We start from the raw sequence: 57,671 nt of genomic DNA on the forward strand, positions 1-57,671 counted from the left end.
TGAGTGGGTTTCTGGCGATGCCTCTAATGGCGTAGCGGCCCGGGCGGGCTACTCGGCAGCCAACGGCGTTGACTTCTACGAGCTGCCCGAGTCGGGCAACGCTGCCGCCATGCTGGAGCTCGATACAAACGGCAATCGGATCTGTTCTCGTTTGGAACTAGCCCCGATACAGAGGCCCCTATTGTCGCCCTGGACCTACAGCAGGATACGGGCGCGGATGCCAGTGACGGTCTGACCGCGAACGCTACTATCGTTGGCACTGTCACTGACGCCAGCCCGGTTACTGTGCTCAAGGCAGGCTTTGGTGACACCTCTGCTGAGCAGTATGTTGACATTCTCAGCTCCTTGCAGGACGGCAGCTTCACCCTCGATGCCGCAGCCCTAGAAGGTATCCTGGGCCAGCCGCTGAGTGATGGTAGTTATACCCTAAACGTCATCGCTGAAGATAGCGCCGGCAATGCTTCTCAGCCGGTGTCCTTTCAGTTCACACTCGATACGACTGGCCCGGCTGCCCTATCGCTGGTGAGCCCAGTCGCAGGCGGTACCCACAGCGGTCATGTCCATCTCGTTGGCTCTGCAGAAGAAGCCGTTACTGTTGACGCTAGCTTAAACGGCGCAGCGGCTGAAACGTTTACCCTAGCCGCTGGTGAGTTCGACCAGCTGCTACAGGCGCTGCCGCTGTCGGTGGGGGGACACCAGCTGGCGCTGACGCTGAGTGACGCCGCAGGCAACATAACTCAGACCACCGTTGCCTTTGAAGTAGCGGCAACGCCCTTTGTGACCGGGCCGCAGGCGGCAACCGGCTGGGCAGTGCTAAATGCCGATACGCTCTTGCTGGGTGAATCGGACAGCTATGTGGTGCAGGCATCGCTGCCGGTCGCCCTCGGCTCCACTGAGGGGAGCCGTACCCTGCGCTTCGCAGTCGATGCGGGCTTTGACGTTTCTGATACGACGGCGGGGACAGAAGATCTCTTTGCCCTGTACTTAGTCGATGCGGCAAACCCGGCGCAGACGCTGCTCGATGGCGGCACGCCTGGGACGCCCCTATTCTCTCTGCGAGGAGAGACGGCTGAGTTTACGCCGGGCCTGGTGCGCTATGACGGACGCTTTGTCGAGGTTGACCTGAGCGGGCTGACGCAGCAAAGCGAAGGGCGACTGGTGTTCCAGCTGCTGAATCAGGATGGCGATACCGGCAGCCGGGTCCAAGTCAGCGAGCTCACCAACACGCTTGACCCAGAGGGCATCTCCGGGCCGCGCTTCCCGGTCGATACCCGGCTGGCGACTATCGCAGGCGAGGTGGACTTCTCCAAGCTGAGTGTCAACAGTCAGGTTAAAGCGCTATTCAGCCAGGTGCGCTTCAATCCGGCGACGGGTGAATATACCGCTGAGCTGCGACTGCACAACACGGGCACGACCGCGATTGGACGGCAGGCGGCGGTGGTCTTTGAGGGACTGCCCACTGGCGTGACGCTACAAACCCAATCGGGAACAGACGCGAACGGCAATGGATATGTCAGCCTGCGCAATGCGATCCCGGCAGGTGGACTGGCAGCCGATGCAAGTACCGCTGCCATCTCAGCTACTCTCAGCAACCCAGACCAGCTACGGCTGGCACTGACGCCTCAGGTCTGGGTGAGCGGCCCCAACCAGGCTCCGGTGCTGCCCGAGCTCGGACCGCTGACGGCAACGCCGGGGCAGAAGCTGGAAATCTCCCTCGTGGCCACCGATGCCGACGGCGATCGCGTGACCTACTCCCTGCGCAGCGACGGGCCGCTGCCCAAGGGCAAGATCAGCGGTTCCGGGAAGTTAACCTTTGAGCCGACGCCAGAGCAGATTGGTGAGTACGGCTTTACCCTAGTCGCTACCGACGGGGCCGCGGAGGTGACCCAGTCGGTCTCGCTGACGGTAGCGGCTGACCCGCTGACGACAACAAAGATCTCAGGCCGCATCCTCGACATCGACGGCAACTCCCTGGCTAACCTGCCGCTCGCCCTCGGTCGCTTGCAGGCAGTGACCGATGCCAACGGCAACTTCACGCTGACGATTCCAGCCACCAGCTTCCCCACCGAAGAAATCAATATCCAGATTCCACTCGGCGATCCGGCCTTTGACCCCTTCCGCACTGGCACCAGTGAGATCAACCTCAGACGCACCACCTTTGACGGGGCGACTGGTACCAGCACTAGCAACCCGCTGCGCCATCCCAACCTGGTCAGCACCTTCATGGATGCCAGCATGGTCTATGGCACGGACGCGGCCCGGGCCAGTGCGCTGCGGACAAATGACGGCACCGGTCGGCTCAAGGTCTCAGGCGCTGACCTGCTGCCGGTGAACAACGTGCAGACCTTCCCCAATGGGCCGCTGGCTAACAACAACCGGGGACTGACAGCACCGGCTTCGCTATTTGCCACCGGCGACGTACGCGCCAATGAGAACCTGGGCCTGACGGCGCTGCATACGGTCTTTGTTCGAGAGCACAACCGGCTGGCTGATGAGATCAGCTTGGCCAATCCGGGGCTGAGTGGCGAGGAGCTCTATCAGAGGACACGGCAGCTAGTTGCGGCGCAGATTCAGCAGATTACCTACGCTGAGTTCCTACCGCAGTTCGTGGGGGCAGGCGCGATTGGCACCTACTCGGGCTATGACGCTGCGGTGGACCCGTCGGTGAGTCATCTGTTTTCGGCGGCGGCGTTCCGGCTGGGTCATACCCAGAGCGCCGATTCGTTCTTGATGATTGGCGATGACGGCCAGGCGCTACCGACGGTGGCGCTCAAGGACAGTACCTTCAATCCGGCGATCATCCAGCAGTACGGCATTGACCCGGTGCTCAGAGGGCTCTTTGCCCAGTCGGCCCAGGCGGTCGATACGAAGGTGATTGACGCGCTGCGCGACGCGCTGTTTGGGCCGCCGGGGGCGGGCGGGATTGACCTGGCGGCAGTCGATATTCAGCGGGGCCGTGATGTCGGGCTGCCGGACTACAACCAGGCCCGGGTGGATTTTGGCCTAGCGCCAGTGTCCTCGTTTGCTGAGATTACTTCGGATGTGAGCTTGCAGCAGGTGCTTCAGCAGGTCTATGGCAGCGTCGATGACATCGATGTGATTGTCGGCGGCCTGGCGGAAGATAAGCTGGCGGGCAGCATGGTCGGTGAGCTGTTCCAGCAGGTGATTGTGGACCAGTTTGAGCGGCTGCGCGATGGCGATCGCTTCTGGTATGAAAACAGCCAGCTGAGTGCCGATGAGCTCGCCTTTGTGCGGGGGACGTCGCTGAAGTCTCTGATTGAGCGTAATACGGGCATTGATGACCTGCCGGGGAACCTGTTCTCGACCGGGGCGGCTCTGTCGGGGCCGGGGGCAGGTGGAGCAGCGGCGGCTCAGACGACGAGTGAGTACCGCTCAATTGACGGTTCGGACAACAACTTAGCCAATCCTGAGCTGGGCAAGACGGGGACGCGGCTGCGGGTGGACTATACCCAGGCGTATGGCGATGGTATCCGCTCTCTAGCCGGGGCGAATCGGCCCAACGTACGCGAGATTAGCAACGCTATCTTTGACCAGGAGGGCTCGATTCCTGACCCCACCGGAGCAACGGCGTTTATGCTGGCCTGGAGTCAGTTTGTCACCCACGACATGACCTTTGCCCCGGACGGCGCTGCCGATACCCTCAAGGTCTATGGCAATCAGTATGTTTCCTCGCAGGGCGAGCAGTACCCCTTTGTGGCGGAGAAGCTGAAGCTGATGCTCGGCCATGAGGTCTATGCCGGGGTGAACAACGTCATTGAGCGGCCTATCTATCTGCCTGCCCTCGATGTGGCTAACAATGTCCAGACCACCGATAGCAGCGGTAACATCACCATCACCAACGCGGCGATTGGCTCGCAGGTGCAGGTGGCGGCCAATTCGATGACGGACAACCGGGGCAATCCCTTCACGGGCTCGCTCTCAATTTCGAAGGTGCCGACGGACCTGACGCCAGCGGCGCTGCCGGAGGGGCTTTCGCCTGACCTGGTGGTGACGATTCAGCCGGGGGAGATGCTCTTTACTCAGCCGGCGCAGCTGACCATGCCGAATGAAGCGGGCTGGCCAGCAGGGATGGAGATGGACCTCTGGTCAATCAATCCCATCACCGGCGAGTTTGAAATCGTCGGTAAGGGTGCCGTTTCGGCGGATAGACTGTCCATCAACACCATCGAAGGCGGTATTCGCAACTCATCCTGGCATTTCTTTAGTCCACCTGCGCTCGTACCCGAGCTCCGAGTTGAAGACAGAGGCTGCGTAGACTGTGCAACAAAGAAAGGGCTGACCTCGCAGGTAGAGCTCCATACCGGCGGCGTCACCGAAACTCATGACCTCTTGTCCTATCAGTCTCTAGGAGAACAGAGAGGGCTGCGGCTCACCTACGACTCCCTGCGCGCCGATGCTCGGCACATCGTTCAGTTTGGCGGTCAAATCACGGCCAATGGCGGCGCCATTCCCAGCAGTGCCCGGCTGGTTACCACCATGACCGTTCATGATGGCAACACCGGGATTGACTATCAGGTGCCCGGCTATACCGGAGATAAGAAAGGGCTCGACGGGGGCGAGCATATCTGGGATCTGCCCGAATCTGGTGGCGAAGTGAACGCAGCACTGCAAGCCGACTTGAGGGATTATGCCTCAGGCGTTTACGATTTTTCTTTGGAGCTAGGCGCTTATCTGGATACAGCTAATGGCTTTACTGGGTCTTCAAGCAGTCAAACTGGAGAGCTCGTCCATGTCAACACGCTAAATAGCGCCTTTGGTAGCGGCTGGGGCATTGCCGGGGTGCAGGAGCTGGTTGAGACCGCTGGCGGTTCAGTGCTGCTAATTGACGGAGACGGTAGCGAGCTGGTCTACAAACGCGAAGGTGTGAGCTACAAACCCTCAGCCGGGGATATGTCAGTCTTCGAGAAGCTCGCAGATGGCACCTTCCGTCGTACGACTAAGGAAAAGACCGTCTATTCTTTCAATGCGGACAATCGTTTGGTTTCCATTAAGGCAGCTAGCGGTAACGAGACCCGGCATATCTACGTCAACGGTCAGCTCACGAAGATCGTCGATCCGGTTGGCTTAGAGACAACCTTCACCTATACCGGCGACCGGGTCAGCGCCATCACCGACCCCGCTGGCCGCACAACGCAGCTCAAGTACGATGCTGCCGGGAATCTTACTCAGGTGATTGACCCAGATAGTTCAAAACGCACCTGGTCGTATGACGCGGAGCACCATATGACCGCAGAAGTCGATCAGCGCGGCAGTCGGGAAGAAACGGTCTACGACTTTGCTGGTCGTGCGACCCACGGCATTCGCAAAGATGGCTCGATGATTCGGGTGCAGCCGATTCAAACTCAGGCTCTGCTGCGGCCTGAGCAAACGATTAGTGTCCTCAAGCCACCAGCTGTCAGCACTAAACCCATTGACCGGGCAACCTATGTGGATGCGAACGGGAACGTCTCAACCTATATCCTAGATGATTCCGGCCATCTTCTCTCAGGCGTTGACGGCGGCGGTTCGACCGGCGTTAGCGAGCGTAACTTTGACAAGATGGTCACCCGTCGAGTCAATGGCAGAGGCAAGGAGACGCGCTATACCTACGATGAGCGCGGCAACCTGCTAACCGTAGCAGACGAGTTCTCTCGGGGCACGGGTGAAGGGGCTGGGGGTAATCCCATCAAGACGGATTTCTACTCGGGGCGCATCGTTACGTCTATCAACCCGGTCAGTATCAGCACGGGTGACTTCAACAACGATGGCCATTTGGACTATGCCACCGCCAATGCCAGTTGGCAAAATGGGAACCAGTCTATCTTCTTCGGGGACGGTCAGGGAGGCTTCAGCAGCGCTCTGCCAATCCATGGCTGGGATGACAGCAGCAGCGTTCTGGCAGCAGACCTGGATCAAGATGGCAATTCAGATCTGATTGTCGTTGAGACCGGTACTGGCTATGGGTCTGAATCTTCCGTCCATGTGCTCTGGGGCAGTGGCGAGGGTAGTTTTGAACGGGTCACTATCAGCAGCGATGTGTGGAGCGGATATCGTTCCGTGGTTATGGGCGATATTGATGGCAATGGCTATGGCGACTTGCTGGTTAAGGACTACACCTACGTTGACGGAGAAGGCAGTAAAAAGCAGGTGAAGGCGCTATTCAACGACGGCAGCCGAACCTTTGTCGAAACCCTCGTTATCTCTAACGATGAAGGCAATGGTTTCCCTGAAATTGAGCTGGGGGATGTCGATGGCGACGGCGACTTAGACGCGATCGCTTATTACACCTACTACGATGACAATTACAATCGGTCTTCCCTTATCCAAACGTTCCGCTACGAGGGCAGCTATGCCTTCAGCGCACCCAGCGTTGCTTTAGATGACAGGAGCTACGATTCCCCAAAAACACTGGTTTGGACTGTTGACGTCAACCAGGATGGCTACGACGATGTCATCTTCCCAAATGGTTCGCAAAACCTGAGTATCGCGCTCAGCGCTGGCGATGGCACCTTTGGCAGCAGCTATAGCCATGACCTGGGCCTATATGCAGCGCAGGTGCTGTTTGCAGACGTCAACACAGACGGGAGGCAGGACATCATCGGGGTGAGCGAAGACGATGCCGTATCGGTATCTCTAGCAAACCTGCAGGGCGGGTTTGGAATCGCTTCGCTTTACGACATCGGGGACTATGACTTAAGCTTCACGTCCAGTGACTTTGACCTCTACGGGCTACATATTCCCTCTCTCAAAATTGCAGATGTAGACCGAGATGGCGATGCCGATATTGTTACGGCCAACTACAGTGGGAACAGCATCACAGTTCTCTATAACGATGGAGCTGGCGCTTTCGGCACCAGAGCTGACTATGTCGCCAGCGTGCTACCCGCTGCTGTGATTGTTGACGACTTCAATCAAGATGGTCTACCTGACATGATCAGCGCAGGGGATACCAATGTCTTTCTCAAGAATACGGGCGGGCAGTTTACAGCAGAAGGCAATCAGCCTTATCAAGCAGATTTTCAGATTCCGGTTGAATCTTCCGCTTCCGCAAACGCTATGGCGCTGGAGGATGTTGATGGGGATGGCTATGCAGACTTCGTCAGCCTAAATTGGGACGGTAGCTTGGTGGTTGCCTATGGTGGTGGCGGCTCGTTTACTCTGCCCATAACCCGGTCTATCGAAGATAGTGCCAAAGCGGTGAAGATTGGCGATATTGATGGTGACGGGACTGGTGATATCGTCTTCACCCGCTACGGCTCAGCAGCGGTGTCCCAAAAAGTTTGGATTCTCAAGGGGGGCAGCAATCTAGAGCAGGGCGCAACGGAATCTATCGATGTCGGCTTTAACCCAGGCTACTTGGAGCTCGGCGACTTCAATGGCGATGGTAAGCTCGATATCCTGCTTGCAGAACGGTATGGTCCGTATTCAAAGCTTTTGCTGAATGACGGACTAGGTAGCTTTACTCAAACCGGGGTGACCCAAATTCAGGGGACAACGCTGCCGCTTTCAGGTCTAATAGCCGTTGGTGACCTCAATGGCGACGGGAGAGATGAGTTCATCCAGAAGAGCAGCGTTTACGAAAATGGGCAAAGTCTAACCTATCTAGACGCGATCTCGATGAAAGCCGACGGTGGGTTTGAATCCATCGGCCAGTTTGACCTGAATAGACGGGCCGGCTCTGATGAGTTTGACGAGTTCTCTGGCAGTATCTCCTCAGCCAAAATCGTCGATCTCAATCAGGACGGTCGCAATGACCTGCTGCTGGCTCATGATGCAGAAATCTCGGTATTCATGACTCAGCCGGATGGTTCTTTCGGCGCGAAGGTTGACTACCCTGGTGTCTACGAAGCGCCGCGCCGGCTCAATGTCGGCGATGTCAATGCGGATGGCAAGCTCGATGTGGTTCTGGGCGGTCGTTCTCGTATCTTAGTGATGCTAGGTGAAGGCGATGGCACCTTTAAGCCCCAAGATCGCTTGGAATACGTTTTTCAAGCTGAGGACGGCGACTTGGTCTTTCTAAATGACTTGGACCAGGATGGCGACGCTGACCTAATTGATGTCACCGCTTCGGAGCTGTTTGTTCGTCTCAGCCGCGCTGCCAATAATCAGCAACCATCCGATCCTACTACGGTCGGCCCTCGCACCTATACCTATGACCTCATCTTTAATCAGATGACCAGTCAAACCGATGAGCTCGGTCGTCAAACGCGCTACGAGATTGATCCTACCAGCGGTATGCGCCTGTCGATGACTCAGGTGGTCGGGCAGATTGACTCGGCTGCTAATGGGGAAACCGATGATGTCGTCACCGCCTATACCTACACATCGCTGGGGCTGCTGGATGTTGAAACCGATCCGCTGGGCCGTCAAACCGATTATGACTACGATGCGCTAGGCCGGATGACTCGGGTCACCTATGCCAAGGGCACGGCGGATGAGACCATATGGCACTATGAGTACAATGCGGTGGGCAATCAGACGGCTATCGTTGACCCTAACGGGCATCGCACAGAGTATGCCTTTGATGCCATGAACCGGATGACTCAGGTGACCTATGCTAAGGGGACTGCCGATGAAGCGACTGAGCGCTACGAGTACGATGTGGCGGGCAATCAGGTGGCCAGCATCGATGCTAACGGCAACCGCTCCCAGTCCGTCTATGACGTGATGAACCGGGCGGTAAAGAGTATTGCGGCTGACCCGGATGGAGCTGGGCCTTTGGCTGCGCCGGTTAGCTCTCAGACCTATGACAAGGCCGGGAATTTGACATCTACCGTCGATCCCCTCGGTCGTACAACCCGCTATGTCTATGACAGCCGCAATCGGCTCGTCAAAATTATCCGGCCCGATGGCGCTGTCCAGACGACGCGCTATGACTTTGACAATAATCCCGTCAGTCGCATCGATGCTAAGGCGCAATCAACTAGGTCCGTCTACGATGCTCGGGGTCGGTTGGTTGAAAGGATTGATGAAAACGGCGATCCGACTCGCTTTGAATATGACGCCGCGAATCAGCTGATCGCTCAAATTGACGCTAACGGCGTCCGCACTGAATTCAAGTATGACCAGCTGGGGCGGCAGATTGCCGTAACGACTGCCGCCGGGTCTGCTGAAGCCATTACCACTCGCACCGAATATGACGCGGTCGGCAATGCGATCTCTCAAACTGACGGCCTCGGTCAGCGCTCTCAGATGAGCTATGACAGCTTAGGTCGCCTCATCTTGAGCCGCGATGCCGGTAGCCCGGTTGGCGAGACGCTTTACGCCTATGACGCGGTCGGGAATCTGCTCAGCCTGACCGACGCGGTCGGCAATACCACCTCATATGTCTATGACGCGCGCGACCGGGTGATCAGTGAAACCAACGAGCTGGGGAATTCCCGTAGCCAGAGTTACGATGCAAACGGCAACCTGATTCGGACCACCGACCGCAATGGGAGTTCTCGAAGCTTTGCCTATGACGGCCTCAACCGGCAAACCTCTGAATCCTGGCTCGATGGACTGGGGAATGCGTTCCGCTCTTCGACTATGGTCTACGATGCGGCCAGTCAGCTGGTTGCGGTGCAAGACCCCGACTCGGCCTATCAGTTTGGCTATGATGCGCTCGGTCGCCAGATTCGGATCAGCAATGCGGGGACGCCCGGTGTGGCGACAGTGGTACTCGACTATGCCTATGATGCGGATGGCAACCTGATCTCGGTACGTGACAGCATCAATGGCGCGGCGGCTGGGGTGACCTCCTATGCCTATGACTCGGAAGACCGGATGACCCAGGTGACGCAGTCTGGCGCGGGGGTCGATGACAAGCGGGTGGACTTTGCTTATGACGCCATTGGTCAGTTTGAAGCCATCAGCCGCTACAGTGACCTAGCGGGAACGCTGCCGGTGGTCGCTTCAGCCTATGACTATGATGAACTCAACCGCCTCAAGCGGCTTAGCCATAGCAACACGTCTGGGGAGCTAGCGTTCTATGACTTTGCCTATGATGCGGCCAATCGCATTACTCAGATCTCCGATGTCGATGGTAATACGGACTATAGCTACAATGCCCGCAATGAGCTGACGGGGGCTGACCATACTGATGGCAGTAACCCGGATGAGAGTTATGACTACGATGCCAATGGCAATCGCATAGAGTCGCATCGGCACGGCTCAGGCTATGTCACGGGGACGAACAATCAGCTGCTCTCTGATGGCATCTATACCTATGCCTATGACCCAGAGGGCAATCTGGTGCGCCAGACGGAGATTGCTACAGGAAAGGTTAGGAATCTCACCTGGGATTATCTCAATCGGCTAGTCATTGTCGTGGATGTGGACAGTACAGGCGCTGAGGTGATGCGGGTTGAGTATACCTATGATGTCATAGGGCGGCGTATTGCTAAGTCCGTTGACAGCGACGGAGCTGGCAGTGCTGTGGCCCAGACGCTGCGCTTTGGCTATGACCGTGACCATGTGCTATTGGAGTTTGCTGGGGCTAGCGAAAGTCCTAGTATGCGCTATCTCTACGGGCCTCAGGTTGATCAGATAATCGCTCAAGAAGATGGGTCAGGGACGACGCTTTGGCTACTGAGTGACCATCTCGGCACTGTTAAGGATCGGGTTGATGATACTGGAAACTTAGTCAATCATCGCACTTTTGACTCCTATGGCAACCTAATTGCTCAAAGTAATACCAGCTTCTCCAGTCGCTATGGCTTTACAGGTAGGGAGTTTGATGAAGAGACTGGGCTGCATTACTACAGAGCTCGTTACTATGACGGGCAAACCGGACGCTTCATTAGCCAAGACCCAATCGGGTTTGAAGGTAACGACGCCAATCCTTATCGATACGTCTTTAACGTTCCTGTCAGCAACGTTGACCCACTTGGTCTTTTCGTTCCTCCAGTGACCCCTCCTCCATTGCCGCCAGCCCCGCCAATTATTCCAAACCAGACTATTCCATCACCTTATACGACGCCTGTACCAGTTCCTCAAACCATACCAAATATTCCGCCTCGGCCTTCACAACACGGTCCTGAAGATCCAAACAGCTGTGATGAGCCGTGCGAAGGATGGCCGCAAGGTGGGGCCTATTTCCAAGTGCGTGAAGGCAATCGCAACAGAGGTGCTGTGGCAAACCATACACCTGCATGGAACTCAATACAGCTGAGCGGAATTGCACTCGCAGGAATACAGAGTAGGACTGTAGTAAACAATCCAAATATTCCAAATTTCATTAATAAGCGGAACCCTATCAACGATGGATACAGAATATCTCCTGCAATCTGTATGGACCGAGATGATGACGCAAGACTTTCTAGCAGAGGAAGTAGTGCCAATGCCAGAGAATATCGACGACAGCAAGCCTTCTGGATAGCTAATTACCAGTTTGAGACTGCGCAAGCGATGGATATCGTCGATATTAGAACTACGATAGGCTATAAGTATGAAGAGGCTATAATTCAGATGCAAAGCTACACTACCAGACTGAAAGCACAAAGTCCTTATCTGTTTCGGTCATGGAGTGCTTACACGTAGAACTATCGAATCCTTAGTACATAATCGTCAATTAGCACTCATTAGAGCGTTTCAATATCAACTCAGCTCAATCTACAACTTCGATGATTTTCGATATTCGTCCGCCAAAGCGCGTTGGTCCAGTGCAATTAGGTATGACACCTAGTGAAATACGTCAGATACTTGGGAGCGGATTTAGCACCCGCTCTCGTCGAAGCGCAATGTTCTTTATGAGTAACACTCAACAAGAAAACAATCTGGATTACCCAGAAAGAGATGTTTTTGGTTCACTTGGTCTAGTAGCTTTCTACAACGAATCTAGCGTCTGTCATGCAATACGACTTTACGAGCCTGCAGAGCCAATCTTTCAAGGGAAGAATCTTCTGTCGTTTGAGAATTCTTTAGAATCTCTTAGAGTTTGGTTGAACACTATGAATGGAGAATGTAAAATCAAAGATGAAGCTTTAGTAACTTACAACTTTAGATTAGAATTAGGTTTCATGTACAAGTTGTCTGCAGAAGACTATGATTCCATCATGAATTTTCCACCGAGTGAAATTGTAATCTTTGCGAAGGGATACCGTTATGATTGGTAACACTCATCTATAGCATATGCTTTGTAAATGTCATCAGAGCATATGAATCAAAGATGACCCAGGTGACGCAGTCTGGGGCGGGGGTCGATGACAAGCGGGTGGACTTTGCTTATGACGCGATTGGTCAGTTTGAAGCCATCAGCCGCTACAGTGACCTAGCGGGGACAAGCTCGGTGGTTTCTTCGGCCTATGACTATGATCAGCTCAACCGCCTCAAGCGGCTCAGCCATAGCAATAGCACCGGTGAAGTAGCCTTCTATGACTTTGCCTATGATGCGGCCAATCGCATTACTCAGATCACAGATGTCGATGGCAGCTCGGACTATAGCTACAATGCTCGCAATGAGCTCATTGGGGCGGACCATACCGATGGCAGTAACCCGGATGAGAGTTATGACTACGATGCCAACGGGAATCGCGTTAGTTCGTCTCTCCATGGCTCGGGCTATGTTACGGGTGCGAATAATCAGCTGCTCTCGGATGGCATCTATACCTATGAGTATGACAAGGAGGGCAATCTGATTCGCCAGACGGAGATTGTCACGGGCATAGTTAGGAATCTCACCTGGGATTACCTCAACCGGCTGGTGAGGGTCGTGGATGTGGACAGCGCGGGCTCTGAGGTGATGCGGGTGGAGTATACCTATGACATCGTGGGGCGGCGTATTGCTAAGTCCGTTGACAGCGATGGGGCAGGCAATGCTGCGGCCCAAACGCTGCGCTTTGTCTATGACCGCGACCATGTCCTTATGGAGTTTGACGGGGCAAGCTCAGTCCCTAACATGCGCTATCTCTATGGGCCGCAGATTGACCAGATCATCGCTCAGCAAGATGGAATGGGGATTACTCTATGGATGCTAAGTGACCATCTCGGCACTGTTAAGGACCTGGTTGATGATGCGGGTAACCTGGTCAATCACCGCACGTTCGACTCCTATGGCAACCTGGTAGTTCAGAGCGATGACAGCTTCTCTAGCCGCTATGGCTTTACGGGCAGAGAGTTTGACGAAGAAACTGGGCTGCACTACTACAGAGCTCGGTATTACGACGGCCAAACCGGACGCTTCATTGGTTAAGACCCAATCGGATTTAGGGGCAGTGACGCAAACCTTTATCGATATGTCTTCAATGTTCCTGTCAGCAATGCTGACCCCTTTGGACTACAATACGTCGTCCCGCCGACAATTGCCCCGCCAACAACGCCGACAATACCTATCTATCCGCCGTACCCACCAGTTTTACCAGGGTCAACTCTCCCATTGCCCTATTCGACGCCAGTCCCTGTTCCTCCAACGTTACCAAATATTCCACCTCGACCTTCACAACAAGCTCCTGAAGATCCAAATGGCTGTAATGAGCCGTGCGAAGGATGGCCACAAGGTGGGGAATTTTTCCAGGTGCGTGAAGGTAATCACAACAGGGGTGCAAGGGCAAACCACACTCCTGCATGGAACTCGATACAGCAGAGTGGAATTGCGCTCGGAGGGATAGAGACCGAGAGTGTAGTTAATTATCCAAACATTCCAAGTTTCATCAATCAACGCATTCTTGAGAATGATGGCAGAAGAATATCACCCGCAATCTGTATGACAGTGGCTGATGATGCTAAACTCTCTAGTGGAGGAAGTGGTAGAAATGCCGTAGAATATCGGCGGCAGCAAGCTTACTGGATTGCAAATGGCCAATTTGAGACAGCTCAGGCTTTGGATATCATCGATATAAGGAATAGATTAGGCTACAAGTATGAAGAGGGTATTATCCAAATGCAAAACTATACGGCTAGGCTGAAAGCACAAAGTCCCTATCTGTTTCAGCTGCGAGGGTATGCTTATACATAAAACCATTAAATTCTCAATGCTTAAAAGTCAGTTCAGCAAATTTTGCCAAACCCGAAACTTAGATGATTTTCGAGATTCAGCCGCTTGAGCATGTTGGCCCAATTCAGTTGGGTATGACACCTGATGAAGTTCGTCAGATTCTTAGTAGCGAATTCAGTACCCGCTCCCGTAGCAGTGTAATGTTGTTCAGAGCCACACCGCAACAAATATCTAATGCGGATGCTCCTGAAAGAGATGTTTTTGGTTCACTTGGTTTAGTAGCGTTCTATAACGAATCTAGTATCTGTCATGCAATAAAGCTTTTTGAGCCTGCTGAACCAGTTTTTCAGGGGGTGGAGCTTTTATATAAGAATTCTATAGAATCTTTAATAGCCCTATTGAACTCAATGCATGGGGAATGTGAAGTACAGAATGAAGCTGTTGTATCTTACAACCTCAGAATAGAATTAGGTTACTGGGAAAAGATGACTATAAAAGACTCTGACTCTGTTATGATGCTCCCTCCGAGTGAAGTTGTTGTTTTTACCAAAGGATATCGTTATGACTGGTAAAAAATCACCCATGGTAACCGCCCATAACATATCGCGGTAGATTGATTGATAGGGATGAAACGCTCAGATGCCACCATCTCTTTGCCTGACCCCGCTGTGTCTTCATGTGATAGTTGATGGCACAGGAAACAACCTTGGGGATTGCTAGAAACAAACTTATCCATCGCAGTGCGATCTCACACTCTTGCCGCAATTTCCTACGCAGCACATACAGAACGATCAGTGTAGACTTACAGCAGAATATACCCTTACCATAAGCACCTATAGTTACACAAACCAGACTCAGCCCATGACACTTCCCCTCATCTCCCTCGTCATGGCCGTCTACAACCGCGAGCCCTACCTCGCCCAGGCCCTCGATAGCCTCCTCACCCAAACCTACCCCCACTTCGAAGCCATCATCTGGGACGATGGCTCCACCGATAGATCCGCTGACATCGCCCATGCCTACGCCCAAAAAGACCGCCGCATCCGCCACATCGCCGCTAAGCACCAGGGCCAGGGCTATGCCCTCCACTCCGCTTTCAGTTTCACCCAGGGCCAGTTCCTCGCTAGCCTCGATAGCGACGACTGGCTCGCTCCCACTGCCTTAGAAGAAACCAGCCAGCTCCTGAATGAAGAACCCGATGTAGGGATGGTCTACACCGACTACACCGACGTCAACGCCAGCGGCAAACCCCTTGGGCTAGGCCACCGCTGCGCTATTCCCTACTCCCAAGACCGGCTGCTGCTCGACTTCATGACCTTCCACTTTCGCCTAATCCGCCGGAGTACCTTCGAGCAAGTCGGCGGCATCGATCCCAAGTTTGCCTATGCCCCAGACTATGACCTCTGCCTCAAGCTCTCAGAACTCACCGACATCGTTCACCTCAGACGCCCGCTCTACTTCTATCGTCGTCATAGCGGAGCGATCTCTAGCCAAAAGCAGTGGCAGCAAATTGAGTTCAGCCATCGGGCCGTCAGCGATGCGATTGAGCGGCGCGGCCTGGCTGAGAAGATTGCAGTCAGCGTCCAGCTTCAGCCCAAGTTCATCTTCAGCCGCCGTTCCCAGCCAGAGTCAGCAGGCAAGGTCTTTGGCATTGGCCTGGACAAAACGGGCATGGCCTCACTGGCTCAGGCGCTATCGCAGCTAGGCTATCGTACCCTTCAGTCCCAGAACGAAGCTGACTTAGTTATCTGTGAGGCTGCTGCTGATCCAAGTTTTGCAACTTCCTTCAGAGCGCTTGACTGGCGCTATCCGGGTTCTAAGTTCATCCTAACGGTGAGAGAGATGGAAAACTGGCTCACCGCCTGGCAGCAGGAGGCTCAGGCTCAGAAGGATGTATCTCGCGAGCTTAAGTCGCTCAGACGGCAAACGTTCGGCCAGTGGCAGTTCGAGCCTCAGGTTTGGCAGCAGGTCTATCAGGCTCACCTCAGCGATGTGGTGGGTTATTTCAAAGGCAGAGAACGAGACCTGCTAGTCTTTCAGCCCTGGGCTGGTGAAGGCTGGAATAAGCTATGTCCCTTTCTTGGCAAACCTCTGCCAGCAAGAGCCTTTCCCATCCCCAGTCAAGATGCTGACCCAAAAAAGTTTCCATGTACCGCGATCGCGTCCCCATCAAAATCAGAACGCGCGATCGCAGCACCCCCATACAAAAAGCCTTCCCGTATGGGGAAGGCTTTTCTGCTTATTCAGACCTCAAGAAGAAGTCCTTACGCGGCTTAGGCGTCGATAGCAGGAGCCGTCAGTGCCACCGGCGTTGCCTCGCCTGCCGCTAAGTCCAGCGGGAAGTTATGCGCATTGCGCTCGTGCATTACCTCAAAGCCGAGGTTCGCCCGGTTCAGCACATCCGCCCAGGTGCCAATCACTCGGCCCTGCGAGTCAATCACCGACTGGTTGAAGTTGAACCCGTTCAGGTTGAACGCCATCGTGCTGATGCCCAGCGCCGTGAACCAGATGCCAACCACCGGCCACGCACCCAAGAAGAAGTGCAGTGAGCGGCTGTTGTTGAAGCTCGCATACTGGAAGATCAGCCGACCGAAGTAGCCGTGCGCTGCCACGATGTTGTAAGTCTCTTCCTCTTGGCCAAACTTGTAGCCGTAGTTCTGAGACTCAGTCTCGCTCGTCTCGCGCACCAGTGAGCTGGTCACCAGTGAACCGTGCATCGCCGAGAATAAAGCACCGCCGAAGACGCCCGCCACGCCCAGCATGTGGAACGGGTGCATCAGGATGTTGTGCTCCGCCTGGAACACGAACATGAAGTTGAACGTCCCCGAGATGCCCAGCGGCATCCCGTCAGAGAACGAGCCCTGGCCTAGCGGATAGATCAGAAATACGGAAGTTGCCGCGGCTAGCGGTGCGCTGTAGGCGACACAGATCCAAGGACGCATCCCTAGCCGGAAGCTCAGCTCCCACTGGCGACCCATGTAGCAGAAAATGCCAATCAGAAAGTGGAAGATAATCAGCTGGTAGGGACCGCCGTTGTACAGCCACTCATCGAGAGAAGCCGCTTCCCAAATCGGGTAGAAGTGCAGACCAATCGCGTTGGACGAGGGCACAACCGCACCCGAGATGATGTTGTTCCCATACATCAGCGAGCCAGAAACCGGCTCACGGATGCCGTCGATGTCTACTGCGGGAGCAGCGATGAATGCGATGATGAAGCAGGTCGTAGCAGCGAGCAGGGTCGGGATCATCAGCACGCCGAACCAGCCCACATACAGGCGGTTGTCGGTACTGGTAATCCACTGACAGAACTGCTCCCACATGCCCACGCGATCGCGAGTTTGTAATGTAGAAGTCATAATCAATGATTGCCTTTAAGTAACAGCAATTTGAATCGGCTTAGGTACGGCTTCTGACAGAAACCGACCTAATTACCTTTGTTACTCAGGTTAATGATGACTGCTGTAGCGCTGCCTGCCTCAATCACAAAACGTTTACCTTCGCAAAGTTCGTTTACAGACCCCTTTAGATAGACGAGTCAGGCAGGCGAGCAGCTAGCCGGGAGGCCACTTTAGATGCCGCCCACCGAGCAGATGCAGATGTAGATGAAAGACGGTCTGGCCGCCGTCCTGGTCGGTATTGATGACGACCCGATAGCCATTACCGAGCAGCTGCTGCTGAGCGACTTCCTTGGCGGTGAGCAGTAGGTGACCCAGCAGTTCCTTGTCGTCTGCGCCAGCCGCCGATAGCTTGGGGATTGGCTTCTTCGGAATAATTAAAATATGAGTCGGGGCCTGCGGCGTGATATCGCGAAAGGCCAGACAGAGATCGTCTTCATAGACAATGTCGGCTGGGATTTCCTTGCGAATAATCTTCCCAAAAATAGTATCTTCACTCATGCATAATTCCCAAGGTACGGGCCACTTTAGCCAGGCGGGTATCTGCTGTAGCCAGCGAGCATTTCTGCCTTAAAGCCAGCTCCAAATAAGCTGCATCGTAGACGGCCAGATCCTGATGCCGAGCCAAACTCAAAGTTTGGTCTAGAGCTTGCTCAGAGGTCGAATCGTCAACGCCAATCGGCAGCGCTTGTAAAAACAAGATTGCTTGCTCTGCCTGAGACTGACTGAGTCGCCCTCGACGCTCAGCGACCAAAAGACCATTTGCGACTTCTAGGGACCATAGCTCAGGCACTATAGCCTCTACCTCAGCCGCTGACTCGTCTGCGGGATTCAACTCATCTAGCACAGCATCGGCATAGATATTGGTTTCATCCAACAATACCCAGCTTAAAGCAACTGACGCATCTAGGACAAAGGACTTCAAAACCGTCGCCCTTCCGCAATCAGCTCCTGAATCGTTCCTCCAGGCTGGGTAGTCGATCGCAAGGAACGCAAGCCGGAGATTGCCTCCTGTACCGATAGCTTCTGCCGAATCGAAATTGGCACCAGCATTGCTACGGGCTGTCCATGTTTTGTAATCACCACCTCCGCTCCGGCAGCAACGTCCTCTAATAGCTGAGGTAAATAAGTTTTTGCTTCGTCAGCTCCTACCGTTTTCATTGCTACCGCCCTGAACGATCTAAGTCCAGTATGGATCAGTCTGACGTTAGGGATTGTCAATGATCTGCTCGGGGTCGGTGATCTGCTCGGGTACGACGACTTTGGTGGGCGAGAAGTTGACCTGCGATCGCAGCCATTCCGTAATCAAGTGTGGGCAGTTTTTCTTAACCCAGCGGACGGCAAAAAATTGAAAGGCCGGTTTCGTCATCCGGGCAATCCGTTTGGAAAAGCGATTGAGCGTCCGGTTTTGCACCCGCTGGTTAACTAAGTTAACTGCGCCCACATCGTAGAGGCAGGCAAAAATGATCTTAACGGTTGCCTCTTCACGGCTAAATAAGTTTTCTAGAATGATTTCTACGTCGTGCATCCGCTCATCTTCAATGAGCTTTTCTCTGACGACGATGGAAGTTTCTGACGAGCTGGGAATGGTTAGCATTGAGCACCGAGTCTGAATACAGGGCCTAACTGCAAGTCCAGTCAAGGGGGCGCTGTTGAGTCGGAAGTTAGGCAATGGGTCAATATTAGGATATCAGCATTCTCTAGCTGTGACCTGTGCCCCTAGCAGGATATTCCTCTGACAAACGTTTTATTGACCCTTCAAACGCCCCCTTTAAACGCTGTAGACGTTATCGCCGCTTCAGCGCCGGGCAAGCTAAGTCATTGGCCTAATCTAGGGTCTTGAGGAGTCGCGGATGCTGGCACGGATCTGGAGCGCATCGCTAATTGGGATCGATGCGGTGAAAGTGGGGGTTGAGGTCGATCTGTCCGGTGGGCTGCCTGGGGTCGTAGTGGTGGGCCTGCCCGATACGGCGGTGCAGGAATCCCGAGAGCGGGTGCGGGCGGCGCTCAAAAATGCGGGCTTCCCCTTCCCCATGCGTAAGGTGGTGATCAACCTGACGCCCGCCGATTTGAGAAAGGAAGGGCCAATCTACGACCTGCCGATTAGCGTTGGGATTTTAGCCGCCTCAGACCTGGTCAGCCATGAAAGCCTGGATGACTATTTATTTTTGGGCGAACTGTCCCTGGATGGCAGTCTGCGTTCGGTCTCGGGGGTGATGGCGATCGCGGCTGCCGCCCAGCGGCTCGGCGTGAAGGGACTGGTCGTACCGGAAAACAACGCCCATGAAGCTGCCGTAGTGCCGGGGCTAGCCGTCTATGGCTGCTCGCACATCGCCGACGTGGTGGAGTTTCTGAACCAGCCGGGCAGCCGGGTACCGATTAAAGTAGACGGGCCAGCTACCCTGCAAAACGGCCCGGCCAATGCGCTCGACCTGCGCGATGTGAAAGGCCAGGCCCAGGCGCGCCGGGCTTTGGAGATTGCCGCTGCGGGTGGTCATAATCTGATTTTCGTTGGGCCGCCGGGCAGTGGGAAAACCATGCTGGCCCGACGCCTGCCCGGCATTCTACCGCCGCTCAGCTTTTCCGAAGCTCTAGAGGTGACCCAGATCCACTCCGTCGCCGGGCTACTGAAGGAAAAAGGCACCCTGGTCACCCAGCGCCCCTTTCGCAGCCCCCACCATTCGGCCTCTGGCCCTTCCCTAGTGGGCGGCGGCAGCTATCCCAAACCCGGTGAAATTTCTCTGGCCCATCGCGGCGTGCTTTTCCTGGACGAGCTGACCGAATTCAAGCGCGACGTTCTGGAATTTCTTAGGCAGCCCCTCGAAGATGGCTACGTGACGATTGCCCGCACCCGCCTATCAGTGGAATTTCCGGCTAAGTTCACCCTGGTTTCCAGCACCAATCCCTGCCCCTGCGGCTACTTTGGCGATTCCGTCCAGCCCTGTACCTGCACCCCGCGCGGGCGCGAGCAGTACTGGGCCAAGCTCTCGGGGCCGCTGATGGACCGGATTGATCTCCAGGTCGTGGTCAGTCGGCTGAAGCCTGAGGAAATAACCCGTCAGCCGCAGGGCGAAAACTCTGCGGCAGTTCTTCAGCGGGTTCAGGCAGCCCGCGATCGCGCCCGCGATCGCTTCCAGGACGAATCCACTCTCCAGTGCAATGCCGATATGCAGAGCCGCCACCTCCGCACCTGGTGTCCGCTGGATGACGATACCCGCAGCCTGCTTGAGGCCGCCGTCCGCAAGCTAGGGCTCTCCGCCCGCGCCACCGACCGCATTCTCAAAGTCGGACGCACGATTGCCGACCTGGAAGACTCAGACAGTCTCAAGACACCCCACGTAGCAGAGGCTATCCAATATCGCACCATCGACCGAATGCAGTAGGCCAGTGTGAAGGCATTTATCTATTCCTTTATGTAGAGGGACGGGGGATTGGGATCGCTCACAATTCAGGCAAATTGATATGGCCTATTCAGGCGAAATCACTGTGAGGAGTGAGTAGATATGACGTTATCAAGTAGATTTCTTGGAGCGACGGGCTTTGTATTGCTAACTGTCGTCGGCAGTCAGCTAGCGGCAAATGCTCAGGTTGCAGAACCCGCTAGCCCTAATCTGTCAGCGCTAGACCAGCGACTTTCAGCTTTCAAAGAACCGACAAAACCGGCCCAGTTGGCTCACCAGCCCGTCTCAGAACCGCTCGATCTAGAGCCAGCAGCGGCTGAAGCAACGCAGTCAGGCGAGCCGCAGGTCGCAGAACTCCCTGCTGAGCCAGCGGAAGCCGTCTCTGTTACCGCTGAGCCGCTGACGCCAGCCGAAATAGAGCCGCAGATGGCAGTTACCGATTCAGTGGATAGGACTGTCACTGAAGCGAATGAAGTGGCTCAGCTTCCTACTCCTGCAGATGAAACAGACGAAGTGGCTCAGTTTCCTGGCCCTATCGCCGGTGGAAACACTAGCTTTGTTGGGATTGGTGGCAATATTGGCCTCGGAGATGACGGTGCGCCCGGTGGCGATCCCGCCTTTGCCGTGATCAGCAAAATAGCCTTTACCAATCGGCTAGCGGTGCGTCCATCGGCGCTAATTGGCGATGATGCCTCTTTTTTAATACCGGTCACCTATAGATTTGGTCAGGTACTGCCTGATGTTGGACAGTTTGATCTACAGCCCTACGCTGGGGCTGGGGTTGGTTTTTCCGTTGGCGATGATTCTGAGATAGCTGGGCTAATTAGCGCTGGGCTTGATGTCCCCATTTCCAATCAGTTTACGGCGAATGGTCAGGCAAACTTGTCCATTGGTGATGACACTGGGTTTGGGGTCACGCTAGGCGTTGGCTATAACTTCAGCAATCTATTTCAGTAGCCTGTGTTGGACAGTTGTTTCTCTGCTCGAGATCAGAATATTGAGGAAGATGTTAGGATTGCTCGCAATTCATGCAAAATGAAGACGCCTAACCAGGCATCATTATCGTGAGGAGTGAGTGAACATGACTTTACTAAAGCAGCTGACCGGAACGACGGGGCTGGTGCTGCTGAGCGCGATCGCGACTCAGCTCGCCGCTAGCGCTCAGTTTGCAGATCCCGCTGTTGAATCGGCTCTGGATCGGCAAATTCTAGAAATTGCCCAGCCGTCCGAGCAGACGCAGCCCGTAGATCAGCAAACTGTCTCCGAAGAACTCGACCCGGCATCGTTAAAAATGGCTGAGGTGCCTCAGCCTAGCCAGCCGCAGATTATTTCAGAAATGCCTGTTGAGCTGGCTGAACCGATCTCTGCTTCGGCTGAGTCGGGTGAATTCGCCCAGGTCCGTCGTCGCCGTCCTCCCGTTGGCGCGCCTTCTAGCTTTATTGGCATTGGTGGCAATATCGGCTTCGGCGATGACGGCGTGCCCGGCGGCGACCCGGCCTTTGCCGTAATTAGCAAATTGGCATTTTCCCGCCGGCTCTCGGTGCGCCCCGCCGCCCTGATTGGGGACGATGTTTCTTTTCTGATACCGGTGACCTATAGCTTTGGTGCCCTGCCTGGCCCAGGACGGTTTGCTTTACAGCCCTATGTCGGCGGTGGTGCGGCCTTTTCTACCGGTGATGATTCCGAAGTGACTGGGTTGGTCAGTGCTGGATTAGACGTGCCCCTTTCCCGTGATTTTACGGCGAATGGTCAGGCCAATTTGAGCCTGGGGGACGAGTCTGGCTTTGGTGTGACGCTGGGCGTTGGGTACAATTTTGGCCAGGTGTTTCAGTAATCCATACCCTGGCAGACCTGATCTCTGCCAGGGCTCTCAAAATCGCGGTAGGGCTGACGCAATCTAGGTCTCCATTCTAGATCTGCTTTTGGGCATCCTTTGGCAGTCAGCGAGAGGTGACCCAAGTTGACCGTCAGCCCGCCCGCCGCAAAAGCGCTCGAAGCAAAATTTCAGCAAATCTGGGGCTATTCCCGCTTTCGCCCGCCCCAGGGCGAGATTGTCCAGGCGCTGCTAGCCGGGCAGGACCTGCTGGTGGTGATGCCCACCGGCGGCGGCAAGTCGATTTGCTTTCAGCTGCCGGCGCTGCTGCAAACCGGAGTGACGCTGGTGGTTTCGCCGCTGGTGGCGCTGATGGAAAATCAGGTGCAGGAGCTGTGCGATCGCAGTCTCCCCGCCGCCCTCCTCCACAGCGAGCTCTCCCGCACCGACCGCCGGCAAACTCTCCAGGCCCTCAGCCAAAACCGCCTGCGGCTGCTCTACCTTTCTCCCGAAACGCTGCTGAGCCCGGCAGTCTGGCAGCAGCTCTGTCAGCCCCAGGTAAAAATTAACGGCCTGGTGCTGGATGAAGCCCACTGCCTGACCCAGTGGGGCGATTCCTTTCGCCCGGCCTATCGGCGGCTGGGGGCGGTGCGTCCGGCGTTGCTAAAGGCTAAGCCAGCGGGAACGAAGATTGCGATCGCGGCCTTCACCGCCACCGCCGACCCGCACACTCAGCAAACGCTTCTGCAAGTACTCCAGCTCCAGCAGCCTCGGGTGATTCGCCTCAACCCCTACCGAGCCAACCTGCACCTGAGGATGCAAACGGTGTGGACGCCGCGCGGACGCCGCCAGGCCCTGCTCAAGTTTCTGCAAAATCATCCAAATCAGCCGGGACTGGTCTATGCCCGCACCCGCCGCGATACTGAGAATCTGGCCCAGGTGCTGAGCCGCCAAGGCTACTCCGTACAGGCTTACCACGCCGGGCTAGCGCCCCCACCCCGCCGCCAGATCGAGTCGGACTGGCTGAGCGGACGCTGTCAGTTTGTCGTCTGCACCTCTGCCTTTGGCATGGGCATCAATAAGCCAGACTGTCGCTGGGTGGTCCATTTTCAGCTGCCCAGCCTGCTGGCTGAGTATGTTCAAGAAGTGGGTCGGAGTGGCCGCGATGGCGCTCCGGCCCAGGCCCTGTCGCTGGTCAGCGAACCTACCGGACTGCTCGACCCGGCAGATCAGCAGCGCTGGCGGTTTTTCGCCCAAAAAGCCCAGCAGCAAGCGCGGCAGGCCCAGCAGCTCGCCCGTCAGCTGCCGCGCCAGGGGACGCTAGCGACAGTCCGACAGCAGCATCCCCAAGCTGAGCAGGCCCTGGCTTTACTCCACCGCAGCGGTCAGCTCAGCTGGCTCGACCCGTTTACCTATCGGCTCCAGCCCGCGATCGCGACTAAATCCCAACCCACCCCTTCCGCCACCGCCGTCATGCAGAAATACCTGCGCAGCCGCCAGTGTCGCTGGAAATCGCTGCTAGAGCAGTTTGGCTTTCGCCGCGAGGCTGAGGAAATGCGGTGTGGAAAGTGCGATCGCTGCACAGCGAAACCTTGAAGTTACGAGCTTGAATTCCGAATAGCTAAACAGAAGGCATAAAAGCTATGCTTTTAACAAAACCATGCAAGAGCATATAGAAATATCATCATTTAAAACCTGATCGACCGCTATGGAAACTAAAACCATCTCAATTCGCGTTAGAGATATTAGATTCAATCCTCAATGAATAAAGCGCGGTGCGTCTTTGATGCAAAAGCAAGGTGTTTATCCATGTCAATTTCTTTAGAATCGTCTACTCAGATGCCTTCTGTGATTCAGCAAGGCGGTGCAACTTGGCAAGATTACAAGATAGTGCGCGATAGTGCGGAAATAGACTGGCACAAAATTGCTTTTAACCAGGGATGGCTGTGGGTTGATATGGGCAAAGAAGGTCCAAACCACGCCTCTTTTAGCGACCTGATGACGATAATTTTTGGGTTTTGGGCGTTCCTATATCCCGACGTGCCGCTCCAGTCCTACGGGCGATGCCTGATTGAAAAGCCTGAAACGCAAGCCTGTGCTCCAGATCTAGTGCTGTATAAAGGCGAAAATTTTCCCCGATGGCAGCCAGGTGAGCCGCGCCGGATTAGCTTCCCCCAGCATCGTCTGCCCGATTTAGTAGGAGAGATTGCCGATACCTCCCTGAGCCTGGACCTGGATGAGCAAAAGCAGCTCTATGCCAGCTTAGGAATTCCCGAATACTGGGTGATTGACGTAAAAGGAACCCGGCTCTTTGCCTTTGGTCTGTCCCCAGCCGGTACATACGAACCCATCCAAGTTTCGCAGGCGTTAGCAGATTTGCCCATTGCGCTAATAGAACAGACGCTAGAACGATTGGCAACCGAAACAAACACAGCAGCGGCCAACTGGCTGATGCAGCAAATACAGGCTCAGGTCTCACCTGGTTTTCCAAACGACATTGAACAATAGCTTTTTGTATTCCGCAGGCAACCTTTCAAAGCTTCTAAGTCCCCGGAATCCAATCAGTTCCGGCCAAAGGAAGTCGGGCCATAGCAGCGGCCTCGATGGTGAGGGCAACTAGGTCTTCTGGCTCCAGGTGGTGAACGTTCTGCTTGCCGCAGGCGCGGGCCAGGGTGGTCAGCTCCATATTCAGGGTTTGCAGATAGTTCTTCAGCCGTCTGGTGCCCACGTCGGATTCCAGGCGCTGCTCTAGAATCGGATCTTGGGTGGTGACGCCGACGGGACATAGGCCGGTATGGCAGTGGTGACAGTAGCCGGGGGCGGTACCGAGCTGGGCGTAGTCGGCTTCAGCAGAGTGAGCCTCGCCCTGCTGGATGTAAGTTGAGCTGTTGCAGCCCAGCGCGAACAGGACGCCTTGACCGATGGAGACAGCATCTGCGCCGAGGGCCAGCGCTTTAGCCACGTCTGCCCCCGTACGCACCCCGCCCGAAACCACAAGCTGCACCTCGTCTTTCACGTTCATCTCCATCAGCGCGTCTACCGCCTGACGAATCGCAGCTAGGGTCGGAATCCCTACATGCTCTATGAAGACGCTCTGGGTCGCGGCGGTTCCGCCCTGCATTCCATCCACCACGATCACATCCGCCCCGGCCTGGACGGCCAGCTTCACGTCGTTATAGGGCCGAGACGCGCCGACCTTGACGTAAATCGGTTTCTCCCAGTCCGTCAGCTCGCGCAGCTCCTGAATTTTAATTGTCAGGTCGTCTGGCCCCGTCCAGTCAGGATGGCGGCAGGCCGAGCGCTGGTCTACCCCGGCAGGCAGCGTCCGCATTTCAGCCACGCGGGGATTGATCTTCTGCCCCAGCAGCATTCCCCCGCCGCCGGGCTTAGCTCCCTGGCCGATCACAATCTCGATCGCGTCGGCCTTTCTTACATCGTCGGGGTTAAAGCCATAGCGCGAGGGTAGACACTGATAGACCAGCGTTTTGGAAGCGGCTCGTTCCTCGGGAGTCATGCCACCATCGCCGGTCGTTGTCGAGGTGCCTACCTCAGTCGCCGCCCGACCAATCGCTTCCTTCACCGTTGCCGAAAGCGAACCAAAGCTCATCCCGGCAATGGTAATCGGCGTCTCTAACTCAATTGGCTTGCTGGCAAAGCGCGTTCCCAGCAGCGTCTTGGTCGTACATTTTTCGCGGTAGCCTTCCAGCGGATAGCGGGTCAGCGAGGCCCCAAGGAACACCAAATCGTCAAAGTGGGGCAGGCGGCGCTTGGCCCCGAGTCCGCGAATTTCGTAGAGCCCGTGGGCAGCGGCGTTTTGGATATAGCTAATAATGCGGTGGTCGTAGCCTGCTGAGGCTTCTAGATGGGTTGAGGGTTGAGGGTTGAGAGAAGGCATTAGTAGTCCTGCTGAGCGTTGGCGTTCCAGTGGTAGAGCTGTTTGGCTGAGGCGATCCGGCGAAAAGAGCGGGGATCGTGGGTTAGATCTGCTTCAGATAGCAATTCGTGGAGGGCTTCGTAATCGCGATCGCGCATTTCCTCAAACTGGGCATCGGCCCCCAGCGACTTGGCCTCACCGCGAATATAGATCACCGCTTCATAGAGCGAATCGCCCAGGGCATCCCCCGCGTCGCCGCAGATTACCAGCCGCCCGGCCTGAGCCATAAAAGCCGAAAAGCTGCCGACGCTGCCGCCCACGACAATATCCGCCCCCTTCAGCGAAATGCCGCAGCGCAGACCCGCATCGCCGTCGATAATCAGCCGCCCGCCGTGGGCCGAAGCCCCCGCCGAGACCGAGGCAAACCCGGTGACGTGAACCCGGCCCGACATCATATTTTCCGCCACGCCCGGCCCGGCATTGCCCCGAATCGTCACCCGAGCCTGCTGGTTCATCCCGGCAGCGTAATAGCCCACATGGCCTTCAACATTCACCTCAGCCGGGACGGTCAGCCCCACCGCCAGACTATGTGCCCCGTCCGGGTGAGCAATCTGAACCGTCTGCCCGGCGGTTAGCTCGCGGTGGAGAAACTGGTTGACCTGTCGCAGTGAGGTTTGGCGCAGGTCAAAGCTTAGCGGCTTCGAGACAGTCGCATCTAACGTTAGACGTTCCATACATAAATCTCCTCGGGGGCGGGTTCAAACAGCTGGGCCTGATCGATATCCGGCAGATGGGCCAGGGCGCGGAATTCGGACGCGATCGCGACATAGTCATCCGTCTCAGCCACCAGGGCAGGCTTGCAGGCAAAGGCATCGCGCACCAGTGCTAGCTGATTTGCCGTCCCCATCAGAAAGGTGTAGAACCCGTCCAATTCTTCAAACCCTTTTTCCAAAGCCGTTTTCAGGTCATCTCCCTGGCTCATCCGCCATTCCAAAAACCGACAGGCGGCTTCCGTATCATTGTCCGTTTCAAAGTGAATGCCCTGGGGCTCCAGCTTGCGGCGAATGGCGTGGGGGTTCGATAGCGAGCCGTTATGCACCAGGCAAAAGTCCTCCCCAGCGGTGAAGGGATGGGCATGGGCTGGCGTCACCGCCGACTCGGTTGCCATTCGAGTGTGGCCGACTAAATGAGTGCCTTTCAGAGTCTCAAACTGATAGCGCTGAGCCACCGCCGCCGGGCCACCGGTATCTTTGTAGAGATCGAGCGTCCGTCCCGCAGACAGCAGATGCAGCTGGGGATAGCGCTGAACCAGCCAGGGCTTAAAGACATCAGGAGCAATTTGAGCTGTAAGAATCGCGTGGTTACCGTTGTCCTGTAGGGTCGCCTGGTCAGACAGCTCGGCCTGCGCCGTTGCCAGCAGCACCGCCCAATCACAGACCTGGCGTCCAGAGTAGAGGCTGTATTTGAGTTCGCCTATCGGCAGCTGTTCAGTGAACACGGCTAGACCGGCGGAGTCAGGGCCGCGATCGCCCATACCGACAAGCATGGGGACCATGAGTTCGCCCAGGGAGGCGTGAAGGGTGGGGGTTTTGAGGAGAAGGCCGACGATGCCGCACATAGGGGTAGATGGGAAGGGGTGGATGGGGTATGGGGTGTTCGCGAAGCGTCGCCGTAGGCGTTAGGGGTGGATGGGTAGGGGCTTGGTTCCCAAGCCCACACAGCAAGATTAATGGGCTAGGGCATTTGGCCGGTATAGGGGATGAAATCCTGGGTGCCGATGATGGTGCCGCCTAGTTCGGTGGTGATTTCAGCTAGGGTTTGCCAGAGGTAGGGGGCGAAGGTGTTGTCGCACCAGATGCGGTAGATGGGGTGGTGGGATTTGGGTTGAGGGATAACGGTAACGGTGACGCCGACCATAGTGGTGAGAATGACCGGATGCTCGGTGAGGTTAAGGGACTGGAAGTTGAAGCTACAGGTTTGGCGGAGCAGGTTTTGGGTGGCCTGGCCGCAGAGCGCGATCGCGGCATCCTGCCTCAGCACTGGATAAACCTGAGCGGGTGGGGAATTGCAGGCGGCGGCGAGTCGCGGTACGGTTTGGCTATCGGGGCCATCTTCAATCAGAAATTCGCTGCGTCCCAGGCGAGCGATTAGGCCGCCTTCGGGTAGGGCTGCCCAGGTGTTGGGCTGCTCTGGGATGGGTATTGACTGAGCTGATAGCCAGCTGGCGCTTTGGGGGCCTTTGACGCCGAAGCGGGTGAGGTAGGAGAGGTCGGCTAGTCCTAGAGTTTCAGCCGGTTTGGGATCGGGTACCTGGGTTAAAACGGACATTTGGTTCAGTTCCTGCCGGGTGCCGGGGCGCGATCGCAAAACATCCGCCAGCGGGCTAGTGAGTAAGGTCATTAGACAGCCTCCGTGAGGAATGATTCTTTCTGCCGTCGATTGTCGGGGTCATAACAGGGGGTAGAGCTGACTGTTGCTGGAATCATCGCGCCGTCTGAGTTACGAATCGCCAGAGAAGTACCGTCTGCGCTCTGAGCTGGGGGAACGTAGGCTAGGCCGATGTAGCGCTCTAGGCTGGGGCTAAAGGCAATGCTGGTCACTCGCCCAGCAATTTCGCCCTGGTCAATTACCAGGTTGCATTCTTCTGGTGGCTGGCCGGTGAAGCTAGCGGGTAGGGTGAAGCCGACGAGAGTTTTGGACTGCGATCGCTGTCCTACAATCGCCAGACTCCGCTGCCCGAGGAAGAAAGGCTTATCGGACTTGACCGCCCAGCTCAGATTGGCCTCAGCGGGGGTGGTTAAACCGTCCGTATCCAGACCGACAATCACATGGCCCTTCTCCAACCGCAACAGTCGCTGAGCCTGAAGGCCAAAGGGGCGAATGCCGTCAGCTGCCCCGGCCTGCATTAGGGCATCCCATAGCGCGGGCGCGGACAGAGCTGGAACATGGATTTCGTAACCCCATTCGCCAACAAAGCCGACTCGCATCAGAATGGCGGGAATTCCAGCAACTTCAGCTTCTCTCACCGCCAGATAGGGGAACGCTTCGGCGGAGAGATCTGCTGAGGTGAGCTGGGATAGGACTTGTTGCGATCGCGGACCGGCCAGATTGATCGCCGCCCTTGCCCCGGTGAGGTTAACAATGCCGCAGTTGAACCGCCACTGGAGCGCTAATCGGCTGATTTCACGATAGATTCGACTCGATCCAGAGGTTGTGGTGGTGAAGTAAAAGTGCTCTGGCCCCAGCCGGGCAATCACCCCGTCATCCATGACGACGCCTGACTCATCCAGCATCAGGGCATAGCGCGTCCGCCCCGACTTCAGCGACTGGTAGCGCCCGGTATAGAGCCGCTCCAGGAATTCTGCCGCATCGGGGCCGCGCAGCTCTAGCTTGCCGAGACTGCTGACGTCAATTAAGCCCACCCGCTGGCGGACGTTGAGGGCTTCCTGGCGAATGCAGTCAGCTCGGCTGAATCCAGACTGCCGATAGAACTCGGGTCGCTGCCACAGACCAGCCTTGACCATTTCGGCGCTCAGCGCCAGATGGCGGCTGTAGAGCGGCGTGTGGCGCTCGGGGGTGAAGCCGCGACCGGCCAGATGGGAGAACGGTACCGGATGGAAGAAGGGTCGAGCCGTTGTTGTTCCTACTACTTGAGGAGATTTGTTATTGATGTTCGCCAGAATACGCAGGGCGTTCATATTGGAATGCTTGCCCTGACTGGGTCCCATCCCTACCGTGGTATAGCGCTTCAGCAGCTCAATGTTGTCAAACCCCTCTTGGGCCGCATGGTAGAAATCCTTCAGCTGGAGGTCTTCATCGAAATCCACAAAGTTTTTGCCCTTCGGATGGCTGACGACCGGCCAGGGATGAGAGGGCGATTCGGACTCAGCTGCCGGTACTGGGCTAGGGACAGATTGGGCAAATCCTAGATAGGCAGCCGCTTCCAGACCGGCCCTACGGCCATCGATCAGCTTTTTGTCAAACTGGTAGACCCCATTCACCCGACCGCAGGCAAAGACGCCTTCAGGCAGCCGATCTGGCACAAACTGTTCTACCCTTTCCTCAAAACGCATCTGGGTGCCCGTCTGGTAGAGCAGATTAGCTGCCGGCGCCCAGCCCACGCTGACCACGATCCCATCGCAGTTAATCGTCTGACGCTGGTCTAACCGGGGTTCTCCCGTATCGGAAAGAGGGCAAATCACCGCTGCGCAAACGCCATCCTGAGCCGGATTTGTTTCAGCAGCGTAAATTCCGTACTGGGAGAAAATGGGGATACCCTGGGCGCGGATAGCGTGAGCTTCTGGAGAAACTTGAACAGCCCGCAAATCGACTACCGCCATCACCTCCACGCCATTCGCAGCCAGATCTAGCGCCGCCCGGTAGCCGTCTGAATTTCCCACCAGGACGACAGCCCGACGCATCGGCTTCACGGCATAGCGATAGATCAGCCGCTGCGCCGCCGAGGCCAGCATTACCCCTGGCAAATCATTATTGTGAAAAACGGCAGGCTGCTCAAACGCGCCACTGGCGACAATGACGGCCTTCGCCCGCAGCTTGGTCATTCGTTCGGGTTCGACCAGCGGCACCCAGCCATCGGCATAGTAACCCGCTGCCTCTGTCTGTAAATGCTGCCGGATGCGAGGCTGAGCCGCTGCCATCTGAATCAGCTCGGCGGTCTGTTTTGCCTGATCGAGGTCGCCGCCCAGCTGATAGCTACCCGAACCGCCCGCGCGGGCATTTTCATCTACTAGAACAACTTCGGCCCCGGCCTCAGCCGCCGCGATCGCAGCTGCCAGCCCCGAAGGCCCTGCCCCAACCACCAGTACATCGCAGAAGTCATACTGCTTAGGCGTCCTCAGTCGGGGAGCGGTCGGGTCGATCGCGCTCAGACCGCCCAGCTTTCGGATAGTTCTCTCCCAGAAGGGAAAGAACCTACCGTGAAAGGTTTTGTAGTAAAAGCCTACGGGCAAAAAGGCGGAGAGCGCATTCAGTAGGCTAGCGCGATCGCGACTCACCCCGCCCCAGGTATTCACCGCAGCCAGATTCAGCCCTGCCGTCACCGGCGTCACGTCCGCCCGGACGCTGAGTTGCGAGTCGGCCTGCATCAGCGTATTCACATCATGGTTCGCGAAACTCAGCAGACCGCGCGGTCGATGATACTTAAAACTGCGGACCAGCACTCGCTGCCCCGCCGCCCACAGCGCACTGCTGACGGTATCGCCCGCGTAGCCCGTGTAGCGGCTGCCTTCAAAGCTAAAGGGCACTAAGCGATCGCGCTCGATCCATTCGGTCGGCAGCGGGTCTAAACGCTGACTCATGCGGCCTCCCAGAGATAGGTGCGGACAATTTCGTCGGTTCGGGTATGGCGCTCGGCTATAAACCAGGTATTGCTGGGCGTATGGCACCACCATTCCCGTTTCACGCCGGGGACGCTGTCGTGGTTGAACACATAGTCGGCCCAGGTCAGATCGTCAGCGGTCTGCGGATTCGGCATCGGCTTGACCGCGCCAGCCGTGATGAATTCTGATATGGGTCTTGGCCCGTTAATCGGGCAGGTCATAATTTTCATAACTAATGCCCCACCGAGGCTGCGCCTTTTTCGCCCACCAGAGCGTATTTGCTGAATCGATCCAGGGAGAATTCTCGGATTAGCTCATGATTGCGATCGCGCGCCACCGTCTCAGCCATCGTCTTTCCGCAGATCGGCGTTGCCTTGAATCCCCAGGTGCCCCAGCCCGCGTCCAGATAAAAGCCCTCAATGTCGGTTTTACCCATAATCGGCGCGAAGTCCGGTGTCATATCGGCCATCCCGGCCCATTGCCGCACCACTTTCGCCTGGGAGAGGAAAGGAAACAGATCCAACATCCGAGCCGCCAAACCTTCGGCAAAATCTAGCGTCGAACGAGTCGAATGCAGCTCGTAGGGATCCAACGACGCCCCCATCACCAGCTCGCCCCGAGCCGTCTGGCTGACGTAGACATGCAGGCTGCTGGAGACAATAATCGGGTCCAGCCAGGCTTTCATCGGCTCGCTCACCATCGCCTGAAGCGGATGGATTTTTAGCGGCGATCGCAGTCCTACCCAGTCCAAAATCCGAGGCGTAAACCCGGCCACGGCGCAGATGACCTTAGGAGTTGCGATCGCGCCCCGAATCGTCTCCACCCCAGTCACCCGACCACCCTCTACCCGAATCCCCGTCACCTCCGTCTGCTGGTGAATCTCCACTCCCTGCCGGTCAGCCTCACGTCCGTAGCCCCAGGCCACCGCGTCATGGCGGGCGATGCTGCCCGGCGCATGGTAGAGCGCCCCCATCACCGGCGCACCGCCGCAGTCCAGGTCCATATGGGGACAGGCCGCCTGCACCGTCTGGGGGTCAACCACTTCACTGTCAATGCCGTAGTGCTTGTTCACCTCGGCTCGCCAGCGCAGCGTCCGCAGGGAAGCTTCGGTATGGGCCAGGGTGAAGTGGCCCCGGTTGGTGTAGAACAGATTTAGGTCGAGGGTTTCCGAGAGAGCCTGCCAGAGCCGCAGCGACTGATCGTAGAATTTGACGCCTGCCGGGGTGAGGTAGTTGGAGCGAATAATGGTCGTGTTGCGCCCGGTGTTGCCGCCGCCCAGGTAGCCCCGCTCTAGCACGGCGACATTGTTGATGCCGTGGTCTTTGGCCAGATAGTAGGCCGTGGCTAAGCCATGCCCACCGCCGCCGATGATCACCGCATCGTAGGTGGGTCGAAGGCGATCGCGCTGCCGAAACATCCGCGATTCGGGATAGCTTTTCACAAGGCCAAATTTGAGCAGACGCAGCGGCATGGGAGACAAATCGCGATTAGCGAAAGACGATGGTCTTGTTGCGGTGCAGCAGCACCCGGTCTTCGACGTGATAGCGCAGGCCCCGGGCCAGAACCGTTTTTTCAATATCTTTGCCATAGCGCACTAGATCAGCAGTAGCGTCAGTATGGTCAATCCGCAGCACGTCCTGATCGATAATTGGCCCCGCATCCAGGGCTTCGGTGACGTAGTGGCAGGTGGCACCGATCAGCTTCACCCCGCGCTGGTAGGCCTGATGGTAAGGCTTAGCCCCAACAAAAGAAGGTAGAAAGGAATGGTGGATGTTGATAATTTGGCCGGGATAGCGATCGCAGATCTGCCGTGACAGAATCTGCATATACCGGGCCAACACCATTACGTCACCCTGCAAAGTATCGAACAGGTGAGCAATCTTCTCGTAGGCCAGATCCTTCTGCTCACGAGGCACTGGCACATGATAGTAGGGAATATCGTGCCACTCCACCAGTGAGCGAAAATCCTCATGGTTGGAGATTACCGCCGGAATATCGACCACTAGCTCACCGCTCTTCCAGCGAGAAAGCAGGTCATACAGACAATGACCCGACTTCGACACCAGAATCACCACGCGCTTGGGCTGAGCCGAGTCGCTAATCGCCCAGTCCATTTGAAACTGCTCGGCAATAGTGGCAAACCGCTGACGAAATTCATCAATCTCAAACGGCAGCGACTCGGCTAGAATTTCCTGCCGCATAAAAAATCGCCGCGCCTCCTGATCCGCATGATGCTGGGCTTCGATAATCCAGCCGCGATTATCCGCGACCAGCTTGCTTACCGCTGCGACAATCCCCACCCCGTCGGGGCAGGAGAGACTCAAGATAAATCGCCGATTGTCCGTCATTGATTCTTGACAGGAAACTTTTTTGAATCAAGTTCAATTATGCCAGCTATATTAGACCTGTCAACCCTGTTTTGAAAGCCGCTATGGTCAACCCGGCAGTTCACCCGACAAACCCCGATGCCGACCTGGATCATTCCTTAGAGCGCTATCTGGGCCATACCCTACGCGAGCTCAGGCAAAAGCACGGTTTAACCCTGGCTGAGGTCGCCGACCAGTCGGGCGTTTCGCGGGGAATGCTGTCAAAGATTGAAAACGCCCAAACCGCGACCAGCCTCAGTACGTTGGCTAAAATTGCCGCTGCCCTGGGCGTCTCGATGGCGGCACTGTTTCGTAACTATGACATGCCCACCGGCGGGGCACAGCTGGTCAAGCAGGGTGAGGGTATGGAGGTTGTCCGTCGGGGCACGAAATGCGGCCATACCTATCACCTGCTGGCCTACGGGCAGGGGCCAACCAAGCTGTTTGAACCCTTCCTGATTACCCTGGATGACGCTTCCGAGGTGTTCCCCACCTTTGAGCATCCCGGCGTCGAGTTTATCTATATGCTGACCGGCAAACTGGAATATCGTCACGGTCAGCAAACCTACCTGTTAGAGCCGGGCGATGCCCTCACCCTGCGCGGCGAGATTCCCCACGGCCCCGAGCGGCTGATAGAGCTACCAATCCAGTTCATCACCACTATCTACTATGGAGAGCAGATGGAAGATCAGACCAGTGAATCCGTCTCTACCCGCTGAGCCTGTAACCATCCCTTTAGCTGCTCCATGTCAGAAAAGCTAGTCAGCGCAACTGTTAGCAGATTTAGCTGTTCTAAAGACAGTGCCTGCACCTCATCCCTGACGTCAGTCGGCAGTTCGCCGAGTTGCCTGCTCAGGTTCTGAGATACTCTAGCCAACTCCGCCTGCTGCTGCGCCAGCCAGGTCTCTAGCTCTGTCAAAGTTGTGAAATCCAGCAGCGCTTCTCCCAGCCCCTCAATCTGCACCAGTGAAAGCACGGATATCTGAACCTGGATGCCCTCCGGTAAAGTACCCAGTCGGCGGGTGAGTAATCGATGGATGAGCGCGATCGCTTCCTGCCGCCGCCCTTCCTGCCGCCCTTCCTGCCGCCCTTCCTGTAGACCTTCCTGTAGACCTTCCTGCCGCCCTTCAGCTAAGATTTCCTGATAAATCACCGACTCCTGCATCGTTTCCTTCCTCAAAGCCTGCTGAATCAATCCTTTATCCAATACTAGCCCAGCTAAAATCGCCGTAGATGCAGCCACGTTGCTCTGGGTTCGAGCATCTGAAATCGCGTCAATCTGAGCCGCCACCTGCTGTAGCAGCTGAGGTCGGCTATCAGCCTGCGCCAGGACAGCCAGCGGTAGCAGACCAGATCGTCTCAAAAAAAGTGTGGGTGACTGCTCCCAGAGGCGAATCACCTCAAACTCGTGATGCATCCCCGAAATCTCAAAGCTCGTTTGATAAACTGCTTGCGACTGGGTCTGCTTCAGATAGATCACCACCTGCCGCATCGCTTTGTGGGGAAAGCGGCGGTAAACCCGCAGGCGATAGTCGGCCATGCGAAAGGCCATGTCTGGGTCGGGGCGAGACTGGAATTCGAGCTGAAGAACAGTCTCTTCCGATTGCAGCAGGATCAGGACATCGGCTCGAATCGGCTCTAAAGAAAGTTCTGAAGGGCTGAGCTTGCTCAGAGCAACTGGCTCTCCCAGCAGCCAGGTAGCGAAGTCAGCTGAAAAGGTCTCGGCCAGAAACTTGCAGACAGTGTCGAACATAAGCGCAATTTTATCATTGTGGGCTCCGTTACCAATACGCGAGCCGCATCGCCCTCAGGCTATGCCATCGGTACCGCTGCCGCAGATTAAGGCGCAGACCTGTTCTCCTGCTGCGGGCTGATACTGAGTGAAAAGGGCCGAGATCGCGGCTGCCCCGCTCAGCTCAGCCGCTACCCCCAGCTCAAACCAGAGCCAGCGAGCCGCCGTTCGCATGTCATCATCGCTAACGAGCACGATCTGATCGACGTTTTGCTCAATCAGGCCAAAGTTGATTGGGGCAGACCGGCGAGGAGCGAGCGTGTTAGCGGCGGTCGTAATCTGGTCGAGTTCAGTCACCCGGCCCTGGCGGCGGCTTTCGTAGAGGGTCGCTGCCCCAACTGGCTCTACCCCAATAATTTTAAGGCTGGGCTTAAGTGTCTTAGCAGCTAAGCTAATGCCGCTAATCAGACCGCCGCCGCCAATTGCTACGACCAGGGTATCCATCTGGGGCAGCGCCGCCAGCATTTCCAGGCCCAGAGTGCCTTGCCCGGCAATAATTTGGGGATCGGCAAAAGGATGAAGGTAGGCCAGCCCTTTCTCGGCAGCTAAAGCGGTCGCCGCCCGATTCGCCGCGTCCCAGTCGGCTCCTTCCATCACCACAGATGCGCCCCACTGCCGCAGCTTCTCAGCCTTCGCAGGCGGTGTGTTTTCGCCTAGATAAATCGTAGTTGGCACCTGAGCAATCCAGCCGGCATAGGCGACGGCGAGGCCGTGATTGCCGCCCGAGGCGGTGACAATGCCCCGCGAGATGAGGTCTTGGGGAAGCGAAAGCAGCTTATTAACCGCGCCTCTCGCCTTAAAAGAGCCCGTGACCTGGAGGCATTCCAGCTTGAGCCAGAGGTCATAGTCGCCCAGCGGCTGCTTCAATGCCTTGGCCGAAATCATTGGCGTTTGGCGAACGTGAGGCGAGATCGCGTCCCTGGCCCGCTCCACATCGGCCAGCGTCACCGTCGGACTGTCTGTACTGCCAGAATTCACCGGGTCTGGATGCATGACAGCCTACCGCACGGCCTCGGGGGTCGCCTCGGCAGACAGCATGGGCCTTGTCTGCTGCCCCGGCGACTGTTTCAGAGCGGCCTCGGCCAGCCCTAAGAACAGCGGATGGGGCGCATTCGGTCGGGACTGAAACTCGGGATGAAACTGGCTGGCGATGAAGAAAGGATGATCCGGCAGCTCGACAATTTCGACTAGGCGACCGTCAGGGGAGATGCCGCTGACGATGTAGCCGGTTTCGAGAAACAGGTTGCGGTAGGCATTGTTGAACTCATAGCGGTGGCGATGGCGCTCGTAGATCACCTCCTGCTGATAGAGCTGGCTGGCCAGGGTGTGGGGCTGTAAGCGGCAGGGATAGAGGCCCAGGCGCATGGTTCCGCCCAAGTCAACCACGTCTTCCTGCTCGGGCAGCAGGTTAATCACCGGGTTTTCCGTCTCCGGGTCAATCTCAGAACTGTGGGCGCTGGACAGGTTTGCCACATTCCTGGCCCATTCCACCACCAGGCACTGCATCCCCAAACACAGCCCCAAAAAGGGAATCTGACGCTCACGGACGTACTGAATCGTCTGAATTTTGCCCTCAATTCCCCGAATCCCAAAGCCGCCCGGGACGACGACGGCATCGACGCCGTTGAGATAGGCATCTGGCCCATCGACTTCAATATCTTCAGAGCTGACCCAGCGCACCCTGAGGTCGGCATGAACCGCGATCGCGGCATGGCGCAGCGCCTCAACCACCGACAGGTAGGCGTCATTTAAGCTGACGTATTTGCCAACGATGGCGACATCGAGCACCTTGTCCGGGCTGTACAGCCGCTCGACCAGCGTAGACCAGTTCGCCAGATTTGGCTCTCGCGGCTCCAGACTTAACAGCGACAGCGCCTCCTGGGCCAGCCCCTCGCGCTCTAGCATCAGCGGCACTTCATAAATGCTGCGGGCATCCTGAGCCGGAATCACGCAGCGCACGGGGACATCGCAGAAGTTGGAGACCTTTTCCTTAATCCCTTCACTCAGCGGCATCGCACTGCGGCAGACTAGAATATCGGGCTGAATCCCAATCGAGCGCAGTTCCTTCACCGAATGCTGGGTGGGCTTGGTCTTGAGTTCGCCCGCCGCTGGAATCCAGGGGATCAGGGTGACGTGCATGTAAATCACGTCGTTGCGGCCCACATCCTTGCGAAACTGACGAATCGCTTCCATGAAAGGCAAAGACTCAATGTCGCCGACGGTGCCGCCGATTTCCGTAATCACGACGTCCGGATTGCGATCGCGGGCCACCCGATGAATCCGCGCCTTGATCTCATTCGTAATATGCGGAATCACCTGCACGGTGCCACCTTCGTAGTCGCCCCGCCGCTCCTTATTGATTACGGCCTGGTAGATCGACCCGGTGGTGACGCTGTTGAGCCGGGACATTGATGTATCGGTAAAGCGTTCGTAGTGCCCCAGGTCCAAATCCGTCTCGGCCCCATCCTCGGTGACAAACACCTCCCCATGCTGAAAGGGGCTCATGGTACCCGGATCCACGTTAATGTAGGGATCGAGCTTCAAAATCGACACCGAATAGTCGCGGGACTTCAGCAGCCGACCCAGGCTGGCCGCCACAATGCCTTTACCAATACTGGACACGACGCCGCCAGTTACAAATACAAATTTAGTCATGACGCAGTTCAACCGGGGATGGAGCAACTTACCAATTGTGCCACAGCTTTCTAGGTGCGCTGTTCGTCAATAACCCCGTACAGCCACTAGGGATAGAGTCGTATAGATAGGAGCGCTGATGATTACAATACGGCTGTTTAAAGTTGAGGATGCTGAGCCAATCGCGCGACTGTTTCATCAGACGGTGCGGGAAGTCAACGTTCGCGATTATTCAGCCAGCCAGGTCAGAGCTTGGGCACCGGATGACATTCATTTTCGAGACTGGGCCAAAATATGCTCAAATCGGTTTACCTATGTCGCTGATGACAGCGGGGTGATTGCCGGATTTGGAGAGCTTGAGTCCAATGGGCATATCGACTGCTTCTACTGCCACAAGGACTATCAGCGTCGGGGTGTGGGCAGCCAGCTCTATCGAGCAATCGAAGCGAAAGCGGCTGAGCTAGCCGTGGACCGGTTATTCACAGAGGCCAGCATTAGCGCCAAGCCTTTTTTGAACGCATGGGATTTTCAGTGGTTAAAAAACAGGAAGTGAGCCGCCGAGGCGAAACCTTCACCAACTACGCCATGGAAAAGTCGCTGTAGTTTTGCTTCAGCCGCTCCAATGCCTGCTGCTCGTAGTCAGATAGCGGGTCTGCTGCCGAGAGCCAGTGATGAAAAAACGGATCGTCGCGATCGCGCACCAGCCCAACCGTTTCCCTCAGGTCGCTGAGGCTGAGGCTAGTCACCGGCTGTGAAGCCGCGGATGCATTCATCAGGAGTACCGATTAGTGGGGCTGACCTTAACCATTCGCGGGCTGCCCAGGCGGGGTTTCTTGCTTAATTTGCTGCGTCGTGGCGGACCACCCCTTAGTTTGTAGCGATACTATTTTCCTGGCGCTTTCAGATTGTCTCTTTTTCCAATCAGCAAATATTGCTTTGAAGTCGTAGTTGAAAGCCTTTGCGTGCTCTTCGCGGATTCGATACAGCTCTTCTAAAACCGGATCTTCCCACATGGGCTACTCCCCCATTAATTCGTAAGGTGTACAAACTGGTGCAAGCTGTTCCGACCTTTATGGCTAAGTAGGCGTGTTTTGCAGATCCGGTTTTTCCTCTGGGACGATCGCGCCTTCCACCGGGCAAACCTGGAGGCAGATGCCGCAGTCGATGCAGGTGTCGAAGTCGATCCAGTACCAGTCGGTACCCTTGGTATTTTTGCCGGGGCCTTCGTGGATGCAGGCGACGGGGCAGGCGTCTACGCAGTCGGCGACGCCTTCGCAAACGTTGGTGATGATGGAGTGAGCCACGGTTTCACTTGAGTAACGAGCTTCTCTAATCTAGCTCACGCCGACTAGCCGAGCGCTTCAATCTCCGGCAGGCCCTGGGCCGCAATCCAGGCAATCCGCCCAATCCGGCGTTTTTGGGCAATTTCCCGAACGGTCGGGGGCGGTGTTTCCGGATCCAGATGCAGCTCTACCCGCACCAGGTTGGCCGACTGGCGAATGGTTTGGGCATAGGCCAGGGCAGCCGCGATCGCGTCCGTCTGGGTCGCCACCACCAGCCAGTCGCTGGGCGGCGTTTCCGTCGGCAGCTGGCCGCTGGGTAGCAAGACCTGGTGCAGCGCTTCGACATTGAGGATAAAGCCAATTCCGGGCGAGCTCTCACCCTGGGGATGGTAGACCCCGAGCAGATGGTCATAGCGACCGCCCTGGCCCAAAATTCGCCGCTGGCCGACCACTTCAAAAACGATGCCGGTGTAATAGTCGTAGGTCCGAATCAGGCTGAGGTCGAGGATCAGCGCTGGGGCCTGCTCCACTGTCTCGAACAGTTCTACTAGCCCCTTCAGATGGCTGACGATTGCCTGCTGGTCAAGGTCTAGGTCAAACGCCTGGAGCGATCGCAGTACCGCCTGCGGCTGGCCGCGCAGATCCATTAGCCGCAGCGCTCGCTTCTGAAGCGATTCAGACAAGGGCAGGGCTTCTAGGGTGACCCGATCGAGGGTTGCGATCGCGTGACGCACCTGCTGCCGCAGCGTCTCTGGAAAGGCAGACAGCAGCGAATAGGTGAGGGCAGCTTCGCCGAGCACAATATGGGTATCCGTCAGGTTGAGTCCCCTGAGACAGTCGGTTAGCAGCAGCAGTACCTCGGCATCGGCTGTGAGGCCGTCTGCGCCCAGCAGCTCGACCCCGGCCTGATAATATTCCTGCTGGCCGCCGTGGCTGCTAGTTTCCGTATGCTGAAATACATTGGCGCTGTAGTAGAGCCGCTGCGGATAGGTGACTGCCGCCAGGCGCGTCACTGCCGTCCGGGCTATGGAGGCCGTCAGCTCGGGTCGTAGCCCCAGCCGTCCACCCTGAAAACGCTGGAGTTCAATCACCTCAGATTGCTCAATCGCTCCGCCTGCCATCAGCGTCTCCATCGTCTCGACGGTAGAGGTGATGATCCGGTGGTAGCCCCAGCGCTGAAAGACCTGCTCTAGGCGGTCCTCGATCCAGCGCTTCTGAGCGACATCGTGAGGCAGGAGGTCGCGGCCACCCGCGGGGGGTTGATAGATCATGGAGCGCTGGTTTATCAAGTGTGCTGTCTAGGGAGTATTATCTACTGTTTTTTGCCTCCGAAGAGACCGTTGAGAAAACCGCTGCCCTTCTTCGACGGCTCGGTCGAAACCCGAGCGGCCCGCTTTTCAGCGGCCTGAAAGCGCTCCCGGATTTCAGTCGCTATCGGGTCACTGGCATTAAACTCTAGCGACCGCTTGAGATGAATTTTAGCCATCGTTTCTTGCCCGGCTTTGAGATATAGCTTAGCGAGGTAGCTGTGGCAAGGGGCGCTTTGGGGATGAGCCGCGATCGCCTGCCGCAGTTCCAGAATACCCCGGTCGAAGTCGCGCTTGTATTCAAACTCCTTGGCCCGGTTGATATAGCCTTCAATCATCGTCTCGTGGTGACGGCGTTGGGGTGGCGGCGCACTGGCCTGCTCCGCTTCAGGCTCAGCGGTGGTTGGCGGCTTGGGCAGGGCGCTTTCCAGGTTGTCCTTACAGGCCAGATAGGCGGCATTGAGCTGGCTGATTTGACCGATCAGCTCCAGCGCCTGCTCCATGATCTCGTACTGCCGCTTGCTGAGCTTTTGCAGCACCGTCATGTAGTTGTAGTCCAGATTACTGCTGTCAGCGGCCAGGGCCTTGGCGGCGGGGCTGGTTAGCAGTAGGGAAGCGGGCTGGCAAGACAGCTGCTGGCCCTTCATCCGCACCAAAATATTGTGTTCGGTCAAGGGCTTTTCCTTGCCCAGCGTTTCGTAAGCCGGGTTAACCAGTTTTGAGAGCAGCTCGCTGGCCTGCTGTTTCTGGCTCTCGCTAGCGCCGCTCCAGCTGTCGGGGTGAAGCTTGCGGGTAATTTCGAGATACCGCTTCCGGACCTGTTTCGGCTGAGCCGTCAGCGGCAGTCCCAGTACCGCATGGTGGTCGATAATCTCTAGTTTGAATAGTCCCTGGTCGATATTCATGGCCACCTTCAATGCTGATGGCTTAAGAATGCCCAAAATCAATCCGGCGTTTTTACTTACAGCACGTTTTTTGATTGATAGGGCGCCGCGCTATGACTTAGGGATAAATCGCTCCAACGGCTTCACCTGAGCCAGCTCATGGCTGAGCTGGCTGTGAATCGGGCCATTGCTCGCCAGAATTCGCCCCGACTCAATGTCAAAGGGGCTCTGGTCATAGGCGGTTACCTGTCCACCGGCTTCCTGTACCAGGATCACGCCCGCCGCCACATCCCAAGGCGATAGCCCCCGCTCCCAGTAGCCATCCAGCCGACCGCAGGCGACGTAGGCCAAGTCGATGGCCGCTGAGCCACCGCGACGGACGCCGCGAGTCAGGTGGGTGAGCTGACAAAATTCGGCGTAGTTATTGTCGGCGGTTTCCCGGCGGTCGTAGGCAAAGCCGGTGACCAGCAGGCTGTCGGCTAGGCTATCGGTCTCAGAGACCCGGATGGGCTGCCGGTTGCAGGTCGCACCCAGCCCCCGCGCTGCTCGAAACAGGTCGCCCCGCACCGGGTCAAAAATTGCCCCTACGGCGGGTACGCCCTCGATTAGCAGGCCCACCGAGACGGCGCAGAAGGGATACTGATGGGTATAGTTGGTGGTGCCGTCGAGCGGATCGACCGCCCAAACCAGGGGATTGTCGTTGGTCCCTAACCGGCCTGACTCTTCGGCCAGGATAGCGTGGTCTGGCAGATGCCGCCGCAGCACCCCCAGCACTTCGACCTCAGCCGCCTTATCGGCTTCCGTCACCAGGTCGCCGGGTCGGCCTTTTTGCTGAATGTCGGACAGCTGGCCCCAGTAGCGCTGGAGCACCGCACCACCGGCTTGGGCCGCCTCGGTCGCGATCGCCAAAAAGCGCTGGAGGTGATCAGAGGAATAGGACATGGGCTAATCTTCGTCTAGGGGGAGGCCAAAGCGAACTTTGCCCTTAGCAAAATAGCGGCCAAACTGAAGCTCGTAAACCTCATCTTCGTCCTGGGTTTCGACCTCTAAGTCGCTGCGGGGATAGCTGACGCAGAGGAGGGCATAGCCCTGCTGGCGCAGCTTGGGCGACAGCCCCATAGCCTCGGGCTGATCCACCTCACCGGATAGGATGCGGGCGGCGCAGGTGGTGCAGGCCCCGTTGCGGCAGGCAAAGGGCAGGTCGGCACCCTGGGTTTCGGCCGACTGTAGGATGTAGCGATCGCGCGGCACCTGCACGGTATAGGTCTCCCCTTTCTGACGATGGTGAATGCGGACGCGGTAGGTGGGGGACATAAAGGCAAAATGCGGCTTGAGCTGACCGCTTTCTATGTTCGCACGAAAGTCCGGGAATGTTGGGCAGCCGTCCTGGAAACGGTCGTTTTTTGCTAGGATGGCTAAGCCATATTGCAAATATCGTGGCAGCTCTTTCTGAGCTTGGAGAGGTGGCCGAGCGGTTTAAGGCGCAGCACTGGAAATGCTGTGTAGGGCAACTTACCGAGGGTTCGAATCCCTCCCTCTCCGTTGTTTACAATTTAAACTTTTCTTTTTGAAATTTTTATGCTGAGCTTGTCTCATATATGAGACAAAATAGGGAGTAGGGTATAGCGTGAGCGCTGAGCAATGGGAAATTCAGAAATATGTCACCGAGTCTGATGTATGCCCATTTGATCGATGGTTTGAAACGCTAGATAAGCAAACTCAAGCCAGAATTGATGTCCGGTTCGATCGGCTGAGGCTTGGGAATTTTGGAGATCATAAGAGTGTAGGGGAAGGAGTATATGAGTTGCGATTTAGCTTTGGCCCAGGGTTTAGGGTGTACTACGGCTTTGCTGGAAGGCGATTAGTCCTTCTCCTTGCAGGTGGGTCAAAGAAGGATCAGAGTAGGGACATAAAAGCATCTCAAAAGTTTTGGAAAGCATTTCAGAGCGAAAGACGTAGAGGAACATAAAAAATGCCTATCAAAAATTACCGAGATGACTTACTAGTCAGGCTCTGCGATCCAGAGTATTCGTCATATTATTTAAAGGCTGCGCTGGATGAGACACTTGAAGACGGCAACACGGAAGCGTTTCTACTCGCGCTCAAAAACCTGGTAGATGCTAAGGGATCGGTACAGGAGGTCGCTAGTAACGCAGACATTTCCAGGCAGCACCTTCACCGTCTTCTCAGTGGTACAGGTAATCCTACGCTGGAAACGCTTGCTGCTGTGCTTCATGCTGTAGGCTTAACCATTGACTTCAGACCCGTTTCGGAAGTTAGAAAATAGTTAACTTCAGTTCTAGCTGGATGAGCTATGCGCTACATTGGCTTCTCAATCCGGAGTACAAATCGATGCGGGTACTGACATGGAACTGCCGCCGGGCCACCCGCCAAAGTCCGGTGTGGGAATACCTGCAGGAATGGTCGCCGGATGTTGCCTTGCTTCAAGAGGTGGCCAGTCTCCCAAGCCATTTTGAAAGCGAGTACAGTATTCGTTTTGAGAGAGCGATTAGCAAGCGCGGTACCCTGCAGCGCTTCGGTTCAGCACTCTTAGTTAAGGGCTGCATTGTTGACAAGGTAACGCTTCTGAGTGACTACGATTGGGTCAATGACGAATTAATGCGGTTCGCAGGCAATCTCTTCGCTAATGAGATTCAACTCCGGTCTGGGTTACGTCTGCTCGTGATTTGCTTGTACAGCCCAGCATGGCCGGTGGATAGCAAACGGCTGGCTGACATAGAGACGAACTCAGTCAGGCTATCGCTCAACCCGGATGTGTGGGTCGCGGATCTCCTCTGGAGTGCATTGAAGTCAATGGACTTGCAGGATACCAACGAAGCTGTCAGAGGCGGTGACTTCGATTTATCAGAGACCTTTGATGCTTGGCGCGGCGGCCCTCGCGGCAATCGAGAGTATCTTGACCGAATGACAAATCTAGGCTTGACAGAGTGCCTTCGTGCATTTCATGGCGTACTCACGCCTACCTTTAGGAATCCTCGGGTTGGCGAGGTTTGACATCAGATCGACCACCTTTTCGTAACACCTCACCTCGCGTCATGCCTGACTTCCTGCCTGACAGGGGATTCAGAACGTGTCTTCTCGCATTCTCCTTCTCGCATTCTCTAAGCGACCACCTCCCGGTCGTAGCAGATTTTGAAATATCAGCGCCGTAACTCTTTTAAAAGTAACCTATACAGGGGCTGCGCTAGCGATCGCTCTTGCGATTTAGCCGGTCTAATCCCAGCGCAATGCCGCCGATTAGGATCAGCAAGATTCCCGTCCACTGAATCACCTGCGGCGGGCCAATGGGCGTCAGCAGCGTCGCCAAAATGGCCGTCAGCAGCGGCGTCGCGGCAGCTAGCAGAGCCGTGCGGACGCCGCCGACCAGGTGCAGACTGCTGAAGTTAAACAGCTGAAACAGTAAGGTCAGTATCCCCAGACAGAGCCCGGCCAGCAGCAGCGGCAGCCAGCTCACCGCCCCAATCACCTGCTCCAGCGGCTGGTCTAGCGGCTGAAATAGCAGCAGCAGGCTGCTGAGAATGGCCACCGTGCCGAACTGGACAATGCTGGCCGACAGCGGATGGCACTGGCGGCGGAAGCTTAGATTGAGCAGCACGGCATAGATGCCAAAAGCGGCAGCGGCTAGCAGGGCAGCGCTAATCCCCATCTGGCTATCGGTGCCCCCCAGCAGCGGCTGAGCGGTGAGCCAGCCGCCCATCGCCACCGCTAGCATCACCACCAGCCGCAGCGGCGTCGGTTTCTCGCCCTGGAGCAGCCAGGCCAGCGGAATCGCCATCAGCGGATAGAGAAACAGCAGGGGCACAGCAACCGCCGGGCCAACCGCCGCGATCGCGTAGTACAGACAGACCTGAGCGATCAGAAAAGCCCCACCACTGCCCAGCAGCTGCCACAGGCGGCGATCGCGCGTTCCCAGCCACTGCTGCAGGTCGCCCCAGAGGCCGCCGTGGAGCTGTGGCGCTAGCAACAGCAGCAACGGCAGTACCACAATCGTCTCCAGCCAGACCAGAACCACCGCCAGCACCGGGCTGGCCCGGCTGACGTTGGTGAACTGGATCAGGCCCAGCAGCGGCAGCCCCTGGCCTACAGCGCCAACTAGCACATGGTGCAGGGCTAGTATCAGGGTGGCGATCGCGCCCAGCATCAGCCCTTTTCTTAGATTGCGCGATCGCTTGGGATGTGGCTCCTGACTGAGGTCAGGCGGTGGCCCAGGCGGCGGAATTGAGGCGGGTGGGCATTCGGGCAGTCGCTCGGATCGGGGCGGCAGGGTTTCCCCCGGCAGCCGCGGGCCGCTGCCCCAGGCGTCAGCGCTGCGGCTGTCGGAACTACGCAGCTCAGGCGGCAGCTCGGGCCGGGGCAGCGCCTGGGCCTGCTGCACCTGGGCCTGGAGCTGCTGGCTAAGACGGCTGACCAGGCTGTCCAAAATCGCTGCCCCCTGCTGCTCCATCGTCTGCATCCGAATCAGCTGCTGGGCCAGGGAACTCTGATAGCTGCTGAGGTCCTGCTGGAGCGATCGCAGCGTTTGACCCAGGGTTTCATCCAGGGAGCTGAGCAGCTGATAGCTAGTCTGGTAGTTGACCTGATGGCTTTCGGGAGGCAAGCTGGGCTGAAGACTGTCCAAGGAGGCCCGCAGGTCCTCCCGTAGCTTTTGGGCCAGGATCTGTGCCAGCCGCTTGGCCCAGCGCTGCTGCTGGACCTGCTGCTGCTGCGAGAGCGTGCCCGCGTGGTTAGCCTCCAGCGCTCGATAGCTGGTCTGGAGCCGGGCATATTTCTGCTGGAGCGTCTGCACTTCCCGCCGCAGTCGGGATTTTTCAGCTTTTAGATCGTCCACATCCTGAGTCAGCTGCTCGGCAAAATGCCGGTGCAGCTCCTCAAAATCCTGCTCTAGGGAGCTGAGCAGATCGTCATTGTCTGGGGAAGTGGGCTGCTCCATGGAGCGTTCGTCTCGCTGAGTTGCCGCTAAGTTGCCTTTATATAACACTTTGGAGTGAATCTTAGCAGGCAATTTGCGCTGTAAAGGGCTTTTTATACCGGATCAAGATTCCCGCCCGGCGGCCATGGGCAACGGGTAGTGGGGCATTAGGCCCAGCCGATTCGCCCCGTTTATCTATCTAAGGCAGGCGCGCGGGACCCATTCGCCAGATTTGCTCAAATCCTTCGGACAGGCTAGGCTGAGTGGCTACCAGCTGACGATGCATCTTTAAGATCACAGCTTCGGGAACCTGTCGCGATCGCGCCCGATTCCGCTCCAGGCAGCAGCTCAGAGGAAAGTCAAACCAGACAGCAGCAACCGTCGGATAGCCCAGAGCGTGGACAGTCTGGATAAAGCGACGGCGATCGCGGCGGCGAACATTAGTGGCATCGTAGACCACACCGGTCAGATCGCCCCGATGAATATCAGCAGCCCCCTGGCGCAGCTGGTCGATGACCCTAGCCCACACCTGTCCCCAGCTGCCCTGAATCGCCGCATCACCGTACAGGTCGGCCCGAATTTGGTCGGTCGAGACAGTCCGATAACCTGGCCGGCCTTCAGGACAATTCATCCCAAATTGGGCTGCCCAGGTAGATTTACCACTGCCAGGCAGCCCAATTAGGACGATCAGCGATGAATTTGGCTGCTGCTGCAAGCCTAGATTGTCATGCCGTCAGGGATCACGGCGTTCTTCAGCACCACAACGATGCCGCTGCGGATGTAGAAGCCCAGGTCTTCGCGCTCAGATTCTTCGACACTTTCCTTATTGATAATCTGCACGTTGCGGCCCACCCGAGCATTTTTGTCGATGATCGCATTCCGAATCGTCGTTCCTTCGCCGATGCCCATCGGGATTTTGCCCTTGGTGCGGTTCTGGCTACTTTCAGACATCGGCTCGTAGTAGTCAGCCCCCATCAGCAGCGAATCTTCAATCACGCAGTCAGCGGTAATCCGCTGCCGCAGACCCACCACCGAATGATGTACCCGGCAGTTCTTAAGAATGCAGCCCTCGCTGATGATGGACTCGGTAATCTGGCAATCTTGTAACTTGCTGGGCGGTAGGTATCGCGATCGCGTATAGATCGGGGCGTCTTCCTTATAAAAGCTAAAGTCGGGCGCGGGCTGCTTAGTCAGCGCCAGGTTGGAGGTATAGAACGCCTCAATCGTCCCAATGTCCTCCCAGTAGCCGTCAAACAGGTAGGCCTGAATATTGTGATCTTTAGCGCAGGAGGGAATGATTTCCTTGCCGAAGTCGGTCTGGTCTACATACTGCTTGAGCAGGTTGACCAGCACTTCTTTTTTGAACAGGTAGATGCCCATCGAGGCAATAAAGGGCTTATCCTTGGCCTGGTCCGGCGAAAGGCCCAGAGTCGTTGTATCGACTTCCATCTCGGTCAGGGCATCGCCCTTAGGCTTCTCCGAAAATTCGACCACTCGGCCATTTTCGTCTATTTTAATTAGACCAAAGCTAGAGGCGGTCTTGTAGCCAATCGGCACCACAGACAGAGTCACATCAGCCCCGGTCTCACGATGACGCTGGACAAAATGCTGATAGTCCATCCGGTAGAGGTGGTCACCGGATAGAATCAGATATTCATCGACGTCCCATTCCTCAAACAGCCACAGATACTTACGGACGGCGTCGGCTGTCCCCTGGAACCAGCTCGGGTTTTCCGGCGTCTGCTGGGCCGCCAGCACCTCGACAAAGCCGTCGCTGAACTGGGAAAAATTGTAGGCCTTGGAAATATGCCGGTTCAGCGATGCCGAGTTGAACTGGGTGAGGACATATATTTTTAGAATTTCAGAATTAATACAGTTGCTGACCGGAATATCGATCAGGCGATATTTCCCCGCTAGCGAAACCGCTGGCTTCGCTCGATATTTCGTCAGGGGATAGAGTCGGGTGCCAGCACCCCCGCCCAGGATAATAGAAAGAACTTTTTTCACAATTAACCTACCAACAACTGCCAATTCGCCATCTTAAGTGTGAGGCGGGATCCGTCCCTTGGCAAGGGGGAGACGGCAAATCGGTGGGCTTTATGTCGGTAGGAATACAACAGAAGAAGGAGGCGGACGGGGTGTAAGGCCAGCGGCGGTTAGCGCTGGGGGTCGGAGTCCAAGGGTCCAGCTTCTAAGAGGTGCGCTACGACGCCACGAATCACCTGCCGCAGGTGGACCTGGCTGGCGCTATTGTCAATGGCGACCGTCATCACATAGCGCTGCTCGCCGACCTTAACGGCCAGGCTGCTGCCGATCACCTTTGAGTTCTGTCCGGTTTTCTCGCCGATCCAGTGCACGGCTGGCCCCATATCCTGTAGCGCCTTGTAGCCAAAGTCCCAGTCATACTGGCCCACCAGCGCGTCTAGAATCTCATCGTCACCCGGGTTCTCAAAGCTGTAGATCTGCCGCATCATCTCCGTCAGCTCATTGGTCGTAGAGCGATTGGGGCCAGAACCCGCATTGTCAGGATAGGTACTATCTCCGACCAGCTTGGTGTTGATCTGGGTTTGGCTATAGCCTAGCTGGTTCAGCGTTTGATTGATATAGTCGCGGCCTAGATAGTCAACCAGCTGATTCGTCGCAATATTATTGCTTTCCTTGATCATTCGCACCATCACCTCTCGCAGGGTATAGGTCTGATCGACGAAAATCTTAGCGCCCTGGGCATTTTCCGTAAAATTGCCCGGGTCGATATAAACTTCGCTATCCAAATCAATATTTTCAGTGGTGACCTTGTGCATCAGCACCACCGCCATCGGTAGCTTGATCAGGCTAGCCGGGCTGGCTGGCGGGATATCGCCCTGATAGCTACGGCATTCGTTACTCTCAAGCTGGCAGAGGGTGATATGTATCCGCTCCCCCAGCCCCGTGGCCGCTGCAATCGGCTGCAAAAAGGCGGAATCAGCGCGGTCAGCTGCCGCCGCAATTGGGCTGACAATGCGCTTATACTGCTGGCTTTTAGCCGCAGCTTCGTCGGCGAATACTGAGTCTGCCGGAATTTCCTCCAGTTTGCCAATCGCGCCGCGCCAGAGAAATTCCTGCTTTTGCAGCGAGGCCAGCGAGTCATCTGGGCTTTGATGGGCCATGACCGCCTGGTTGGCTAGCTCCGTCGCCCGCTGGTAGATAGCCTGATGGGCTTCTTCGGCCTCGATATTGCGGGAAAGCCGAACCCGAAGCTGGGTCAGCGCCCGATAGGGTGTCATCAGGTCTGTTTTCTGAACCGTTTTCTGCTTCGCCTGGGCTGGGGTTTGAATCGAGGTCGAATCGTCCAGATGCACTAGATCCCGCTGGATGCGATCGCGCAGCCCATACAGGTCACCTAGGTCTTCGGCGGCAGCCATCTGGCTGAGGATAGCGTGCTGCTGGAGCAGGTCAGGCGCGATCGCCAGCCTGGGCCGTATCGCAGCCAGGCCCAGCGTAATCGCTAGCGCATTCAACACAACAGCAGTGGGGATCCAAAGACGGGGCATGGGGTTGGACTGTCTAGCGCAGAGTCAGAGGTAAGCAAGTCCTAAAATGGATTCGGAGAGACCTTAACACACCTAGCAACTGGGCACATGAAACTAGGGACTCTGAGTTAAGCAACCGCTTATCCTGTGATATTAACGGGAAAGGCTAGGGCAGCCCTGTCGAATAATATACAAAAAACCAGCATCTATCTCGCACAGACCCCCGACAAAGGGGACAGCCGTAGGATAAATTGCAGAACCTGCCTATACTAAAAGCCAGTCTTTCCACTGCCTACAGATAGCCCACAGGAGCCCGCATGTCCGCGATTCGCGAGCTGCATCGTCAGCTGACCCAAAAAGCCCGCAGCGCCGTTGAGATTACCCAAGCCCATCTCGATAGCGTTCAGGCTCTGGAGCCCACTCTGCACAGCTTCATCTCGGTCACCGCGGATCAGGCCCTAGCGCAGGCTCAGCAAATCGACGAAAAAATTGCTGCTGGAGACGAGATCGGCCCGCTGGCCGGAATTCCGGTCGGGATTAAGGACAACCTCTGCACTCGTGGTATTCGCACCACCTGCGCCTCTAAATTTTTGGAGCATTTTGTGCCGCCCTACGAATCGACCGCGACGCAGCGGCTGGCTGAAGCAGGCGCGATCTGCATCGGCAAGACCAACTTAGATGAGTTTGCGATGGGCAGCTCTACCGAAAATTCGGCCTTTCAGCTGACGGCCAACCCCTGGGACCCGGCCCGCGTGCCGGGTGGGTCGTCCGGCGGCTCGGCGGCGGCGGTGGCGAGTGGAGAATGCGCGATCGCGCTTGGCTCCGACACCGGCGGCTCGATTCGTCAGCCCGCTGCCTTCTGCGGCGTGGTGGGGCTGAAGCCGACCTATGGTCTGGTCTCTCGCTACGGTCTGGTGGCCTTTGCCTCATCCCTGGACCAGATTGGTCCCTTTGGCCGCACCGTTGAGGACGCCGCTATTCTGCTCCAGGCAGTTGCCGGGCACGACCCCAAAGACTCAACCAGCCTGAAGGTCGAAATTCCCGACTATACCCAATGCTTTAAGCCCTCGCTCAAAGGACGGCGAATCGGCGTGATTCAAGAGACCCTGGGCGAAGGCATCGACCCGGCGGTAGAAACCGCAGTGGCGGCGGCAGTAAAGCAGCTGCAAGAGCTCGGGGCTGAGGTCAAAACGATCTCCTGTCCGCAGTTTCGCTATGGGGTATCGGCCTACTACATCATTGCCCCGTCGGAAGCCTCGGCCAACCTGGCCCGCTATGACGGCGTCAAGTACGGCCTGCGCTCCGAGCAGTCTAGCCTGCTCTCGATGTATGCCAAGACCCGGGCAGAGGGCTTTGGCCCAGAGGTCAAGCGGCGGATTATGATCGGCACCTATGCCCTGTCGGCGGGCTACTACGACGCTTACTATCTCAAGGCCCAAAAGGTGCGCACGCTGATTAAGCAAGACTTTGAGCGCGCCTTTGGGGAAGTTGATGTGCTGGTCTCCCCAACTGCCCCGACTACCGCCTTTAAGGCGGGCGATGTCGATGACCCGCTCAGCCTGTATCTATTAGATCTGATGACGATCCCGGTGAACCTGGCTGGCCTGCCCGGGATGAGCCTGCCCTGTGGCTTTGACGCCTCCGGTCTGCCGATTGGTCTACAGCTGATTGGCAACGTGCTGCGGGAGGATCTGCTGTTTGAGGTGGGCCATGCCTACGAGCAAGCCACGGATTGGCATACCCGACGGCCTGCCATTTACGCTGCCCAGTAAGCCATGGCCGACTTATAGTACTAGCGCTTTTTCTTTGCCTGCCGTCGGGCTTCGCGCGCTAGCTTGCGGCCGATAATAAACTGCTTCAGCTGCTCCACGAGCGATATCGGCAGCACAATGGGCCAGCCGATTGCCGCGATCGCGACCACCAGCCAAGCATCCATATCGGGCTCATGGGTCAGGCCGTAGGCGGACTGTTGGGACTGCTCCTGCCACTGGGCACGGCCGAAAGCCAGTCCAACGACGACTGCGACCACCAGGTACAGCAGCCACAGACGCTGATCCTGAAAAATGTTCAAGTTTGCTATCTCCACGACGGATGAGCAGCTCTACTGAGCTGGGTTAGGCTTTAATCGAATCTGAATCTTTAGGTCAGACTCAGCTATCTACCATCAGCATTCAATCGCTGGACATTCAACCCTCACGTGCCGTTAAGCTGCCTCACACCGAGCTATGGATTTTTCTGCCCACGCAATTATTGTATCTTGCCCAATTAGAACAGGGTTATTCTCCATCGGGCATACGCTTTGGCTTGCGCTTTGATAGTATTAAAGACTGACTAATTGAGTATTTGTTTCACCCTGCAGAAGGAGATTTTCCCATGGCCCGCCTGTACTATGACACCGATGCCAACCTGCATTTGCTCAATGGCAAAACGGTTGCCATTATCGGGTACGGGTCCCAGGGACATGCCCACGCGCTCAACCTGAAGGACAGCGGCGTGAACGTGATCGTCGGCCTCTACGAAGGCAGCCGCTCGGTCGCCAAGGCCGAAGCGGCCGGGCTGACCGTAAAGCCGGTGGCTGACGCTGCTAAGCTAGCCGATTTCATCATGGTGCTGCTGCCCGACGAGGTGCAGCGCGCCGTCTACACCGAAAGCATCGAGCCCGGCCTGGCGGAGGGCAACGTGCTGGCCTTTGCCCATGGCTTTAACATCAATTTCGCCCAAATTGTGCCACCGGCTGGGGTTGACGTGGTGATGGTGGCGCCTAAGGGGCCGGGTCATCTGGTGCGGCGCACCTACGAGCAGGGGCAGGGTGTCCCGGCGCTGTTTGCGATTTACCAAGACGCTTCTGGGCAGGCCCGCGATCGCGCCATGGCCTACGCCAAAGGCATCGGCGGCACCCGGGCGGGCATTCTGGAAACCACCTTTCGAGAAGAGACCGAGACCGACCTGTTCGGCGAGCAGGTCGTACTCTGCGGCGGCCTCAGCGAGCTGATCAAGTCGGGCTTTGAAACCCTGGTGGAAGCGGGCTATCAGCCGGAGCTGGCCTACTTTGAATGCCTGCACGAGGTGAAGCTGATCGTGGACCTAATCGTCGAAGGCGGCCTGGCTACCATGCGCGATAGCATCTCGAATACGGCCGAGTACGGCGACTATACCCGCGGGCCGCGGATTATCACCGATGAGACCCGGGCGGAGATGCGCAAAATTCTCAAGGAAATTCAGACCGGCCAGTTTGCCCGCGAGTTTGTGCTGGAAAATATGTCTGGCAAAGCCGGATTCAACGCCGTTCGGCGGCGAGAGGCTGAGCACCCGATCGAGGAAGTCGGCAAGGACCTGCGGGCGATGTTCAGCTGGCTCAAAAAGGTTTAGGTAAGTCTAGCGGTAGGGATGTTATGGCTGGAATTATTCAATTCTGAATGTCAGGGGGTTAGAATCTTTCTTCGTAGGTTAATGGTTCCTTCATAAACAAGCGCTAACATGACCAGCAAAGCAAGCGTCTAGATTCCAGACGCTAGATCACCTGTAATTGCTGGTACAAAGCTCATGGTTGTAGCGCAAACGACAAAGACCTACCCCCTCTCAGCCGAAGAACTCTCTAAAATCAATGCCTACTGGCGGGCTGCTAACTACTTATCAGTAGGGCAGATTTACCTGCTCGACAATCCGCTGCTCAAGCAGCCACTCCAGCTGGAGCATGTGAAGCCTCGCCTGCTCGGTCACTGGGGCACCACACCAGGGCTGAACTTTATCTACGCTCATCTCAACCGCGTGATCAAGGCCCAGGACCTGAACATGATTTACATCACCGGGCCAGGGCATGGCGGCCCGGGGCTGGTGGCCAATACCTATCTAGAAGGAACCTACAGCGAGGTCTATCCCAATATTTCACCGGACGAAGCGGGAATGAAGCAGCTGTTCAAGCAGTTTTCTTTCCCCGGCGGCGTCCCCAGCCACGTCGCCCCAGAGACGCCGGGCTCGATTCATGAAGGCGGCGAGCTGGGCTATGCGCTGTCCCATGCTTTTGGCGCAGCGTTTGACAACCCCGACCTGATCGTGGCCTGCGTGGTCGGCGATGGCGAGGCCGAAACGGGGCCGCTGGCGACCGCCTGGCATTCCAACAAATTTCTCAACCCGGTCACCGATGGGGCCGTGTTGCCGATTCTGCACCTCAACGGCTACAAGATCGCTAACCCCACCGTGCTGGCGCGGATCAGCCATGAGGAGCTGGAGAGCCTGTTTGTCGGCTATGGCTACAAGCCCTATTTTGTCGAAGGCAGCGATCCCGAGCCGGTGCATCAGGCAATGGCGCGGACGCTGGAGGCCGCGATCGCGGATATCAAAGCGATCCAGCAGGAGGCCCGCAGCGGCGGCTCCAGCGAGCGGCCCCAATGGCCAATGATTGTGATGCGGACGCCCAAAGGCTGGACCGGCCCGGCTGAGGTGGATGGTAAAAAGACCGAAGATTTCTGGCGATCGCACCAGGTGCCGCTGTCAAACATGGCTCAGGAGGGCGACCATGTCCAGCAGCTAGAGCGGTGGATGAAGAGCTACCGGCCCGAAGAGCTGTTCGACGAAACCGGAGCGCTGATCCCCGAGCTCAAGGCCCTAGCGCCCGAGGGCGAACGGCGGATGGGGGCGAATCTGCATACGAACGGTGGCGTGCTGCTGCGCGACCTGAAGATGCCCGACTTCAGCGACTATGCCGTACCAGTCGAAAAGCCGGCTACCATCTATGCCGAAGCAACCAAGGTAACGGGCGGCTTCCTGCGGGACGTAATGAAGCTGAATATGGACAATTTTCGGCTGGTGGGGCCGGACGAGACCGCTTCAAACCGGCTGTCGGCGGTGCTGGAGGTGACCGATCGCACCTGGGCGGCCGAAATTAAACCTGAGGACGAGCACCTAGCCCCCGACGGCCGGGTGATGGAGATGCTCAGCGAGCACACCTGCCAGGGCTGGCTGGAGGGCTATCTGCTGACCGGGCGTCACGGCTTTTTCTCCTGCTATGAGGCGTTTATCCACATTGTGGACTCGATGTTTAACCAGCACGCCAAGTGGCTGAAGACCACCCGCCATATCGCCTGGCGGCAGCCGCTGGCCTCGCTCACCTATCTGCTCACCTCCCATGTCTGGCGGCAGGACCACAATGGCTTTTCTCACCAAGACCCGGGCTTTATCGACCATGTGATGAATAAAAAGGCCGAAGTCGTGCGGGTCTATCTGCCGCCCGATGCGAATACGCTGCTGTCGGTGACCGATCACTGCCTGCGCAGCCGCCACTACATCAACGTGATCGTGGCCGGTAAGCAGCCCTCGCTCCAGTACCTGGATATGGACAGCGCGATCGCGCATTGCACCAAGGGGGTCGGCATTTGGGACTGGGCCAGTAACGACCAGGGCAGCGAGCCCGATTTAGTCATGGCCTGCGCCGGTGACGTGCCGACACTGGAAACGCTGGCGGCGGTCGATATCCTCAGGCAAAACTTCCCTGAGCTCAAAATTCGCGTCGTCAACGTGGTCGATCTGATGACCCTGCAGCCCGAAAGCGAGCATCCCCACGGCCTCAGCGACAAAAATTTTGACAGCTTGTTTACCACCGATAAGCCGATTATCTTTGCCTTTCACGGCTATCCCTGGCTGATCCACCGGCTCACCTACCGCCGCACCAACCATCACAACCTGCATGTGCGCGGCTACAAGGAAGAGGGCACGACCACCACGCCATTTGACATGGTTGTGCTGAATGACCTCGATCGCTTTGACCTAGTGATGGACGCGATTGAGCGCGTGCCTAGCCTGCAATCGACCGGGGCCTACGTGAAGCAGGCGATGCAGGATAAGCTAATTGAGCACAAGCGCTATGTCACCGAGCGAGGCGACGATCTGCCCGAAATTAAAAACTGGCAGTGGCCCTATTAGCCGTTATGTATCGGATTGGCTTGTTAATTGAGAAGCTCTCGGTATACCTTAGGGGGCAGAGTATTTTGGCTGACCTGCTTTTAACGGCCAGGAACCAAACTATCTGCTCCCTCGCCTGACTGCCCTCTACTCCCGAAGATTCCTATGCAAGCTAGAGACGTCGAAACTTCCTTCGCCCGCAATTCTCCTCTGTCCGTTCAGGTTGAGGACGACCGCACCGGGCTGAGCCTGGAAACCCTGAAGCGCGCGTTTCTAGACAATTTGTTTTACGTCCAGGGCAAGTCGCCCGACATTGCCACCGCAAAAGATTACTACATGGCGCTGGCCTATACGGTGCGCGATCGCATGCTGCACCACTGGCTCAGCACCGGCCAGACCTACCGCAGAACCCACGCCCGCACGGCGGTCTACCTCTCGGCTGAGTTCCTGATGGGGCCGTATCTGGGCAATAACCTGATCAATCTGGGGCTCTACGACCTGTTTGAGCAGGCGATGGAAGAGCTGGGCCTGAACCTGAAAGAAATCATGGATCAGGAGCAGGAGCCGGGACTGGGGAACGGCGGCCTGGGGCGGCTGGCGGCCTGCTACCTGGACTCCATGGCCACGCTGGAAATTCCCTCCCTGGGCTATGGCATCCGCTATGAGTTCGGCATCTTCGAGCAGGCTTTTCACGACGGCTGGCAGGTGGAAAAAACCGATCAGTGGCTGCGCTGGGGCAATCCCTGGGAGGTGCGGCGACCCGAATGGGCCGTCCATGTCAAAATCGGCGGCCACACCGAAGGCTATACCGACCACCAGGGCCGCTACCAGGTGAACTGGGTGCCCGACAAAGTCGTCAGGGGAATTCCCTACGATACGCCGATTTTGGGCTATCAGGTGAACACGGCTAATACGCTGCGGCTGTGGCGGGCCGAATCACCGGAATCTTTTGACTTCGACGCTTTTAACCGGGGGGACTACTACGGCGCGGTCAATTCCAAAATTATTTCTGAAAATATTTCCAAGGTGCTCTACCCCAATGACGACAAGCTAGAGGGTAAGCAGCTGCGGCTGGAGCAGGAATTTTTCTTCGTCTCTTGCTCGCTGCAGGACATGATTCGGCTACTGATGTCAGAGGGGCTGCCGCTAGAGCAGTTCCCTGAGAAATTTACCGTACAGCTGAACGACACCCACCCGGCGGTCGCGATCGCCGAGCTGATGCGCCTGCTGGTAGACGACCACGAGATGGCCTGGGATCTGGCCTGGGAGATCACTCAGAAAAGCTTTGCCTACACCAACCATACGCTGCTGCCCGAAGCCCTAGAGCGCTGGCC

General features: G+C 56.8%; 48 protein-coding genes, 1 tRNA gene and 1 pseudogene (2 of these 50 cut by a window edge). 22 read left to right on the forward strand and 28 right to left on the reverse strand.

Going from position 1 to position 57,671, the window contains the following annotated elements; all coding sequences use genetic code 11:
• The 7 genes from IQ241_RS00280 to IQ241_RS00310 form a co-directional block, all read left to right on the forward strand.
• Nucleotides 1-235, forward strand: partial view of a nidogen-like domain-containing protein gene (locus IQ241_RS00280; RefSeq protein ID WP_193904411.1) — the final stretch only. The gene continues 1,931 nt to the left of window position 1, outside the view; the window shows 235 of its 2,166 coding nt (coding positions 1,932-2,166); its start codon lies beyond the left edge, outside the window; the stop codon is at nucleotides 233-235.
• Nucleotides 232-11,520, forward strand: a complete 11,289-nt coding sequence (locus IQ241_RS00285) for a peroxidase family protein (RefSeq protein WP_265579866.1) — start codon at nucleotides 232-234, stop codon at nucleotides 11,518-11,520. The genes IQ241_RS00280 and IQ241_RS00285 overlap by 4 nt, the downstream gene beginning before the upstream one ends.
• 83 nt (nucleotides 11,521-11,603) lie before the next feature.
• Nucleotides 11,604-12,095 (forward strand): hypothetical protein, encoded by a 492-nt coding sequence (locus tag IQ241_RS00290; protein ID WP_193904413.1) that lies wholly within the window; start codon nucleotides 11,604-11,606, stop codon nucleotides 12,093-12,095.
• A gap of 53 nt (nucleotides 12,096-12,148) precedes the next feature.
• Nucleotides 12,149-13,171, forward strand: a complete 1,023-nt coding sequence (locus IQ241_RS00295; protein ID WP_193904414.1) for an RHS repeat domain-containing protein — start codon at nucleotides 12,149-12,151, stop codon at nucleotides 13,169-13,171.
• 183 nt (nucleotides 13,172-13,354) lie between these two features.
• Nucleotides 13,355-13,933 (forward strand): hypothetical protein, encoded by a 579-nt coding sequence (locus tag IQ241_RS00300; protein WP_193904415.1) that lies wholly within the window; start codon nucleotides 13,355-13,357, stop codon nucleotides 13,931-13,933.
• A 62-nt stretch (nucleotides 13,934-13,995) separates the two neighbouring features.
• Nucleotides 13,996-14,484, forward strand: coding sequence for a hypothetical protein (locus tag IQ241_RS00305; protein WP_193904416.1), 489 nt, complete (start codon nucleotides 13,996-13,998; stop codon nucleotides 14,482-14,484).
• Between the two features lie 289 nt (nucleotides 14,485-14,773).
• On the forward strand, nucleotides 14,774-16,189 hold the full coding sequence (locus tag IQ241_RS00310; protein ID WP_193904417.1) for a glycosyltransferase: 1,416 nt from the start codon (nucleotides 14,774-14,776) through the stop codon (nucleotides 16,187-16,189).
• On the opposite strand, the gene psbA is transcribed toward IQ241_RS00310, so the two are convergent.
• The 5 genes from psbA to IQ241_RS00335 all read right to left on the reverse strand — a co-directional run bounded on the left by psbA (nucleotide 16,186) and on the right by IQ241_RS00335 (nucleotide 18,904).
• Nucleotides 16,186-17,268: a photosystem II q(b) protein gene (psbA, locus tag IQ241_RS00315; protein WP_193904418.1), complete on the reverse strand. Its 1,083-nt coding sequence runs from the start codon at nucleotides 17,266-17,268 to the stop codon at nucleotides 16,186-16,188. The genes IQ241_RS00310 and psbA overlap by 4 nt on opposite strands.
• Before the next feature lie 195 nt (nucleotides 17,269-17,463).
• Nucleotides 17,464-17,808, reverse strand: coding sequence for a histidine triad nucleotide-binding protein (locus IQ241_RS00320; protein ID WP_193904419.1), 345 nt, complete (start codon nucleotides 17,806-17,808; stop codon nucleotides 17,464-17,466).
• Nucleotides 17,801-18,232: a type II toxin-antitoxin system VapC family toxin gene (locus tag IQ241_RS00325; RefSeq protein WP_193904420.1), complete on the reverse strand. Its 432-nt coding sequence runs from the start codon at nucleotides 18,230-18,232 to the stop codon at nucleotides 17,801-17,803. Before IQ241_RS00325 ends, IQ241_RS00320 begins: the two co-directional genes overlap by 8 nt.
• Nucleotides 18,229-18,468: a type II toxin-antitoxin system Phd/YefM family antitoxin gene (locus IQ241_RS00330; RefSeq protein WP_193904421.1), complete on the reverse strand. Its 240-nt coding sequence runs from the start codon at nucleotides 18,466-18,468 to the stop codon at nucleotides 18,229-18,231. The genes IQ241_RS00325 and IQ241_RS00330 overlap by 4 nt, the downstream gene beginning before the upstream one ends.
• A gap of 46 nt (nucleotides 18,469-18,514) precedes the next feature.
• On the reverse strand, nucleotides 18,515-18,904 hold the full coding sequence (locus tag IQ241_RS00335) for a hypothetical protein (protein ID WP_193904422.1): 390 nt from the start codon (nucleotides 18,902-18,904) through the stop codon (nucleotides 18,515-18,517).
• A gap of 256 nt (nucleotides 18,905-19,160) precedes the next feature.
• On the opposite strand from IQ241_RS00335, the gene IQ241_RS00340 reads away from it, so the two are divergent.
• The 5 genes from IQ241_RS00340 to IQ241_RS00360 all read left to right on the forward strand — a co-directional run bounded on the left by IQ241_RS00340 (nucleotide 19,161) and on the right by IQ241_RS00360 (nucleotide 25,029).
• Complete coding sequence (locus tag IQ241_RS00340) at nucleotides 19,161-20,690, forward strand: YifB family Mg chelatase-like AAA ATPase (protein WP_193904423.1); 1,530 nt, start codon at nucleotides 19,161-19,163, stop codon at nucleotides 20,688-20,690.
• A 120-nt stretch (nucleotides 20,691-20,810) separates the two neighbouring features.
• The gene (locus IQ241_RS00345; protein WP_193904424.1) at nucleotides 20,811-21,665 is read left to right on the forward strand and encodes a hypothetical protein; all 855 of its coding nucleotides are present in this window, start codon (nucleotides 20,811-20,813) and stop codon (nucleotides 21,663-21,665) included.
• 124 nt (nucleotides 21,666-21,789) lie between these two features.
• Nucleotides 21,790-22,542 (forward strand): hypothetical protein, encoded by a 753-nt coding sequence (locus IQ241_RS00350; RefSeq protein ID WP_193904425.1) that lies wholly within the window; start codon nucleotides 21,790-21,792, stop codon nucleotides 22,540-22,542.
• Between the two features lie 126 nt (nucleotides 22,543-22,668).
• The gene (locus tag IQ241_RS00355) at nucleotides 22,669-24,117 is read left to right on the forward strand and encodes a RecQ family ATP-dependent DNA helicase (RefSeq protein ID WP_193904426.1); all 1,449 of its coding nucleotides are present in this window, start codon (nucleotides 22,669-22,671) and stop codon (nucleotides 24,115-24,117) included.
• A 213-nt stretch (nucleotides 24,118-24,330) separates the two neighbouring features.
• Entirely contained in the window at nucleotides 24,331-25,029 is a 699-nt protein-coding gene (locus tag IQ241_RS00360) for a Uma2 family endonuclease (protein ID WP_193904427.1), read from the forward strand.
• A gap of 34 nt (nucleotides 25,030-25,063) precedes the next feature.
• On the opposite strand, the gene IQ241_RS00365 is transcribed toward IQ241_RS00360, so the two are convergent.
• The 8 genes from IQ241_RS00365 to purU form a co-directional block, all read right to left on the reverse strand.
• Nucleotides 25,064-26,416 carry an FMN-binding glutamate synthase family protein gene (locus IQ241_RS00365; RefSeq protein ID WP_193904428.1) on the reverse strand — a complete coding sequence of 451 codons (1,353 nt, stop codon included), beginning with the start codon at nucleotides 26,414-26,416 and terminating at the stop codon, nucleotides 25,064-25,066.
• Nucleotides 26,416-27,129, reverse strand: coding sequence for a GltB/FmdC/FwdC-like GXGXG domain-containing protein (locus IQ241_RS00370; protein ID WP_193904429.1), 714 nt, complete (start codon nucleotides 27,127-27,129; stop codon nucleotides 26,416-26,418). Before IQ241_RS00370 ends, IQ241_RS00365 begins: the two co-directional genes overlap by 1 nt.
• Nucleotides 27,117-28,013, reverse strand: coding sequence for a class II glutamine amidotransferase (locus tag IQ241_RS00375; RefSeq protein WP_193904430.1), 897 nt, complete (start codon nucleotides 28,011-28,013; stop codon nucleotides 27,117-27,119). The genes IQ241_RS00370 and IQ241_RS00375 overlap by 13 nt, the downstream gene beginning before the upstream one ends.
• 116 nt (nucleotides 28,014-28,129) lie before the next feature.
• Nucleotides 28,130-28,795, reverse strand: coding sequence for a hypothetical protein (locus tag IQ241_RS00380; RefSeq protein ID WP_228021235.1), 666 nt, complete (start codon nucleotides 28,793-28,795; stop codon nucleotides 28,130-28,132).
• Nucleotides 28,795-31,713 (reverse strand): FAD-dependent oxidoreductase, encoded by a 2,919-nt coding sequence (locus IQ241_RS00385; RefSeq protein ID WP_193904431.1) that lies wholly within the window; start codon nucleotides 31,711-31,713, stop codon nucleotides 28,795-28,797. Before IQ241_RS00385 ends, IQ241_RS00380 begins: the two co-directional genes overlap by 1 nt.
• Nucleotides 31,710-31,964 carry a sarcosine oxidase subunit delta gene (locus IQ241_RS00390; RefSeq protein ID WP_193904432.1) on the reverse strand — a complete coding sequence of 85 codons (255 nt, stop codon included), beginning with the start codon at nucleotides 31,962-31,964 and terminating at the stop codon, nucleotides 31,710-31,712. Before IQ241_RS00390 ends, IQ241_RS00385 begins: the two co-directional genes overlap by 4 nt.
• A gap of 2 nt (nucleotides 31,965-31,966) precedes the next feature.
• The gene (locus IQ241_RS00395) at nucleotides 31,967-33,205 is read right to left on the reverse strand and encodes an FAD-dependent oxidoreductase (protein ID WP_193904433.1); all 1,239 of its coding nucleotides are present in this window, start codon (nucleotides 33,203-33,205) and stop codon (nucleotides 31,967-31,969) included.
• A 16-nt stretch (nucleotides 33,206-33,221) separates the two neighbouring features.
• Nucleotides 33,222-34,082 carry a formyltetrahydrofolate deformylase gene (gene purU, locus IQ241_RS00400; RefSeq protein WP_193904434.1) on the reverse strand — a complete coding sequence of 287 codons (861 nt, stop codon included), beginning with the start codon at nucleotides 34,080-34,082 and terminating at the stop codon, nucleotides 33,222-33,224.
• Nucleotides 34,083-34,165: 83 nt separating this feature from the next.
• Here purU and IQ241_RS00405 point away from each other — a divergent pair, with 83 nt between their 5' ends.
• The gene (locus IQ241_RS00405) at nucleotides 34,166-34,819 is read left to right on the forward strand and encodes a helix-turn-helix domain-containing protein (RefSeq protein WP_193904435.1); all 654 of its coding nucleotides are present in this window, start codon (nucleotides 34,166-34,168) and stop codon (nucleotides 34,817-34,819) included.
• Here IQ241_RS00405 and IQ241_RS00410 read toward each other — a convergent pair.
• Genes IQ241_RS00410 through IQ241_RS00420 form a run of 3 tightly spaced genes read right to left on the reverse strand, consistent with a single transcriptional unit; the run spans nucleotide 34,789 to nucleotide 38,547 of the window.
• Entirely contained in the window at nucleotides 34,789-35,853 is a 1,065-nt protein-coding gene (locus tag IQ241_RS00410; protein WP_193904436.1) for an Rpn family recombination-promoting nuclease/putative transposase, read from the reverse strand. The genes IQ241_RS00405 and IQ241_RS00410 overlap by 31 nt on opposite strands.
• A gap of 54 nt (nucleotides 35,854-35,907) precedes the next feature.
• The gene (locus IQ241_RS00415) at nucleotides 35,908-36,885 is read right to left on the reverse strand and encodes a threonine ammonia-lyase (protein ID WP_193904437.1); all 978 of its coding nucleotides are present in this window, start codon (nucleotides 36,883-36,885) and stop codon (nucleotides 35,908-35,910) included.
• A 6-nt stretch (nucleotides 36,886-36,891) separates the two neighbouring features.
• On the reverse strand, nucleotides 36,892-38,547 hold the full coding sequence (locus tag IQ241_RS00420; RefSeq protein ID WP_193904438.1) for a CTP synthase: 1,656 nt from the start codon (nucleotides 38,545-38,547) through the stop codon (nucleotides 36,892-36,894).
• 118 nt (nucleotides 38,548-38,665) lie between these two features.
• Between IQ241_RS00420 and IQ241_RS00425 the strand changes: the two are divergent.
• A pseudogene (locus tag IQ241_RS00425) lies at nucleotides 38,666-39,129 on the forward strand (GNAT family N-acetyltransferase).
• Here the strand turns inward: IQ241_RS00425 and IQ241_RS00430 are convergent.
• The 7 genes from IQ241_RS00430 to IQ241_RS00460 form a co-directional block, all read right to left on the reverse strand.
• A complete protein-coding gene (locus tag IQ241_RS00430; protein WP_193904439.1) occupies nucleotides 39,105-39,299 on the reverse strand; it encodes a hypothetical protein in 195 nt (64 codons plus the stop codon). The pseudogene IQ241_RS00425 and the gene IQ241_RS00430 overlap by 25 nt on opposite strands.
• 27 nt (nucleotides 39,300-39,326) lie before the next feature.
• The gene (locus tag IQ241_RS00435) at nucleotides 39,327-39,539 is read right to left on the reverse strand and encodes a hypothetical protein (protein WP_193904551.1); all 213 of its coding nucleotides are present in this window, start codon (nucleotides 39,537-39,539) and stop codon (nucleotides 39,327-39,329) included.
• A gap of 63 nt (nucleotides 39,540-39,602) precedes the next feature.
• Nucleotides 39,603-39,830 (reverse strand): indolepyruvate ferredoxin oxidoreductase subunit alpha, encoded by a 228-nt coding sequence (locus IQ241_RS00440; protein ID WP_193904440.1) that lies wholly within the window; start codon nucleotides 39,828-39,830, stop codon nucleotides 39,603-39,605.
• Between the two features lie 44 nt (nucleotides 39,831-39,874).
• Nucleotides 39,875-41,080 carry an ATP phosphoribosyltransferase regulatory subunit gene (locus tag IQ241_RS00445; protein WP_193904441.1) on the reverse strand — a complete coding sequence of 402 codons (1,206 nt, stop codon included), beginning with the start codon at nucleotides 41,078-41,080 and terminating at the stop codon, nucleotides 39,875-39,877.
• A 41-nt stretch (nucleotides 41,081-41,121) separates the two neighbouring features.
• On the reverse strand, nucleotides 41,122-42,021 hold the full coding sequence (locus IQ241_RS00450; protein ID WP_193904442.1) for a J domain-containing protein: 900 nt from the start codon (nucleotides 42,019-42,021) through the stop codon (nucleotides 41,122-41,124).
• Between the two features lie 90 nt (nucleotides 42,022-42,111).
• Nucleotides 42,112-42,942 (reverse strand): inositol monophosphatase family protein, encoded by an 831-nt coding sequence (locus IQ241_RS00455; protein ID WP_193904443.1) that lies wholly within the window; start codon nucleotides 42,940-42,942, stop codon nucleotides 42,112-42,114.
• A gap of 3 nt (nucleotides 42,943-42,945) precedes the next feature.
• Nucleotides 42,946-43,314 carry a 2Fe-2S iron-sulfur cluster-binding protein gene (locus tag IQ241_RS00460; protein ID WP_193904444.1) on the reverse strand — a complete coding sequence of 123 codons (369 nt, stop codon included), beginning with the start codon at nucleotides 43,312-43,314 and terminating at the stop codon, nucleotides 42,946-42,948.
• A 143-nt stretch (nucleotides 43,315-43,457) separates the two neighbouring features.
• Here IQ241_RS00460 and IQ241_RS00465 point away from each other — a divergent pair.
• The 4 genes from IQ241_RS00465 to IQ241_RS00480 all read left to right on the forward strand — a co-directional run bounded on the left by IQ241_RS00465 (nucleotide 43,458) and on the right by IQ241_RS00480 (nucleotide 45,015).
• A tRNA-Ser gene (locus IQ241_RS00465) sits at nucleotides 43,458-43,542 on the forward strand.
• Between the two features lie 85 nt (nucleotides 43,543-43,627).
• Nucleotides 43,628-43,969, forward strand: a complete 342-nt coding sequence (locus tag IQ241_RS26255) for a type II toxin-antitoxin system RelE/ParE family toxin (RefSeq protein WP_193904445.1) — start codon at nucleotides 43,628-43,630, stop codon at nucleotides 43,967-43,969.
• 3 nt (nucleotides 43,970-43,972) lie between these two features.
• A complete protein-coding gene (locus tag IQ241_RS00475) occupies nucleotides 43,973-44,287 on the forward strand; it encodes a helix-turn-helix domain-containing transcriptional regulator (protein WP_193904446.1) in 315 nt (104 codons plus the stop codon).
• A 20-nt stretch (nucleotides 44,288-44,307) separates the two neighbouring features.
• A complete protein-coding gene (locus tag IQ241_RS00480; protein ID WP_193904447.1) occupies nucleotides 44,308-45,015 on the forward strand; it encodes an endonuclease/exonuclease/phosphatase family protein in 708 nt (235 codons plus the stop codon).
• Between the two features lie 190 nt (nucleotides 45,016-45,205).
• Here IQ241_RS00480 and IQ241_RS00485 read toward each other — a convergent pair whose 3' ends face one another.
• From IQ241_RS00485 to IQ241_RS00500, 4 genes are all read right to left on the reverse strand, one after another.
• Nucleotides 45,206-46,951, reverse strand: a complete 1,746-nt coding sequence (locus IQ241_RS00485) for a DMT family transporter (RefSeq protein ID WP_193904448.1) — start codon at nucleotides 46,949-46,951, stop codon at nucleotides 45,206-45,208.
• 178 nt (nucleotides 46,952-47,129) lie between these two features.
• Nucleotides 47,130-47,645 carry an AAA family ATPase gene (locus IQ241_RS00490; RefSeq protein WP_193904449.1) on the reverse strand — a complete coding sequence of 172 codons (516 nt, stop codon included), beginning with the start codon at nucleotides 47,643-47,645 and terminating at the stop codon, nucleotides 47,130-47,132.
• Between the two features lie 2 nt (nucleotides 47,646-47,647).
• Entirely contained in the window at nucleotides 47,648-48,937 is a 1,290-nt protein-coding gene (locus tag IQ241_RS00495; RefSeq protein ID WP_193904450.1) for a glucose-1-phosphate adenylyltransferase, read from the reverse strand.
• A 149-nt stretch (nucleotides 48,938-49,086) separates the two neighbouring features.
• Nucleotides 49,087-50,460, reverse strand: a complete 1,374-nt coding sequence (locus IQ241_RS00500; protein WP_193904451.1) for a serine hydrolase — start codon at nucleotides 50,458-50,460, stop codon at nucleotides 49,087-49,089.
• A 296-nt stretch (nucleotides 50,461-50,756) separates the two neighbouring features.
• Between IQ241_RS00500 and gatA the strand changes: the two genes are divergently transcribed.
• Complete coding sequence (gatA, locus tag IQ241_RS00505; protein ID WP_193904452.1) at nucleotides 50,757-52,211, forward strand: Asp-tRNA(Asn)/Glu-tRNA(Gln) amidotransferase subunit GatA; 1,455 nt, start codon at nucleotides 50,757-50,759, stop codon at nucleotides 52,209-52,211.
• A gap of 20 nt (nucleotides 52,212-52,231) precedes the next feature.
• On the opposite strand, the gene IQ241_RS00510 is transcribed toward gatA, so the two are convergent.
• Complete coding sequence (locus tag IQ241_RS00510; RefSeq protein WP_193904453.1) at nucleotides 52,232-52,510, reverse strand: hypothetical protein; 279 nt, start codon at nucleotides 52,508-52,510, stop codon at nucleotides 52,232-52,234.
• 302 nt (nucleotides 52,511-52,812) lie between these two features.
• On the opposite strand from IQ241_RS00510, the gene ilvC reads away from it, so the two are divergent.
• The 3 genes from ilvC to IQ241_RS00525 all read left to right on the forward strand — a co-directional run.
• Nucleotides 52,813-53,808, forward strand: a complete 996-nt coding sequence (ilvC, locus tag IQ241_RS00515; RefSeq protein ID WP_193904454.1) for a ketol-acid reductoisomerase — start codon at nucleotides 52,813-52,815, stop codon at nucleotides 53,806-53,808.
• A 174-nt stretch (nucleotides 53,809-53,982) separates the two neighbouring features.
• On the forward strand, nucleotides 53,983-56,358 hold the full coding sequence (locus tag IQ241_RS00520; protein WP_193904455.1) for a phosphoketolase family protein: 2,376 nt from the start codon (nucleotides 53,983-53,985) through the stop codon (nucleotides 56,356-56,358).
• A gap of 144 nt (nucleotides 56,359-56,502) precedes the next feature.
• Nucleotides 56,503-57,671 carry the beginning of a glycogen/starch/alpha-glucan phosphorylase gene (locus tag IQ241_RS00525; RefSeq protein ID WP_193904456.1) on the forward strand. The gene runs 1,390 nt beyond the window's last position, so 1,169 of the gene's 2,559 nt are visible here — the first part of the coding sequence; the start codon lies at nucleotides 56,503-56,505; its stop codon lies off the right edge, out of view.

Source organism: Vasconcelosia minhoensis LEGE 07310, from assembly GCF_015207255.1.
In the GTDB taxonomy this organism is placed as follows: Bacteria; Cyanobacteriota; Cyanobacteriia; order Phormidesmidales; family Phormidesmidaceae; genus Vasconcelosia; species Vasconcelosia minhoensis.

Coding starts and splice junctions, on each gene's coding strand:
- IQ241_RS00290 (WP_193904413.1), top strand. CDS start 11,604: ATGATTTTCGATATTCGTCCGCCAAAGCGCGTTGGTCCAGTGCAATTA.
- IQ241_RS00295 (WP_193904414.1), top strand. CDS start 12,149: ATGACCCAGGTGACGCAGTCTGGGGCGGGGGTCGATGACAAGCGGGTG.
- IQ241_RS00305 (WP_193904416.1), top strand. CDS start 13,996: ATGATTTTCGAGATTCAGCCGCTTGAGCATGTTGGCCCAATTCAGTTG.
- IQ241_RS00310 (WP_193904417.1), top strand. CDS start 14,774: ATGACACTTCCCCTCATCTCCCTCGTCATGGCCGTCTACAACCGCGAG.
- psbA (WP_193904418.1), bottom strand. CDS start 17,268: ATGACTTCTACATTACAAACTCGCGATCGCGTGGGCATGTGGGAGCAG.
- IQ241_RS00320 (WP_193904419.1), bottom strand. CDS start 17,808: ATGAGTGAAGATACTATTTTTGGGAAGATTATTCGCAAGGAAATCCCA.
- IQ241_RS00330 (WP_193904421.1), bottom strand. CDS start 18,468: ATGAAAACGGTAGGAGCTGACGAAGCAAAAACTTATTTACCTCAGCTA.
- IQ241_RS00335 (WP_193904422.1), bottom strand. CDS start 18,904: ATGCTAACCATTCCCAGCTCGTCAGAAACTTCCATCGTCGTCAGAGAA.
- IQ241_RS00340 (WP_193904423.1), top strand. CDS start 19,161: ATGCTGGCACGGATCTGGAGCGCATCGCTAATTGGGATCGATGCGGTG.
- IQ241_RS00345 (WP_193904424.1), top strand. CDS start 20,811: ATGACGTTATCAAGTAGATTTCTTGGAGCGACGGGCTTTGTATTGCTA.
- IQ241_RS00350 (WP_193904425.1), top strand. CDS start 21,790: ATGACTTTACTAAAGCAGCTGACCGGAACGACGGGGCTGGTGCTGCTG.
- IQ241_RS00360 (WP_193904427.1), top strand. CDS start 24,331: ATGTCAATTTCTTTAGAATCGTCTACTCAGATGCCTTCTGTGATTCAG.
- IQ241_RS00365 (WP_193904428.1), bottom strand. CDS start 26,416: ATGCCTTCTCTCAACCCTCAACCCTCAACCCATCTAGAAGCCTCAGCA.
- IQ241_RS00370 (WP_193904429.1), bottom strand. CDS start 27,129: ATGGAACGTCTAACGTTAGATGCGACTGTCTCGAAGCCGCTAAGCTTT.
- IQ241_RS00375 (WP_193904430.1), bottom strand. CDS start 28,013: ATGTGCGGCATCGTCGGCCTTCTCCTCAAAACCCCCACCCTTCACGCC.
- IQ241_RS00380 (WP_228021235.1), bottom strand. CDS start 28,795: ATGACCTTACTCACTAGCCCGCTGGCGGATGTTTTGCGATCGCGCCCC.
- IQ241_RS00385 (WP_193904431.1), bottom strand. CDS start 31,713: ATGAGTCAGCGTTTAGACCCGCTGCCGACCGAATGGATCGAGCGCGAT.
- IQ241_RS00390 (WP_193904432.1), bottom strand. CDS start 31,964: ATGAAAATTATGACCTGCCCGATTAACGGGCCAAGACCCATATCAGAA.
- IQ241_RS00395 (WP_193904433.1), bottom strand. CDS start 33,205: ATGCCGCTGCGTCTGCTCAAATTTGGCCTTGTGAAAAGCTATCCCGAA.
- purU (WP_193904434.1), bottom strand. CDS start 34,082: ATGACGGACAATCGGCGATTTATCTTGAGTCTCTCCTGCCCCGACGGG.
- IQ241_RS00405 (WP_193904435.1), top strand. CDS start 34,166: ATGGTCAACCCGGCAGTTCACCCGACAAACCCCGATGCCGACCTGGAT.
- IQ241_RS00410 (WP_193904436.1), bottom strand. CDS start 35,853: ATGTTCGACACTGTCTGCAAGTTTCTGGCCGAGACCTTTTCAGCTGAC.
- IQ241_RS00415 (WP_193904437.1), bottom strand. CDS start 36,885: ATGCATCCAGACCCGGTGAATTCTGGCAGTACAGACAGTCCGACGGTG.
- IQ241_RS00420 (WP_193904438.1), bottom strand. CDS start 38,547: ATGACTAAATTTGTATTTGTAACTGGCGGCGTCGTGTCCAGTATTGGT.
- IQ241_RS00430 (WP_193904439.1), bottom strand. CDS start 39,299: ATGAATGCATCCGCGGCTTCACAGCCGGTGACTAGCCTCAGCCTCAGC.
- IQ241_RS00435 (WP_193904551.1), bottom strand. CDS start 39,539: ATGTGGGAAGATCCGGTTTTAGAAGAGCTGTATCGAATCCGCGAAGAG.
- IQ241_RS00445 (WP_193904441.1), bottom strand. CDS start 41,080: ATGATCTATCAACCCCCCGCGGGTGGCCGCGACCTCCTGCCTCACGAT.
- IQ241_RS00450 (WP_193904442.1), bottom strand. CDS start 42,021: ATGAATATCGACCAGGGACTATTCAAACTAGAGATTATCGACCACCAT.
- IQ241_RS00455 (WP_193904443.1), bottom strand. CDS start 42,942: ATGTCCTATTCCTCTGATCACCTCCAGCGCTTTTTGGCGATCGCGACC.
- IQ241_RS00460 (WP_193904444.1), bottom strand. CDS start 43,314: ATGTCCCCCACCTACCGCGTCCGCATTCACCATCGTCAGAAAGGGGAG.
- IQ241_RS00475 (WP_193904446.1), top strand. CDS start 43,973: ATGCCTATCAAAAATTACCGAGATGACTTACTAGTCAGGCTCTGCGAT.
- IQ241_RS00480 (WP_193904447.1), top strand. CDS start 44,308: ATGAGCTATGCGCTACATTGGCTTCTCAATCCGGAGTACAAATCGATG.
- IQ241_RS00485 (WP_193904448.1), bottom strand. CDS start 46,951: ATGGAGCAGCCCACTTCCCCAGACAATGACGATCTGCTCAGCTCCCTA.
- IQ241_RS00500 (WP_193904451.1), bottom strand. CDS start 50,460: ATGCCCCGTCTTTGGATCCCCACTGCTGTTGTGTTGAATGCGCTAGCG.
- gatA (WP_193904452.1), top strand. CDS start 50,757: ATGTCCGCGATTCGCGAGCTGCATCGTCAGCTGACCCAAAAAGCCCGC.
- ilvC (WP_193904454.1), top strand. CDS start 52,813: ATGGCCCGCCTGTACTATGACACCGATGCCAACCTGCATTTGCTCAAT.
- IQ241_RS00520 (WP_193904455.1), top strand. CDS start 53,983: ATGGTTGTAGCGCAAACGACAAAGACCTACCCCCTCTCAGCCGAAGAA.